The sequence below is a fragment of the Pandoraea sp. ISTKB genome, from assembly GCF_001721285.1.
GTDB classification, from domain to species: Bacteria; Pseudomonadota; Gammaproteobacteria; order Burkholderiales; family Burkholderiaceae; genus Pandoraea; species Pandoraea capi.
In genome coordinates this window covers 1-56,214 of the sequence record NZ_MAOS01000001.1, presented here as the reverse complement: position 1 = coordinate 56,214, position 56,214 = coordinate 1, and the positions used below count along the sequence as shown (strand labels likewise).

Annotated in this window: 53 protein-coding genes and 1 other RNA gene (1 of these 54 only partly in view); 42 read left to right on the top strand and 12 right to left on the bottom strand. The window is 63.6% G+C overall.

Annotated elements, in window-relative coordinates; translation table 11 throughout:
- From ubiE to A9762_RS00195, 16 genes are all read left to right on the top strand, one after another.
- Window positions 1-471, top strand: partial view of a bifunctional demethylmenaquinone methyltransferase/2-methoxy-6-polyprenyl-1,4-benzoquinol methylase UbiE gene (ubiE, locus tag A9762_RS00270; RefSeq protein WP_069340052.1) — the 3' portion only. Its footprint begins 264 nt before the window's first position; 471 of the gene's 735 nt are visible here — the last part of the coding sequence; its start codon lies beyond the left edge, outside the window; the stop codon is at window positions 469-471.
- A gap of 227 nt (window positions 472-698) precedes the next feature.
- Window positions 699-1,694: a Tim44 domain-containing protein gene (locus A9762_RS00265; RefSeq protein WP_069340051.1), complete on the top strand. Its 996-nt coding sequence runs from the start codon at window positions 699-701 to the stop codon at window positions 1,692-1,694.
- 145 nt (window positions 1,695-1,839) lie between these two features.
- Window positions 1,840-2,454 carry an SCP2 domain-containing protein gene (locus A9762_RS00260; protein ID WP_069340418.1) on the top strand — a complete coding sequence of 205 codons (615 nt, stop codon included), beginning with the start codon at window positions 1,840-1,842 and terminating at the stop codon, window positions 2,452-2,454.
- Between the two features lie 3 nt (window positions 2,455-2,457).
- Window positions 2,458-4,017, top strand: coding sequence for a ubiquinone biosynthesis regulatory protein kinase UbiB (gene ubiB, locus A9762_RS00255; protein ID WP_069340050.1), 1,560 nt, complete (start codon window positions 2,458-2,460; stop codon window positions 4,015-4,017).
- A 66-nt stretch (window positions 4,018-4,083) separates the two neighbouring features.
- A complete protein-coding gene (locus A9762_RS00250; protein ID WP_069340049.1) occupies window positions 4,084-4,740 on the top strand; it encodes a methyltransferase domain-containing protein in 657 nt (218 codons plus the stop codon).
- A 268-nt stretch (window positions 4,741-5,008) separates the two neighbouring features.
- Window positions 5,009-6,454, top strand: a complete 1,446-nt coding sequence (locus A9762_RS00245) for a sodium:solute symporter family protein (RefSeq protein WP_069340048.1) — start codon at window positions 5,009-5,011, stop codon at window positions 6,452-6,454.
- Window positions 6,455-6,709: 255 nt separating this feature from the next.
- The gene (locus A9762_RS00240) at window positions 6,710-7,051 is read left to right on the top strand and encodes an FmdB family zinc ribbon protein (RefSeq protein WP_069340047.1); all 342 of its coding nucleotides are present in this window, start codon (window positions 6,710-6,712) and stop codon (window positions 7,049-7,051) included.
- A 127-nt stretch (window positions 7,052-7,178) separates the two neighbouring features.
- Window positions 7,179-7,823 carry a DUF502 domain-containing protein gene (locus tag A9762_RS00235; protein WP_069340046.1) on the top strand — a complete coding sequence of 215 codons (645 nt, stop codon included), beginning with the start codon at window positions 7,179-7,181 and terminating at the stop codon, window positions 7,821-7,823.
- A 47-nt stretch (window positions 7,824-7,870) separates the two neighbouring features.
- Window positions 7,871-9,673, top strand: coding sequence for an aspartate--tRNA ligase (gene aspS, locus A9762_RS00230; protein WP_069340045.1), 1,803 nt, complete (start codon window positions 7,871-7,873; stop codon window positions 9,671-9,673).
- Window positions 9,674-9,891: 218 nt separating this feature from the next.
- Entirely contained in the window at window positions 9,892-10,374 is a 483-nt protein-coding gene (gene nudB / locus A9762_RS00225; protein WP_083253505.1) for a dihydroneopterin triphosphate diphosphatase, read from the top strand.
- Window positions 10,375-10,424: 50 nt separating this feature from the next.
- Complete coding sequence (gene clsB, locus A9762_RS00220) at window positions 10,425-11,582, top strand: cardiolipin synthase ClsB (RefSeq protein WP_069340044.1); 1,158 nt, start codon at window positions 10,425-10,427, stop codon at window positions 11,580-11,582.
- A 284-nt stretch (window positions 11,583-11,866) separates the two neighbouring features.
- Window positions 11,867-12,460 (top strand): TetR/AcrR family transcriptional regulator, encoded by a 594-nt coding sequence (locus A9762_RS00215; protein ID WP_069340043.1) that lies wholly within the window; start codon window positions 11,867-11,869, stop codon window positions 12,458-12,460.
- A 48-nt stretch (window positions 12,461-12,508) separates the two neighbouring features.
- Window positions 12,509-14,296: an acyl-CoA dehydrogenase C-terminal domain-containing protein gene (locus A9762_RS00210; protein ID WP_069340042.1), complete on the top strand. Its 1,788-nt coding sequence runs from the start codon at window positions 12,509-12,511 to the stop codon at window positions 14,294-14,296.
- A gap of 17 nt (window positions 14,297-14,313) precedes the next feature.
- Window positions 14,314-16,758, top strand: a complete 2,445-nt coding sequence (locus tag A9762_RS00205; RefSeq protein WP_139133006.1) for a 3-hydroxyacyl-CoA dehydrogenase/enoyl-CoA hydratase family protein — start codon at window positions 14,314-14,316, stop codon at window positions 16,756-16,758.
- A gap of 17 nt (window positions 16,759-16,775) precedes the next feature.
- The gene (locus tag A9762_RS00200; protein ID WP_069340041.1) at window positions 16,776-17,975 is read left to right on the top strand and encodes an acetyl-CoA C-acyltransferase; all 1,200 of its coding nucleotides are present in this window, start codon (window positions 16,776-16,778) and stop codon (window positions 17,973-17,975) included.
- A 65-nt stretch (window positions 17,976-18,040) separates the two neighbouring features.
- Window positions 18,041-18,808: an enoyl-CoA hydratase gene (locus tag A9762_RS00195; RefSeq protein ID WP_069340040.1), complete on the top strand. Its 768-nt coding sequence runs from the start codon at window positions 18,041-18,043 to the stop codon at window positions 18,806-18,808.
- Window positions 18,809-18,891: 83 nt separating this feature from the next.
- Here the strand turns inward: A9762_RS00195 and A9762_RS00190 are convergent, their stop codons facing one another.
- The gene (locus tag A9762_RS00190; RefSeq protein WP_069340039.1) at window positions 18,892-19,311 is read right to left on the bottom strand and encodes an acyl-CoA thioesterase; all 420 of its coding nucleotides are present in this window, start codon (window positions 19,309-19,311) and stop codon (window positions 18,892-18,894) included.
- A 162-nt stretch (window positions 19,312-19,473) separates the two neighbouring features.
- Between A9762_RS00190 and A9762_RS00185 the strand changes: the two genes are divergently transcribed.
- From A9762_RS00185 to A9762_RS00155, 7 genes are all read left to right on the top strand, one after another.
- On the top strand, window positions 19,474-21,384 hold the full coding sequence (locus A9762_RS00185) for an ABC transporter ATP-binding protein/permease (RefSeq protein ID WP_069340038.1): 1,911 nt from the start codon (window positions 19,474-19,476) through the stop codon (window positions 21,382-21,384).
- 151 nt (window positions 21,385-21,535) lie between these two features.
- On the top strand, window positions 21,536-22,492 hold the full coding sequence (locus A9762_RS00180) for a LysR family transcriptional regulator (protein ID WP_069340037.1): 957 nt from the start codon (window positions 21,536-21,538) through the stop codon (window positions 22,490-22,492).
- A gap of 207 nt (window positions 22,493-22,699) precedes the next feature.
- Window positions 22,700-23,986, top strand: a complete 1,287-nt coding sequence (locus A9762_RS00175; protein ID WP_069340036.1) for a Glu/Leu/Phe/Val dehydrogenase — start codon at window positions 22,700-22,702, stop codon at window positions 23,984-23,986.
- Window positions 23,987-24,150: 164 nt separating this feature from the next.
- Entirely contained in the window at window positions 24,151-25,059 is a 909-nt protein-coding gene (locus A9762_RS00170) for a glutamate/aspartate ABC transporter substrate-binding protein (RefSeq protein WP_069340035.1), read from the top strand.
- Between the two features lie 108 nt (window positions 25,060-25,167).
- Entirely contained in the window at window positions 25,168-25,908 is a 741-nt protein-coding gene (locus A9762_RS00165; protein WP_069340034.1) for an amino acid ABC transporter permease, read from the top strand.
- Window positions 25,908-26,588: a glutamate/aspartate ABC transporter permease GltK gene (gltK, locus tag A9762_RS00160; RefSeq protein ID WP_069340033.1), complete on the top strand. Its 681-nt coding sequence runs from the start codon at window positions 25,908-25,910 to the stop codon at window positions 26,586-26,588. Before A9762_RS00165 ends, gltK begins: the two co-directional genes overlap by 1 nt.
- On the top strand, window positions 26,585-27,310 hold the full coding sequence (locus A9762_RS00155; protein ID WP_069340032.1) for an amino acid ABC transporter ATP-binding protein: 726 nt from the start codon (window positions 26,585-26,587) through the stop codon (window positions 27,308-27,310). The genes gltK and A9762_RS00155 overlap by 4 nt, the downstream gene beginning before the upstream one ends.
- A 75-nt stretch (window positions 27,311-27,385) precedes the next feature.
- On the opposite strand, the gene A9762_RS00150 is transcribed toward A9762_RS00155, so the two are convergent.
- Window positions 27,386-28,216, bottom strand: coding sequence for a class II glutamine amidotransferase (locus A9762_RS00150; protein ID WP_069340031.1), 831 nt, complete (start codon window positions 28,214-28,216; stop codon window positions 27,386-27,388).
- 203 nt (window positions 28,217-28,419) lie between these two features.
- Between A9762_RS00150 and pyrC the strand changes: the two genes are divergently transcribed.
- The 3 genes from pyrC to rnpB all read left to right on the top strand — a co-directional run bounded on the left by pyrC (window position 28,420) and on the right by rnpB (window position 30,904).
- Entirely contained in the window at window positions 28,420-29,457 is a 1,038-nt protein-coding gene (gene pyrC, locus A9762_RS00145) for a dihydroorotase (RefSeq protein WP_069340030.1), read from the top strand.
- A 47-nt stretch (window positions 29,458-29,504) separates the two neighbouring features.
- The gene (locus A9762_RS00140; protein WP_069340029.1) at window positions 29,505-30,344 is read left to right on the top strand and encodes a DUF3025 domain-containing protein; all 840 of its coding nucleotides are present in this window, start codon (window positions 29,505-29,507) and stop codon (window positions 30,342-30,344) included.
- Window positions 30,345-30,494: 150 nt separating this feature from the next.
- Window positions 30,495-30,904, top strand: an RNA gene (gene rnpB / locus A9762_RS00135) — RNase P RNA component class A.
- Between the two features lie 71 nt (window positions 30,905-30,975).
- On the opposite strand, the gene A9762_RS00130 is transcribed toward rnpB, so the two are convergent.
- Complete coding sequence (locus A9762_RS00130; RefSeq protein WP_069340028.1) at window positions 30,976-31,398, bottom strand: OsmC family protein; 423 nt, start codon at window positions 31,396-31,398, stop codon at window positions 30,976-30,978.
- Between the two features lie 639 nt (window positions 31,399-32,037).
- Between A9762_RS00130 and rplM the strand changes: the two genes are divergently transcribed.
- The 4 genes from rplM (at window position 32,038) to erpA (ending at window position 34,561) form a co-directional block, all read left to right on the top strand.
- Window positions 32,038-32,466, top strand: coding sequence for a 50S ribosomal protein L13 (gene rplM, locus A9762_RS00125; RefSeq protein ID WP_010805091.1), 429 nt, complete (start codon window positions 32,038-32,040; stop codon window positions 32,464-32,466).
- 10 nt (window positions 32,467-32,476) lie between these two features.
- Window positions 32,477-32,872: a 30S ribosomal protein S9 gene (rpsI, locus tag A9762_RS00120; protein WP_069340027.1), complete on the top strand. Its 396-nt coding sequence runs from the start codon at window positions 32,477-32,479 to the stop codon at window positions 32,870-32,872.
- Window positions 32,873-33,054: 182 nt separating this feature from the next.
- Window positions 33,055-34,098 carry an N-acetyl-gamma-glutamyl-phosphate reductase gene (gene argC, locus A9762_RS00115; protein ID WP_069340026.1) on the top strand — a complete coding sequence of 348 codons (1,044 nt, stop codon included), beginning with the start codon at window positions 33,055-33,057 and terminating at the stop codon, window positions 34,096-34,098.
- Window positions 34,099-34,195: 97 nt separating this feature from the next.
- Window positions 34,196-34,561 carry an iron-sulfur cluster insertion protein ErpA gene (erpA, locus tag A9762_RS00110; RefSeq protein WP_039396169.1) on the top strand — a complete coding sequence of 122 codons (366 nt, stop codon included), beginning with the start codon at window positions 34,196-34,198 and terminating at the stop codon, window positions 34,559-34,561.
- A gap of 98 nt (window positions 34,562-34,659) precedes the next feature.
- Here erpA and A9762_RS00105 read toward each other — a convergent pair whose 3' ends face one another.
- Window positions 34,660-35,802 carry an anhydro-N-acetylmuramic acid kinase gene (locus A9762_RS00105; RefSeq protein ID WP_069340025.1) on the bottom strand — a complete coding sequence of 381 codons (1,143 nt, stop codon included), beginning with the start codon at window positions 35,800-35,802 and terminating at the stop codon, window positions 34,660-34,662.
- 122 nt (window positions 35,803-35,924) lie between these two features.
- On the bottom strand, window positions 35,925-37,295 hold the full coding sequence (locus tag A9762_RS00100; protein WP_069340024.1) for a M23 family metallopeptidase: 1,371 nt from the start codon (window positions 37,293-37,295) through the stop codon (window positions 35,925-35,927).
- A 202-nt stretch (window positions 37,296-37,497) separates the two neighbouring features.
- Between A9762_RS00100 and tyrS the strand changes: the two genes are divergently transcribed.
- The 4 genes from tyrS to A9762_RS00080 all read left to right on the top strand — a co-directional run bounded on the left by tyrS (window position 37,498) and on the right by A9762_RS00080 (window position 40,790).
- Window positions 37,498-38,742 (top strand): tyrosine--tRNA ligase, encoded by a 1,245-nt coding sequence (tyrS, locus tag A9762_RS00095; protein WP_069340023.1) that lies wholly within the window; start codon window positions 37,498-37,500, stop codon window positions 38,740-38,742.
- A 26-nt stretch (window positions 38,743-38,768) separates the two neighbouring features.
- On the top strand, window positions 38,769-39,248 hold the full coding sequence (gene dtd, locus A9762_RS00090) for a D-aminoacyl-tRNA deacylase (protein ID WP_069340022.1): 480 nt from the start codon (window positions 38,769-38,771) through the stop codon (window positions 39,246-39,248).
- Window positions 39,249-39,400: 152 nt separating this feature from the next.
- Window positions 39,401-40,027, top strand: a complete 627-nt coding sequence (locus A9762_RS00085; RefSeq protein ID WP_069340021.1) for a YbhB/YbcL family Raf kinase inhibitor-like protein — start codon at window positions 39,401-39,403, stop codon at window positions 40,025-40,027.
- Between the two features lie 43 nt (window positions 40,028-40,070).
- Window positions 40,071-40,790, top strand: coding sequence for a histidine phosphatase family protein (locus A9762_RS00080; protein ID WP_069340020.1), 720 nt, complete (start codon window positions 40,071-40,073; stop codon window positions 40,788-40,790).
- A 61-nt stretch (window positions 40,791-40,851) separates the two neighbouring features.
- Here A9762_RS00080 and A9762_RS00075 read toward each other — a convergent pair whose 3' ends face one another.
- From A9762_RS00075 to ruvC, 3 genes are all read right to left on the bottom strand, one after another.
- Window positions 40,852-41,838 carry an oxygenase MpaB family protein gene (locus A9762_RS00075; RefSeq protein ID WP_069340415.1) on the bottom strand — a complete coding sequence of 329 codons (987 nt, stop codon included), beginning with the start codon at window positions 41,836-41,838 and terminating at the stop codon, window positions 40,852-40,854.
- Window positions 41,839-41,933: 95 nt separating this feature from the next.
- The gene (ruvB, locus tag A9762_RS00070; RefSeq protein ID WP_069340019.1) at window positions 41,934-43,007 is read right to left on the bottom strand and encodes a Holliday junction branch migration DNA helicase RuvB; all 1,074 of its coding nucleotides are present in this window, start codon (window positions 43,005-43,007) and stop codon (window positions 41,934-41,936) included.
- A 33-nt stretch (window positions 43,008-43,040) separates the two neighbouring features.
- Entirely contained in the window at window positions 43,041-43,583 is a 543-nt protein-coding gene (gene ruvC, locus A9762_RS00065; RefSeq protein WP_069340018.1) for a crossover junction endodeoxyribonuclease RuvC, read from the bottom strand.
- A gap of 338 nt (window positions 43,584-43,921) precedes the next feature.
- On the opposite strand from ruvC, the gene A9762_RS00060 reads away from it, so the two are divergent.
- From A9762_RS00060 to A9762_RS00050, 3 genes are all read left to right on the top strand, one after another.
- On the top strand, window positions 43,922-44,338 hold the full coding sequence (locus A9762_RS00060; RefSeq protein WP_069340414.1) for a CopD family protein: 417 nt from the start codon (window positions 43,922-43,924) through the stop codon (window positions 44,336-44,338).
- A 118-nt stretch (window positions 44,339-44,456) separates the two neighbouring features.
- Window positions 44,457-45,077 (top strand): 2-hydroxychromene-2-carboxylate isomerase, encoded by a 621-nt coding sequence (locus A9762_RS00055; protein WP_069340017.1) that lies wholly within the window; start codon window positions 44,457-44,459, stop codon window positions 45,075-45,077.
- 116 nt (window positions 45,078-45,193) lie between these two features.
- Complete coding sequence (locus A9762_RS00050) at window positions 45,194-46,174, top strand: NAD(P)-dependent oxidoreductase (protein ID WP_069340016.1); 981 nt, start codon at window positions 45,194-45,196, stop codon at window positions 46,172-46,174.
- 182 nt (window positions 46,175-46,356) lie between these two features.
- Here A9762_RS00050 and A9762_RS00045 read toward each other — a convergent pair whose 3' ends face one another.
- Window positions 46,357-47,202 (bottom strand): SIS domain-containing protein, encoded by an 846-nt coding sequence (locus tag A9762_RS00045; RefSeq protein ID WP_069340015.1) that lies wholly within the window; start codon window positions 47,200-47,202, stop codon window positions 46,357-46,359.
- A 468-nt stretch (window positions 47,203-47,670) separates the two neighbouring features.
- Between A9762_RS00045 and edd the strand changes: the two genes are divergently transcribed.
- From edd to A9762_RS00020, 5 genes are all read left to right on the top strand, one after another.
- The gene (gene edd, locus A9762_RS00040; RefSeq protein ID WP_069340413.1) at window positions 47,671-49,503 is read left to right on the top strand and encodes a phosphogluconate dehydratase; all 1,833 of its coding nucleotides are present in this window, start codon (window positions 47,671-47,673) and stop codon (window positions 49,501-49,503) included.
- Between the two features lie 84 nt (window positions 49,504-49,587).
- Window positions 49,588-50,214 (top strand): bifunctional 4-hydroxy-2-oxoglutarate aldolase/2-dehydro-3-deoxy-phosphogluconate aldolase, encoded by a 627-nt coding sequence (eda, locus tag A9762_RS00035; RefSeq protein WP_069340014.1) that lies wholly within the window; start codon window positions 49,588-49,590, stop codon window positions 50,212-50,214.
- Between the two features lie 165 nt (window positions 50,215-50,379).
- Entirely contained in the window at window positions 50,380-51,735 is a 1,356-nt protein-coding gene (locus tag A9762_RS00030) for a GntP family permease (protein WP_069340013.1), read from the top strand.
- A gap of 84 nt (window positions 51,736-51,819) precedes the next feature.
- Entirely contained in the window at window positions 51,820-52,353 is a 534-nt protein-coding gene (locus tag A9762_RS00025) for a gluconokinase (protein WP_069340012.1), read from the top strand.
- Between the two features lie 49 nt (window positions 52,354-52,402).
- The gene (locus A9762_RS00020) at window positions 52,403-53,737 is read left to right on the top strand and encodes a class I SAM-dependent RNA methyltransferase (protein WP_069340011.1); all 1,335 of its coding nucleotides are present in this window, start codon (window positions 52,403-52,405) and stop codon (window positions 53,735-53,737) included.
- Between the two features lie 94 nt (window positions 53,738-53,831).
- Here A9762_RS00020 and A9762_RS00015 read toward each other — a convergent pair whose 3' ends face one another.
- The 3 genes from A9762_RS00015 to A9762_RS00005 form a co-directional block, all read right to left on the bottom strand.
- The gene (locus tag A9762_RS00015; protein ID WP_069340010.1) at window positions 53,832-54,920 is read right to left on the bottom strand and encodes a hypothetical protein; all 1,089 of its coding nucleotides are present in this window, start codon (window positions 54,918-54,920) and stop codon (window positions 53,832-53,834) included.
- Between the two features lie 166 nt (window positions 54,921-55,086).
- Window positions 55,087-55,848 carry a 5'-methylthioadenosine/adenosylhomocysteine nucleosidase gene (locus tag A9762_RS00010; RefSeq protein ID WP_069340009.1) on the bottom strand — a complete coding sequence of 254 codons (762 nt, stop codon included), beginning with the start codon at window positions 55,846-55,848 and terminating at the stop codon, window positions 55,087-55,089.
- A gap of 165 nt (window positions 55,849-56,013) precedes the next feature.
- Window positions 56,014-56,214: NAD(P)(+) transhydrogenase (Re/Si-specific) subunit beta (locus tag A9762_RS00005; protein WP_139133005.1), on the bottom strand; the 201-nt coding region annotated here is incomplete at its 5' end.

Below are 56,214 nucleotides of genomic sequence, written 5' to 3'. Positions count from 1 at the left end.
CACACCGACATCAACGAATCGATGCTGCGCGTGGGTCGCGACCGTCTGCTCGACGACGGTATCGTCACGCCGTCGCTGCTGTGCGACGCCGAGAAGCTGCCGTTCCCGTCGAACTATTTCGACGTGGTCACCGTGGCGTTCGGGCTGCGCAACATGACGCACAAGGATGCGGCGCTGGCGGAAATGCGCCGCGTGATCAAGCCGGGCGGCAAGGTCATGGTGCTGGAGTTCTCGAAAGTCTGGCAGCCGCTGGAGAAAGCGTACGACGCCTATTCGTTCAAGGTGCTGCCGTGGCTCGGGTCGCGTATCGCGGGCGATGCGGACAGCTACCGCTATCTGGCCGAATCGATTCGCATGCACCCGGACCAGGAAACCCTCAAGTCGATGATGGAAGATGCGGGGCTTGAGCGCGTCGAATATCACAACATGACCGCCGGTGTGGTTGCCCTGCACATCGGCCGCAAGTTCTGAGTACATACTCACTTAGTTGTACATGCCGGCCAGACAAGACGCCCCGGATCGCGGAAGGTTTCCGTGCCGGGGCGTTTTGTTTGCCAAACCCTAAGTACAAGCTAATTTTGCTGTGGCAGAATCGCCCCTCGCCTTATCCGGTTTCAGTACGTAAAAAGCGGCTGAACCATTTGGGTTGGCGTCTGTCAGTAGATGGCAACCTATAACTCCACGGAGAGACCAGAACGATGTTCCAGTTCCTGAAAAACAAGCTGTTGTTGGGCGTTGTGGCCGGCGTAGTGGCGGTCGGCATGACGATCGCGGACGCTGACGCCAAGCGCGTTGGCGGCGGCCGGAGCATCGGCAAGCAGTCCAACACCGTGACGCAACGTCAGGCAACGCCGCAACAGCCGGCGCAAGCCGCCCCGGGCGCAGCCCCGAATCAGGCAGCCCCGGCTGCCGCCGGCGCAGGTGCCGCCGGTGCAGGTGCGGCAGCCGCCGCCAAACCGGCCAACCGCTGGCTCGGACCGATCGCCGGTCTGGCTGCCGGTCTCGGTATCGCCGCACTGTTGTCGCACTTCGGTATGGGCGGCGCATTCGCGAGCATGATGGCCAACGTCATCATCATCGCGTTGATCGCCTTCGCCGTGATGTGGCTCATCCGCCGGTTCCGCGGCAATAAGTCGCAGTCGCAGACGCCGGCCTATGCCGGCGCGGGCAACGACGCATCATCGAACAATTCGCTGCGTCAGTCGTGGGATAACCCGCAATCGGGCCAGCAAGCGTCGCAGCCGTTCCAGACGGGCGCTTCGGCCGTGCCGGCAGCCGCAGGTGCTGTGGCCGGTGCTGCCGCCACGGAATCGTTCGGTGTGCCGGCCGGTTTCGACACCGAAGGTTTCCTGCGCAGCGCCAAGGTGTACTTCAACCGTCTGCAAGCCGCCTGGGACAAGGGCGATCAGGCCGACATCAACGAGTTCACCACGCCGCAGATGTTCGCGGAAATCAAGATGGACCTCGAAGAGCGCGGCAAGTCGACTAACCGTACGGACGTCGTGCAACTGGACGCCGAACTCCTTGGCATCGAGCAATCGACGAGCGAGTACATGGCAAGCGTTCGCTTCTCGGGCCTGATCCGCGAATCGGAAGGCGCCGCCGCCGAGCCGTTCAACGAGGTGTGGAACCTGACCAAGCCGGTGACTGGTAACGGTGGCTGGGTGCTCGCCGGGATTCAGCAGCTCAGCTAAGCTGGCGACGTTTTTGCCGTAACCTGCCTTACAATGAGAGCCCGCGTTTGAAGCGCGGGCTCTTTTGTTTTTGCCGTCCGAAGGTTGTTGCCGGGCGGCGTCTTTCGGTGCGACCGGTGTTCTGCGCCGGCCGGCCGCCAAGCTCATGACCGTAGCCGCCAAAGCCTTTGCCGCCACCGTGAACCATTTGCTTGCCCGGGAACCCTGGGCACGCGACCGTCTGCGCCATCACATCGGCGCGTCTGCCCGGCTGGCCATGTCGGCAATCGACCTGCGCCTGCGCGTGGGAGACGACGGCTATCTCGCCGCCGCCGAGGCCAACTTCCCCTGCGATGTCAGCATCTCGGTGCCCCCGGCGGCGCTGGCCGACTTCGCGGGTGGCGGGCAGGCCGCTGTGATGCGTCACGTCAAGATCGAGGGCGACGCCGAATTTGCCAACACCGTGTCGTATCTCGCCCAGCATCTGCGCTGGGAAGTCGCCGAGGACCTGAGCAAGGTCATTGGCGACGCTGCGGCGCATCGCGTGACCGAGACGGGCAAGGCGGCCGTCGCGGGCGCACGTCGCACCGGCGGCACGCTGGCGCGCTCGCTGGCCGACTTCCTCGTGGAAGAGAACCCGATGCTCGTGGCGCGCCCGCGCCTCGACACGATGCGGGCTGAGATCGGCACGTTGCGCGACGATCTGGCGCGACTCGAAAAGCGTATCGAGAAGCTGGAACGTCAGGCGACGCCGGCGTCCCGCACTACCGGAGGCCGCTGACCAATGCGTCTTCTGCGTCTCATCAAGATTTTCTTCGTCTGCTATCGATATGGTCTCGACGAACTGGTGCTTTCGAGCATCCTCCATCCCTTCGCGCGCGGACTGCTGCGCGTGCTCTCGTTCGGACGCAGTGGCCTGAAGGCGCCGCGTGGCGAACGCCTGCGACTGGCGCTCGAATCGCTGGGTCCGATCTTCGTGAAGTTCGGACAGGTGCTCTCGACGCGTCGCGATCTGATGCCGCCGGACATCGCTCAGGAACTCGCCCGTTTGCAGGATCAGGTGCCGCCGTTCGATCCGAAGGTGGCGCATGCGAGCATCGAGAAGTCGCTGGGGCGTCCGCTCGAAGACGTGTTCGTGGAGTTCGAACGCACGCCGGTCGCGAGCGCGTCGATCGCGCAGGTGCATTTCGCACGGATTCGTCACGGCGAGCATGCGGGCAAGGAAGTCGCGGTCAAGGTGCTGCGACCGAACATGCTCGGGGTGATCGACAGCGATCTGGCGCTCATGCGCGATCTGGCCGGTTGGGTAGAACGGTTGTGGCCGGACGGCAAGCGTTTGAAGCCGCGTGAAGTCGTCGCCGAGTTCGACAAGTATCTGCACGACGAACTCGATCTGATGCGCGAAGCCGCCAATGCCGCGCAGCTTCGCCGCAATTTCATCGACTCCGGCATGCTGATGGTCCCGGAGATCTATTGGGAATACAGCTCCAGCTCGGTACTCGTGATGGAGCGCATGCACGGCGTGCCGATCAGTCAGATCGAGGTGCTGCGCGAGGCGGGCGTCGATCTGAAGAAGCTGGCGCGCGAAGGCGTCGAGATCTTTTTCACGCAGTTCCTGCGCGACGGCTTCTTCCACGCAGACATGCACCCGGGCAACATTCTGGTCAGCCTCGACCCCGCAACGTTCGGTCGCTACATCGCGCTCGATTGCGGCATCGTCGGGGCACTGTCCGAATTCGACAAGAACTACCTGGCGCAGAACTTCCTCGCGTTCTTCCGTCGCGACTATCACCGGGTGGCGTCGCTGCATCTGGAGTCGGGATGGGTGCCGCCGGACACGCGTGTCGAAGAGCTCGAAGGAGCGATTCGTGCGGTGTGCGAGCCGTACTTCGATCGTCCGCTCAAGGAGATTTCGCTGGGGCTGGTGCTGATGCGGCTGTTCCAGACGTCGCGCCGCTTCAACGTCGAGATTCAGCCGCAACTCGTGTTGCTGCAAAAGACGCTGCTCAATATCGAAGGGCTGGGACGTCAGCTCGATCCGGATCTGGATCTGTGGAAGACCGCCAAGCCGTTCCTGGAGCGCTGGATGGCCGAGCAGATCGGGCCGCGCGGATGGCTCGAACGCCTGAAGGCCGAGGTGCCGCAATGGAGCAAGACGATGCCGCAGTTGCCGCGTCTGATCCATCAGGCGCTTGCTGCACATGCCCGGCCGCAGGACGACACGCTGCTGCTCGCACTGCTTCAGGAGCAGCGTCGTACGAATCGTTTGCTGACCGGCGCTTTCTGTCTGGTCGGCGGGATCTCCATCGGTGTGCTGGCGGCGTTCTTCTGGTTGTATAGCTGATTCGGTGAACCGCTGACCAGTTGGCGATTGGCAAGGCCTTTGGGCGCGGCAAGGTGCGGAGACAAGATGAACGACAAGATTCATGACCGGACGGGCGATAGAAAGCCCGGCGCAGAGGCGGGCCACGTGCCGTCGTTCGCCAGTCGGGATCCGTCCCGTGCGGAATTCTGGGATGAGCGTTTCGCTAGCGCGTTCATGCCGTGGGATGCGGCCGGGGTGCCGAAAGCGTTGCAGGATTTCGTTTCGGGCGAGGGTGCACCGCGCGCCACGCTGATCCCGGGCTGTGGCGCGGCGTACGAAGCCGCGTGGCTCGACGCGCAGGGCTGGCCGGTGCGGGCCATCGACTTTTCGCCGGTGGCGGTCGAATCGGCCAAAGCGCAACTGGGGGCTCGCGCGTCGCTCGTCGAACAAGCGGACTTTTTCACCTACACGCCACCCTTCATGCCCGACGTGGTCTACGAACGGGCTTTCCTCTGCGCATTACCGCGCACGCTCTGGCAGGACTACGCACGGCGCATGGCGCAATTGCTGCCGTCGGGCGCGCGGCTGGCCGGGTTCTTCTTTCTCAGGGAGACGCCGAAGGGTCCGCCGTTCGGCATCGCCCGCGACGCGCTCGACGCCTTGCTCGCCCCCCACTTCGTCTGCGAGGACGACCGTCTTGTCGACGACTCGGTACCGGTTTTCGCCGGTGCGGAACACTGGATGGTCTGGCGGCGTCGTTGAACCGGGGATTTATGACTTTTTTCCCCGCGGGTCTCTCACGCCGCTATAATCGGCCCAAAATTTTTCGCCAGGTGGCAAAAACGGGCGCCCCCGAGCGCTGAATCGCATCAGCCCCGTCATGCTCGACCTGATTTTCTGTTGCCCGGAAGGCTGCGGCCCAAGGCGCGGTTTCGTTGGCTTGCGCGGCGGCTCCATGCGGCCGGATAGCGTCTGCCGCTGACGAACCCGGCCCGAGACCGTTGCCCTGGGGCTTGGCTGGGGCCGCGTTATGCTGATCTGGTTTGTCATTCTGTATTGGGTCATTTCGGTGGCCATCGGGCTGTTGGCCGCCCTCAAGGTCCGCAATACCAAGGATTTCACCGTCGCCGGCCGCCGTCTGCCGTATGGCATGGTCGTGGCCGTCGTGTTCGCGACCTGGTTCGGCTCGGAAGCCGTGCTCGGCATCCCGGCCACCTTCATCGGCGAAGGGTTGCGCGGCGTGGTCGCCGATCCGTTCGGCTCGTCGATGTGTCTGGTTCTCGTGGGCCTGTTCTTCGCCCGCAAGCTGTATCGCATGAACCTCATGACGATCGGCGACTTCTACAAGCTCAAGTACAACCGCACCGTCGAAGTGGTGACGTCGATCGCTATCGTGATCTCGTACCTCGGCTGGGTCGGCGCGCAGATCAAGGCGCTCGGTCTGGTGTTCCACACGGTCTCGGGCGGCGCGATGTCCGAGCCGATGGGCATGATCATCGGCGCCGTCTCGGTGCTCGCCTACACGCTGCTCGGCGGCATGATCTCGGTGGCCGTGACTGACTTCATCCAGATGATCATCATCGTCGTGGGGCTGGTGTACATCGCTGTGGTGGTGTCGGGCCTGGTGCCGGGCGGAGCGGAGGCCGTGATCGCGCATGCCGCGTCGGCCGGCAAGTTCGTGTTCCTGCCTGAGTTGAATCCGGCGGACGTCTTAGCCTTCATCGCGGCGGGCGTCACCATGATGTTCGGGTCGATTCCGCAGCAGGACGTGTTCCAGCGCGTGATGTCGTCGAAGTCGGAGAACATCGCCGTGTCCGGTTCGGTGACGGGCGGCGTGCTCTACTTCTTCTTCACGTTCATTCCGATTTTCCTCGCGTACTCGGCGCTGCTGATCGCGCCGTCGATGGTGAACAAGTACATCGGTACCGATCCGCAGCAGATCCTGCCGCAGTTGGTGCTCACCAGCGTGCCGATCGTCGCGCAGGTGATGTTCTTCGGCGCACTGCTCTCGGCCATCAAGAGCTGCGCGTCGGCCACGCTGCTCGCACCCTCGGTGACGTTCGCGGAGAACATCATTCGTCCGATGCTCAAGGGCCGGATCGACGACAAGCACCTGCTGCGTCTGATGCGCATCGTCGTGCTGTGCTTCACGGCGCTGGTGCTCGTGTATGCGCTGAACTCGAAGGCGTCGATCTTCCAGATGGTCGAGAGCGCCTACAAGGTCACGCTGGTGTGCTGCTTCGTGCCGCTGGCGTTCGGTCTGTACTGGAAGCGCTCCAGCTCGCTGGGTGGCACGCTGGCCGTGTTCTTCGGGCTGATCGTGTGGATCGCCTGCGAGGCGCTGGCCCCGGACGCACTGGTGCCGCCGCAACTGGCCGGTCTGCTGGCATCGATTGCGGGGATGGTCGTCGGCTCGCTGCTGCAACCCGCTTCCGAGCGCGGTCAAACGCCGGAGCAGCAGGTCTCGACGATCTGAGCGTGTCTGGCGGGTGAGCGCTTGCTCGCTCGCTTGGGCCCGTTATTTTGCGATTGACGACCTGAACGTCGACAAGGAAAGGGCGGCCGCGGCCGTCCTTTGCCGTTCATGGCGGGGCGGGTGACGCCGGATGCGGTAACGTCCAGCCTTGATCTTGCGCATCGCCAACCCCATATATCACCGTACAAATCCCGAAAGCCTTGTGAAGCGGTTATAATTCAAGGCTTTGCGCGCCTTTTTCCGTCGGAAAGAATCATGCCTATCTATGCCTATCGTTGCGAAACATGCGGTTTCGCGAAGGATGTGCTGCAAAAAATGAGCGACGATCCGCTCTCCCAGTGCCCCGAATGCGGCAAGGACACGTTTCGCAAGCAGGTCACTGCGGCCGGGTTCCAGCTCAAGGGCTCGGGATGGTATGTGACCGATTTCCGCGGCGGTTCGGGCGGCGCGAGTGCGACGGCCTCCGGCCCGGCGGCTTCGGCCCCGGCAGGGTCCGGTGAGAGCGCTGCGTCGGCGCCGGCTTCCTCGTCCGGTTCTGGCGGCGAGTCGTCAAGCGCCCCGGCAGCGAGCTGCGGCGGCGGTTGCGCCTGCCACTGAGCCCGCTAGCAAGACCTGACGTGCCGGACGGTTTGTCCGACACGTCATCAGTACCCGATAGTATTCAGTACCGCTTTCACGTTTTGCCCGCTGACCCAGTAGCCGCCCCACATTCGCGAGTCCTGCCATGAGCGTCAAAAAACCCGCGTTGAAGACGATTTTCCTCACCGGCCTGCTGGTGCTGGTGCCCCTCGCCATCACGCTTTGGGTGCTGGGCCTGATCATCGGTACGATGGATCAGACCCTGCTGTTGCTGCCCGACGAATGGCAGCCGTCGCGCCTGCTCGGCATGCGCGTGCCCGGCTTCGGCGTAGTGGTCACGCTCGCGTTCGTGTTCGTGGTCGGCCTTCTGGCGCATAATTTCATCGGTCAGAAGCTGGTCGGCTGGTGGGAAGCCATTCTGACGCGCATTCCCATCGTTGGACCCTTGTACGGCAGCGTCAAGCAGGTCTCCGACACTTTGCTTTCGAGCAACGGCAACGCGTTTCGCAAGGCGTTGCTCGTGCGGTATCCGCACGGAGAATCCTGGACCATCGCCTTCCTGACCGGCGCGCCGGGCGGCGACGTGGTCAATCACTTGCAGGGCGAGTACGTGAGCGTTTATGTCCCGACGACGCCGAACCCGACGTCAGGTTTCTTCCTGATGATGAAGGCGAGCGACGTCATCGAACTCGACATGACGGTCGATGCCGCACTGAAGTACATCGTATCGATGGGCGTGGTGGCGCCCGCCCACAACCCGCGCCAGCAACGTCCCGGCCCGCTCCTTTGAGCCACCGGGATCTGTCGACGCCATTTTTTGAAAATCGGAACAGCAAAATGTCCATGCGTACCTCCTACTGCGGTCTGGTGACCGAGCAACAACTGGGCCAAACGGTCAAGCTTTGTGGCTGGGTCAATCGCCGCCGTGATCACGGCGGGGTCATCTTCATCGACCTGCGCGATCGCGAGGGTCTGGTGCAGGTCGTGTGCGATCCGGACCGCGCGGAGATGTTCAAGGCCGCCGAAGGCCTGCGCAATGAGTTCTGCGTGCAGATCACGGGCCTGGTGCGCAGCCGTCCGGCCGGCACCGAGAACGCCAACCTGACGAGCGGCAAGATCGAAGTGCTCTGCCACGAACTCCAGGTGCTCAACCCGTCGGTCACGCCCCCGTTCCAGCTCGACGACGAAAACCTGTCGGAAACCACGCGCCTCACGCATCGTGTGCTGGACCTGCGTCGTCCGCAAATGCAATACAACCTGCGCCTGCGTTACAAGGTGGCGATGGAAGTGCGCAAGTATCTCGACGCGCAAGGCTTCATCGACATCGAAACGCCGATGCTCACGAAGAGCACCCCGGAAGGCGCACGCGACTACCTCGTGCCGTCGCGTGTGAACGCCGGCATGTTCTTCGCGCTGCCGCAATCGCCGCAGCTGTTCAAGCAGTTGCTGATGGTGGCGGGCTTCGACCGTTACTACCAGATCACCAAGTGCTTCCGCGACGAAGACCTGCGTGCCGACCGTCAGCCGGAATTCACGCAGATCGACTGCGAAACCTCGTTCCTCTCGGAGCAGGAAATCCGCGATCTGTTCGAGAACATGGTGCGTCACGTGTTCAAGGAAGCCATCGACGTCGATCTCGACGCGAAGGTGCCGGTCATGGAATACGCTGAAGCCATGCGCCGCTTCGGTTCGGACAAGCCGGACCTGCGCGTGAAGCTCGAATTCACCGAGCTGACCGACGTGATGGGCGACGTGGACTTCAAGGTGTTCTCGGTGCCGGCGACGACCGAAGGCGGCCGTGTGGTCGCCCTGCGCGTGCCGGGTGGTGCCGAGATCTCGCGTAGCGAAATCGATGCCTACACCGACTTCGTGAAGATTTACGGCGCGAAGGGCCTGGCCTGGATCAAGGTCAACGAAGTGGCCAAGGGCCGCGACGGTCTGCAAAGCCCGATCGTGAAGAACCTGCACGACGCTGCGATCGCTTCGATCCTCGAGCGCACCGGTGCGCAAGACGGCGACATCATTTTCTTCGGCGCCGACAAGGCCAAGGTCGTCAACGACGGTATCGGCGCGCTGCGTCTGAAGATCGGTCACTCGGAATTCGGCAAGGCCCACGGCCTGTTCGAAGCCGGCTGGCGTCCGCTGTGGGTCGTCGACTTCCCGATGTTCGAGTACGACGAGGAAGACGCCCGCTGGGTGGCCTGCCATCACCCGTTCACGAGCCCGAAGGACGAGCACATCGACTACCTCGAGACCGACCCGGGCAAGTGCCTGGCAAAGGCCTACGACATGGTGCTCAACGGCTGGGAAATCGGCGGCGGTTCGGTCCGTATCTTCCAGGAAGAAGTGCAGAGCAAGGTGTTCCGTGCCCTCAAGCTGGGTGAGGAAGAAGCCCGTGCCAAGTTCGGCTTCCTGCTCGACGCGCTGCAATACGGTGCGCCCCCGCACGGCGGTATCGCCTTCGGTCTGGATCGCGTCATCACGATGATGGCCGGTGCCGACTCGATCCGCGACGTGATCGCCTTCCCGAAGACGCAACGTGCGCAGGATCTGCTCACGCAAGCGCCGTCGGCCGTGGACGAGCGTCAACTGCGCGACCTGCACATCCGCCTGCGTCAGACCGAAGCGCCGAAGGCGTAAGGGATCCGCATGCGCGACTGAGCGTGCCGGGACGAACGTGCCGGCATTGCGCGCAAGGTCGTAACGAAACCCCCTCTGCCGCAAGGCGAGGGGGTTTTGCTTTTCGGGACGGCGATATGTCGTGTCGCGGTGATCTTGCGGGTACGCGCTCCGCAACGTCCTGCATGCCCTATACAATGCATCATCGTTGTCATCGCCGCATGAACCCGGTTGCCTGCATGAAGCCCTTCAAGATTCCTGAATCCGTGCTCGTCGTGATCTATACGCCGGCGCTCGACGTGCTGCTCATCGAACGCGCCGACGCCGGGAATTTCTGGCAATCGGTTACCGGCAGCAAGGATCAGCTCGACGAGCCGCTGGCCGAGACGGCCGCGCGCGAGGTGTTCGAGGAGACGGGCATCCGTGTCGCGAACGGCACGGTGGTGCCCGAGACGGCGCTGACCGACTGGCATCATCAGATTCAATACAACATCTACCCGCGCTGGGCGCATCGCTACGCGCCGGGTGTCACGCGCAACACCGAGCATTGGTTCGGGCTTTGCGTGCCGGAAAACACCGTCGTCACGCTCTCGCCGCGTGAACACGTCGATCATGTGTGGCTGCCGTGGGAGCAAGCCGCCGCGCGTTGTTTCTCTCCGTCGAACGGCGACGCGATCCGGCAGTTGCCGCAGCGGGTTCGTCAACGTTCCGTCAGCAGTTAATTCGTCATCCTTAGCGATCCGAGCGATCTTAGCGAGTTGAACGAGCGCCGATGAGCAAGTACCTGCCGTTTTCACACGACAATCAACTGGCGCTGCTCTATCACGGTGAGAACTACTTCACCGCCCTCATCGCCGCCATCGAGGCTGCGAAGCACGATGTCGCGCTCGAGACGTATATCTTCGAGGCGGACGATGCCGGAGAGAACGTGTCGGCGGCACTGCGGCGAGCGGCGGAGCGCGGCGTCAAGGTGCGGCTCATTACGGATGGCGTGGGCACCAGCCGGCGCTTGCCGTACATCGAGTCCTGGCACGAGTGCGGGGTGATGCATCGTGTCTACAACCCGCACCTGTTCGGCAAGTTCGGCTTTTCGCGCACGCACCGGAAGATCGCGATCGTCGATCAGGAGATGGCGTTCGTTGGCGGCATCAACATCATCGACGATTACAACGGCGGTGGCGGCGTGCGCATGGACGAGCCACGCTGGGATTTTGCGGTGCAATGCCGCGGTCCGGTAGTGGCGGAGATCGCGCTGGCGTTTCACATCCAGTGGATGCGTCTGGCGCCAGGGTATCTGGGCACGCCGTTCCGTCATCGGCGTCGCGGGCTTCGGGGGCGTTTGCATGCGCCCTACGCGGGGCAGGCGGCCTTCGTCGCGCGGGACAATCTCCACAATCGCCGGGCGGTCGAGAAGGCCTATCTGATGGCGTTGGGGCGGGCGCGTCACGAGGTCTGGCTGGCCAATCCGTATTTCGTGCCGGGTAGACGTCTGCGGCGTGCGCTGACGCAGGCGGCGCGGCGCGGGGTGGCCGTGCATCTGCTCATCGGCCGCAAGGAATTCCGCCTGCTCGATACCGCCGTGCCGTGGTTGTACGCCAAGCTGCTCGACGCCGGCGTGCGTATCGGCGAGTACGACATGCGGCAACTGCACGGCAAGGTGGCCGTCGTGGACGATGTCTGGGCGACGGTCGGGTCGTCGAATCTCGATGCTTTGTCCCTTTTTCTGAATCACGAAGCCAACGTGGTCGTGCTCGACGATCCCGTCGTCATCCAGTTGCGCGATCACATCCGGGAAGCGTTTGCCGAGGCGCGTCAGATCGACCCGGCCCGCTACGGCGAACGCTCGCGCTGGCGCCGCTTTCGCCAGTGGGCTGCCTACCGGCTCTACCGCCTCGCCATGAAGGTCCTCACGCGCGGTAAGTACGATTGAGCGGCAAGTGAGCGGCGGTCCGTCCCCATCGGGCCGGGCTCACGGTTCATCCGTCCCCGTCGGGCCCGCCTCCGGCACGCGCTGCCTACACCTCCGAGATGACGCCATTTTGACGTCCGGCCCTTGTCTGGAGGCCCGCGCGCGCCTGTCCGTCCTTCAATACCGATTAGGTATTCCGATCTAATAAATTCCTTGTGACGCCATGGACGTTTCCCAATAATAGGACGGCCGTTCGATTTTTTGGTTAGCATCGGAGAACGGATAACCAAAGCGATGCAAAACATATGCGTAAGGGTGAACAGACACGTGCCGCGATCCTGAATGCCGCGCTGGAACTGGCGGGGCGGGATGGGCTTGAAGGGCTGACGATCGGCTTGCTGGCCGATCGTATGCAAATGAGCAAGAGCGGCGTCTTCGCGCACTTCGGGTCGCGTGAGGATTTGCAGATCGAGGTGCTGATGGAATACCACCGGCGCTTCGAAGAAGAAGTGTTCGCTCCGAGCATGGAAGCGCCGCGCGGCTTGCCGCGACTCAGAGCGCTGGTGGATCGCTGGATGGACAAGCGCATTCGCGAAGTGACGACGGGCTGCATCTATATCAGCGGTGCCGTCGAGTACGACGATCGCGCGGCCAGTCCGGTGCGTGAAGCCTTGGTAAAGAGCGTGCGGTTGTGGCGATCGGCCCTGCTGCGCGCGATTACGCAAGCGAAGGAGGAGGGACATCTGCGTGCGGACACCGATCCGCGTCTGATGCTCTTCGAAATGTATAGCCTGACACTCGGCCTGCATCACGACGCGCGTTTCCTTCGGGAGCCTGGCGCCGTCGAAATGACCCGGGTGGCACTGGAAAAACTGATTTCGTCTTATCAGCGCGGGTGAGGCGCGAGCCGTCCGCGATTCGATTCGATTTGTTCGGAGGAGAAGGTCATGGGACAGTACAACGCGCCGCTGCGCGACATGCAATTCGTGATGCACGAACTGCTGGGCGTGGAAAACGAATTGAAGGCGATGCCGAAGCACGCGGACATCGATGCCGACACCATCAATCAGGTGCTCGAAGAAGCCGGCAAGTTCTGTAGCGAAGTGATCTTCCCGCTTAATCAGGTGGGCGATCGCGAAGGCTGCAAATACGAAGGCGACGGTGTCGTCACCACGCCGACGGGCTTCAAGGCGGCCTATCAGCAATATGTCGAAGCCGGCTGGCCGTCGCTGGCCTGCGATCCGGAGTTCGGCGGGCAGGGACTGCCGCAGGTCGTGAACAACGCCCTGTACGAAATGCTGAACTCGGCCAATCAGGCATGGACGATGTACCCGGGCCTGTCGCATGGCGCATACGAGTGTCTGCACGCGCACGGTACCCCCGAACAGCAAGCCACCTATCTGCCGAAGATCGTCTCGGGCGAATGGACGGGCACGATGTGCCTGACCGAGCCGCACTGCGGCACCGACCTGGGCATGCTGCGCACGAAGGCCGAGCCGAACGGCGACGGCTCGTACGCCATCTCCGGCACCAAGATCTTCATCTCGGCGGGCGAGCACGACATGGCCGCCAACATCGTTCACCTCGTGCTGGCGCGTCTGCCGGATGCCCCGCCGGGAACGAAGGGCATCTCGCTGTTCGTCGTGCCGAAGTTCATCCCCGACGCCAACGGCGCACCGGGTGAGCGTAACGGCATCAAGTGCGGCTCCATCGAACACAAGATGGGCATCCACGGCAACGCCACCTGCGTGATGAACCTCGATGGCGCGAAGGGCTGGCTCGTCGGCGAACCGAACAAGGGCCTGAATGCCATGTTCGTGATGATGAACGCCGCACGTCAGGGCGTGGGCATGCAAGGCATGGGCCTCACCGAAGTCGCTTATCAGAACTCGCTGGTGTACGCGAAGGAACGCATCCAGATGCGCTCGCTCACCGGTCCGAAGGCACCGGACAAGCCGGCCGATCCGATCATCGTGCATCCGGACGTGCGCCGGATGCTGCTCACGCAAAAGGCCTATGTGGAAGGCGGTCGCGCTTTCTCGTACTGGACCGCGCTGCACATTGACAAGGAACTCTCGCACGGCGACGAAGCCGAGCGTAAAGAAGCCGCCGATCTGGTCGCGCTGCTCACGCCGATCATCAAGGCCTTCCTGACGGACAACGCGTTCGAGTCGACGAACCACGCCATGCAGATCTACGGCGGTCACGGGTTCATCTCCGAGTGGGGCATGGAACAGTACGTGCGCGATGCGCGTATCAACATGATCTACGAAGGCACCAACTCGATTCAGGCGCTCGACCTGCTCGGGCGCAAGGTGCTCGGCGACATGGGCGCGAAGCTCAAGAAGTTCGGCAAGCTGGTGCAGGACTTCGTCGAAGCCGAAGGTACGAAGGAAGAGATGCAGGAGTTCATCAATCCGCTCGCGGATATCGGTGACAAGGTCCAGAAGCTGACGATGGAAATCGGCATGAAGGCGATGGCCAATCCGGACGAAGTGGGTGCGGCCTCGGTGCCGTATCAGCGCGTGGTCGGCCATCTCGTGTTTGCCTACTTCTGGGCGCGCATGGCACGTATCGCGCTCGACAAGCAAGGTAGCGGCGACAAGTTCTACGCGTCGAAGCTCGCGACGGCGCGTTTCTACTTCGCCAAGCTGCTGCCCGAGACCGCGTCGCAAATCCGCATGGCCCGTGCCGGTGCGAAGACGCTGATGGAAGTCGACGTCGACCTGTTCTGAGAGCGGAGGAGATTACCGTGAGCCAAACCAACAAACCCCTGGTCGTACGCAAGGTCGCCGTGCTGGGCGCCGGCGTGATGGGCGCGCAGATCGCCGCGCACCTCGTCAACGCGAAAGTGCCCGTCGTGCTGTTCGATCTGCCGGCCAAGGAAGGCCCGAAGAACGGCATCGTCACGCGCGCCATCGACGGCCTGAAGAAGCTGAGCCCCGCGCCGTTCGCCGACAAGGCCGACGCGCAATTCATCGAAGCCGCGAACTACGAAGACGATCTCGAGAAGCTCGCCGGCTGCGATATCGTGATCGAAGCCATTGCCGAGCGCATGGACTGGAAGCACGACCTGTACAAGAAGGTCTCGCCGCATCTGGCCAAGCACGCCATTTTCGCGTCGAACACGTCGGGCCTGTCGATCACCGAACTCTCGGAAGGCTTCGATGCCGACCTGAAGTCGCGCTTCTGCGGCGTGCACTTCTTCAATCCGCCGCGCTACATGCATCTGGTCGAGCTGATTCCGACCGCAACCACTGAGCCGGCGATTCTCGATCAACTCGAAACGTTCCTCACGTCCACGCTTGGCAAGGGTGTCGTGCGCGCGAAGGACACGCCGAACTTCATCGCCAACCGTGTCGGCGTCTTCTCGATTCTGGCGGTGTTCGCCGAAGCGCAGAAGTACGGCATTCCGTTCGATGTCGTCGACGATCTCACCGGCAGCAAGCTGGGACGTGCCAAATCGGCCACGTTCCGCACGGCCGACGTGGTCGGGCTCGACACGATGGCGCACGTCATCAAGACGATGCAGGACGGCCTGAAGGACGATCCGTTCGCACCGACGTACGCCACGCCGCCCGTGCTCAAGGCACTGGTGGAAAAGGGCGCGCTGGGGCAGAAGACGGGCGCCGGCTTCTACAAGAAGGACGGCAAGGTCATCAAGGTGCTCGACCCGCAATCGGGCGAGTATGTCGAGTCGGGCAAGAAGGCCGACGAGATGGTCGTGCGCATTCTGAAGAAGGCGCCGGCCGAGCGTCTGCGTCTGCTGCGTGAGTCGACGAATCCGCAGGCGCAGTTCCTGTGGGCCGTGTTCCGCGACGTCTTCCAATACATCGGCGTGTATCTGGAGCAGATCGCCGACAATGCCCGCGAAGTCGATTTCGCGATTCGCTGGGGCTTCGGCTGGACCACGGGGCCGTTCGAAGACTGGCAAGCTGCCGGTTGGAAGGATATCGCGCAGTGGGTGCAGGAAGACATCGATGCGGGCAAGGCCCTGTCGAACGCACCGCTGCCCAAGTGGGTGACGAGCGGCAAGGTGGCCGACGCCGGTGGCGTGCATACGGCTGAGGGCTCGTACAACCCGGCCAAGGATGCTTTCGTGCCGCGCAGCAAGCTGCCGGTGTACCAGCGTCAGGTGTTCCCGGCATCGCTCGTGGGCGACGGCAGCGCCGATCCGCGCAAGTTCGGCAAGACCATCGAAGAAAACGACGCGGTGCGGCTGTGGGTCGACGAGACGCCGGGACAGGACGACGTGCTGATCGTCTCGTTCAAGACGAAGATGAACACCATCGGACCGGACGTCATCGACGGTCTGACCCGCGCCATCGATCTGGCCGAGCAGCAGTATCGCGGCGTGGTCGTGTGGCAGCCGACGTCGCTCAAGCTGGGCGCGCCGGGCGGTCCGTTCTCCGCGGGCGCCGATCTGGAAGCGGCCATGCCCGCCTTCATGATGGGCGGCGCGAAGGGCATCGAGCCGTTCATCAAGAAATTCCAGGACGGCATGATGCGCGTGAAGTATGCGCAGGTGCCGGTCGTCTCCGCCGTGTCGGGCATCGCCCTGGGCGGTGGCTGCGAACTGTTGCTGCATAGCGCCAAGCGTGTGGCGGCGCTGGAGAGCTACATCGGTCTGGTGGAAGTCGGCGTGGGCCTCGTGCCGGGCGGCGGCGGGCTGAAGGAAGCCGCAATTCGCGCGGCCGAAGCGGCCACGGCGGCGGGCAGCGTCCAGTATCTCCAGTTCGTGACGAAGTCGTTCACCAATGCCGCGATGGCGAAGGTCTCGGCCTCGGCGATCGACGCCCGCGACATGGGCTATCTGAAGCCGTCGGACACCATCGTCTACAACGTGCACGAGCTGCTGTCGGTCGCTCGCAACGAGGCGCGTGCGCTCTCGCTCGCCGGCTACCGTGCGCCGCTCAAGCCGGCCGGCATTCCGGTCGCCGGACGCTCGGGCGTGTCGACGATCAAGGCGTCGCTCGTGAACATGCGTGACGGCAACTTCATCTCGGCGCACGACTTCCTGATCGCTACGCGCATTGCCGAAGCCGTGTGCGGCGGCGACGTGGAAGCGGGCAGCCTCGTGAACGAGGAATGGCTGCTGGCGCTCGAGCGTCGCGCCTTCATCGAACTGCTGGGCACGTCGAAGACCCAGGAACGCATCATGGGCATGCTGCAAACCGGCAAGCCGGTGCGCAACTAAGCCGATCGGAGACTGACATGAGCAAACAACTGCAAGACGCCTACATCGTTGCCGCCACCCGTGCGCCGATCGGCAAGGCTCCCAAGGGCAGCTACAAGAACACGCGTCCGGACGATCTGCTCGCGACCATCCTCAAGAGCGCGCTGTCCCAGGTGCCGGATCTCGATCCGAAGGTCATCGAAGACGCGATCATCGGCTGTGCGATCCCTGAAGCCCAGCAAGGCCTGAACGTCGCCCGTATCGGCGCGCTGCTCTCCGGCCTGCCGAATACCGTTGGCGGCGTGACCGTCAACCGTTTCTGCGCCTCGGGTCTGACTGCGCTGGCGATGGCCGCCGACCGCATCCGTGTGGGCGAAGCGGACGCGATGATCGCCGGGGGCATCGAAAGCATGAGCATGGTGCCGATGATGGGCAATACGCCGTCGCTCTCGCCGTCGATCTTCGAGCGTGACGAGAACGTGGGTATCGCCTACGGCATGGGGCTCACCGCCGAGAAGGTCGCGCAGCAGTGGGGCGTGACGCGCGATGCGCAGGACGCCTTCGCGCTCGCCTCGCACCAGAAAGCCATCAAGGCCCAGCAGGCCGGTGAGTTCACGAACGAGATCACGCCGATCGAGATCGTCGAACGTTTCCCGAATCTGGCGACGGGCGAAGTTTCGGTCAAGACGCGTACCCTTTCGCTCGACGAAGGTCCGCGTCCCGATACGTCCATCGAAGGGTTGGGCAAGCTGCGTCCGGTGTTCGCGAACAAGGGTTCGGTGACGGCAGGCAATAGCTCGCAAACGTCGGACGGCGCCGGTGCGCTGCTCGTGGTGAGCGAGAAGATCCTGAAGCAGTTCAACCTGACGCCGCTCGCGCGTTTCGTGTCGTTCGCCGTGCGCGGCGTGCCGCCCGAGATCATGGGCATCGGTCCGAAGGAAGCGATTCCGGCGGCGCTGCGTGCCGCAGGGCTGAGCCAGCAGGACATGGACTGGATCGAACTGAACGAAGCGTTCGCCGCACAGGCGCTCGCCGTCATCAAGGATCTGGATCTGGACACCAGCAAGGTCAACCCGATGGGCGGCGCCATTGCGCTGGGCCACCCGCTGGGCGCGACCGGTGCGATTCGCGCCGCGACCGTGGTGCATGCGCTGCGTCGTCACAACCTGAAGTACGGCATGGTGACGATGTGCGTGGGTACCGGCATGGGGGCTGCGGGCATCATCGAGCGTATGTAAGACAGGGGCACCGCGTGTTGGCGGTGCCCGGTTTTTACCCGCCCGATATCGAGGAGACATCAACGATGGAAGACGTACTGGTGCAGCGTCAGGGCGCGGTTCAGGTGCTGACGTTCAACCGCGCTCACAAGAAGAACGCGATCACCGCGGATATGTATCAGGCGCTTGCCGACGGCATCAACGATGCCGAGGCGGATGCGTCGCTGCGCGTGATCCTGATTCAGGGCCAGCCGGAAGCCTTCTCGGCCGGCAACGACCTTGAAGACTTCCTGAAGAACCCGCCGAAGGACGAAAGCGCGCCGGTGTTCCAGTTCCTGCGGGCGATCAGCCAGGCGAGCAAGCCGATCGTGGCTGCCGTGGCCGGGAATGCCGTGGGTGTGGGTACGACACTGTTGCTGCATTGCGACGTGGTCTACGCGGCCGATTCGGCCCGTTTCTCGCTGCCGTTCTCGCAACTGGCGCTGTGCCCGGAGGCGGCGTCGAGCTGGCTGCTGCCGCGTGTGGCCGGCTATCAGCGTGCGGCCGAAAAGCTGCTCTTCGGTGAGCCGTTCGATGTGAACGAGGCGGTCGCGATGGGGTTCGTCAACCGTATCCTGCCGGCGGGTGAGCTGTTCGAGTATGCCGCCAGGCGTGCTGCGCAACTGGCGGCCATGCCCGCCGGGTCGCTGCGCGTGACCAAGCAGTTGATGAAGGCCGACGGCGCGCGTGACGTGCAGTCACGCATCGGCGAGGAGGGCGTGGAGTTCGCGAAGCGCTTGTTGTCGCCGGAGGCGCGTGAGGCCTTTACGGCCTTCTTCGAGAAGCGCAAACCGGATTTCAGCCAGTTTTCCTGATTTTCCGCATTTGAGTGCGAAAACGCCGCACGTCTCGGTTCACGAGACGGCGGCGTTTTTCGTTGCGCGGGAAGACCAGACGTTCAGGCGGCGACGTCGAGCTTGGGCAGCGGACGCGGGCGACGGTCTTCGTCCGTGGCCACGTAGGTGACCATGGCCTCGGTGACTTTGACGATCTCGTGCGACAGGCGCATGCGCTGCGCGTACGCCTCCACGTAGACGGTGATCGACGTATTGCCCGTTTTCACGATGGTGGCGTAAAAGCTGAGCAGATCGCCGACGAACACCGGCTCCTTGAACAGGAACGAATTGACGGCGATGGTGGCGACACGGCCGTTGGCGCGCTGTGCGGCGGGAATCGAGCCGGCGATATCGACCTGCGACATGATCCAGCCGCCGAATACGTCGCCATGGGCGTTGGCGTCGGCGGGCATCGGCATGACGCGCAATGCCAGTTCTTTTTCTTCGGGCAGGGCGGTGAGGGCAGGGGTCGGGGTGCTCATGTGGGTCCTTGATCGTGCGGGAAAGCTGCCCGGCGGGGGCGTTGCGCCGTTCCCCGGACTTTATCGGGGGCTCAGCAGGCGTCGCCGGGTTCTGCGAAAATACGGCATCACCGATTCTAGCGGAAAGCCCTCATCCGAGCCGGACGCCGCCACATCCCCATCATGAGACGTTTCACTCCGGCCGAGCCCGCGCCGGCGGCCTCCAGCACGCCCAATGCCAGAGCCCCGCGCGGCGACTGGCAAGTCATCAAGTCGCTGATTCCCTACCTGATGGAATTCCGGGGACGCGTCACGCTGGCGCTCTCGTGCCTGATCCTCGCGAAAGTCGCCAACCTTGGCGTGCCGGTCCTCATGAAGCACATCGTCGACGCGCTGAGCCCCGTCGCCTCGCTCTCGGCCACCGCGCGCGCCACGAACGACCCGAGCCTGATCGTGGTCGGCGGTCTCGGGCTGCTGGTCATCGCTTACGGGCTGGTGCGCCTGTCGACGTCGCTATTCACGGAACTGCGCGAAATCCTGTTCTCGAAGGTGACGGAAAGCGCCGTGCGCCAGATCGCGCTCAAGGTGTTCCGGCACCTGCACGCGCTGTCGCTGCGGTTCCATCTGGAGCGTCAGACAGGCGGGATGAGCCGAGACATCGAGCGGGGCACGCGAGGCATCCAGTCGATGATCTCGTACTCGCTCTACAGTATTCTGCCCACGCTCATCGAAGTGGGACTGGTGCTGGGCTTTTTCGTCGTGCGTTACGACGCCTTCTACGCCATCGTCACGCTCGTGGCGCTGGCGTTCTACATTGTCTTCACGGTGAAAGTGACGGAGTGGCGCACGCATTTCCGTCGCACGATGAACGAGCTCGATTCGAAGGCCAACGCGCGCGCCATCGATTCGCTCATCAATTACGAGACGGTGAAGTACTTCGGCAACGAGGCGTTCGAGACGCAGCGTTACGACGAAAACCTCAAGCGTTACCGTGCCGCCGCGATTCGCTCGCAGAATTCCCTCTCGGTGTTGAACTTCGGCCAGCAGGTCATCATCGCCAGCGGTCTGGTCCTGATTCTCTGGCACGCCACGCAAGGTGTGATGAGCGGTCGTATGACGCTCGGCGATCTGGTGCTCGTCAACACGTTCATGTTGCAGTTGTACATTCCGCTGAACTTCCTCGGCGTGATTTATCGCGAGCTCAAGCAGGCGATGACGGACATGGATCGCATGTTCACGCTGCTCGACGTCAATCGTGAAGTGGCCGATCCGCCCGGCGCGCAGCCGCTGGTGTGCAATGGCGGGACGGTGCGCTTCACGCATGTGAACTTCGGTTACGAGCCGTCGCGCCAGATTCTGCACGACGTCGATTTCACCATTGCCGCCGGTACGACCACGGCCGTGGTGGGTCATAGCGGCTCGGGGAAATCGACGCTCTCGCGCTTGCTGTTCCGCTTCTACGACGTGGGCTTCCCCGGCCTGGACGGCGGGCGCATCAGCATCGACGGACAGGACATTCGCGACGTCACGCAGGATTCGCTGCGTGCGGCCATCGGCATCGTCCCGCAGGACACGGTGCTGTTCAACGACACGATCTACTACAACATCGCGTATGGCGATCCGTCGGCGTCGCGCGAGCAGGTGATTGCCGCTGCGCGTGCCGCGCATATTCACGATTTCATCGAGAGTTTGCCGGCTGGCTACGAGTCGATGGTCGGCGAGCGCGGGCTCAAGCTGTCCGGCGGTGAGAAGCAACGTGTGGCGATCGCGCGCACCATCCTGAAGAATCCGCATATTCTGATTTTCGACGAGGCGACGTCGGCGCTCGATTCGCGCTCGGAACAGGCGATTCAGACGGAGTTGCGCAACATCGCTCGCGAGCGTACGACGCTCGTCATCGCACACCGCCTCTCGACGGTGGTCCACGCGGCGCAGATCATCGTGCTCGACAAGGGGCGTATCGTCGAGCGGGGTACGCACGATCAGTTGCTGCGCGCCGAGGGCCTCTACGCACAGATGTGGGCGCTGCAACAGCAACGACGCGGCGGGGAAGGGGATGCCGAGGCGTCGCATTTCGCTACGGTGGTGTCCTGAGCGGCGCAGCGCAAGGCGATGGCAAGCGGGTGGCGCGTGCCGCACGTGGAGGCCCGGGGGATGCCCGGGCGGGGCACGGGCCTGTCGCCTCGCGCCGCGATTGAGTAGACTAGCGCGCTGACATCGCCCATCGCCTGCGCGGGAGCACCGCATGGAAATCAAATGGCTTGAAGACTTCGTGTCGCTCGCCAAGACGAACAGTTTCAGCCGCTCTGCCGAATTGCGTCACGTGACGCAGCCGGCGTTTTCACGACGCATTCAGTCGCTCGAAGCGTGGCTCGGCAGTGAGCTGATCGACCGTTCCAGCTATCCCACACGCCTGACGCCAGCGGGCGAGGTGTTCTACGAGCAGGCACTCACGCTGCTCGCGCAGGCGCAGGAGGCACGCGCGCTGCTGCGTGAGCAACGCTCCGCCGATCACTCGGTGATCGACTTCGCGGTACCGCATACGCTGTCGATGACGTTTTTCCCGCGCTGGCTCAAGTTGCTGGAGAAGCGTCTGGGACTGCTGCGCTCTCGCCTGCGCGCGCTCAACGTGCACGACGCGGCCATGTCGCTGACCGACGGCGGCTGCGATCTGCTGATGTGCTACTACCATCCGAGCCAGCCGCTCCAGCTCGACTCGGCGCGCTATGAAATGATCGTGCTCGGCAGCGAGCGCTTCAGTCCCTACAGCGCGCCCTCGTCGCAAAAGCGGGCGCGTTTCAGACTGCCGGGCACGGCCGAGGCCCCGGTGCCCTATCTGGCCTATACGTCGAATGCCTATCTCGGTCGCATGGCGGATCTGCTCGTCGGCGATCCGTCGACCCGGCCGCATCTGGACAAGGTCTACGAAACGGACATGGCCGAAGCCCTCAAGGCGATGGTGCTGGCCGGACACGGCGTGGCATTCCTGCCGGAAAGTGCGGTCGTGGATTCGGTCGCGCGTGGCGAACTGATCGATCTGGCGCAGCCGGGCAAGGCGTCGGCGCCGTGGCACCTGGACATGGAAATTCGTCTGTACCGCGACCGGCTCGCCTACACGGACGCAAGCAACCGGCGCGAGCGCACCAAGCGCGATGTCGTCGAAGCGTTCTGGCAGGCCGTTCAGGATCAGGTGAAAGGCTGACGGCGATGTGTGCGTTCACCGGCGATCGCGGCGCAATGCCTGACGTAGCAGCGAAAAGCCGGGTCGCTCACAACTATGCAGGAATTGCATAGTTGCATGTTTATTCGGCATTGGATTGTTCTTTGCGGTTCTTTGTAAAGTGCCAGCCATTCGTGTCGCTGGCGCGGTGTGTGCCGGCGGTGCAGATTGAAGCCGGAGAATCCAACGATGTCTCAAACGTCACATGCCTTGCCTTCCTACCTCGACGCCGAACACCTCGGTCCGTGGGGTAACTATCTCCAACAGGTCGACCGGGTCACCCCCTACCTCGGTTCGCTCTCGCGCTGGGTCGAAACCCTCAAGCGCCCGAAGCGTATCCTCGTCGTCGACTGCCCGATCGAACTCGACAACGGCACCATCGCCCACTTCGAGGGCTATCGTGTCCAGCACAACACGTCGCGCGGCCCCGGTAAGGGCGGCGTGCGTTTCCACCAGGACGTCACGCTCTCGGAAGTGATGGCCTTGTCGGCCTGGATGTCGGTCAAGAACGCTGCGGTGAACGTGCCTTACGGCGGCGCCAAGGGCGGTATCCGTGTCGACCCGCGCAAGCTCTCGCGCGGCGAGCTGGAGCGTCTGACGCGTCGTTACACCAGCGAAATCAACATCATCATCGGGCCGACGAAGGACATTCCGGCACCGGACGTCAACACCAATGAGCAGATCATGGCGTGGATGATGGACACCTACTCGATGAACGAGGGTTCCACCGCCACCGGCGTCGTGACCGGCAAGCCGATCTCGCTGGGCGGCTCGCTGGGCCGTCGCGAAGCGACCGGCCGCGGCGTGTTCGTGGTGAGCTGCGAAGCGGCCCGCCGTCTGGGCATGGATGTGCGCGGTGCGCGCGTGATCGTGCAAGGCTTTGGCAACGTGGGCGGTATCGCTGCCCGGTTGTTCCACGAAGCTGGCGCGCATGTCATCGGTGTGCAAGACCACACCGGCACCATTTACAAGTCTGACGGCCTCGACGTGCCGAACCTGCTCAAACACGTGGCCGAGACCGGCGGCGTGGGCGGTTTCCCGGCAGCCGAAGTCCTCAAGGACGAAGAATTTTGGTCGCTCGACTGCGAATTCCTGATTCCGGCCGCTCTGGAAAACCAGATCACCGAAAAGAATGCCGACCAGATCCGCGCCAAGGTCGTGGTCGAGGGCGCCAACGGCCCGACGACGACCGCTGCGGACGACATTCTGCGTAGCAAGAACATTCTCGTCGTGCCGGACGTCGTGGCCAATGCGGGCGGCGTGACGGTCTCGTACTTCGAATGGGTGCAGGATTTCTCGAGCTTCTTCTGGACCGAGGAAGAGATCAACCATCGTCTGGAACGCATCATGCGCGAAGCGTTCGATGGCGTGTGGCACGTGGCGCAGGAACATCAGGTTTCCCTGCGTACAGCCGCATTCATCGTGGCGTGTAGCCGTATTCTGCAAGCCCGTGAAATGCGCGGCCTGTACCCCTGATCGGGGGCTGCCGGGCATCTAGGTAGTATTACGCATTAATGCGTAAAACAGAATGTTCGGAGCGAGTTACGTTAAAAAAGACGTGCGTTCCGAACATTCGAGAATAAAAAAATGGGCAAATGCAGTGCTAAAATGCATTCGTTTTGTGCCAAGGAGACCAAGGAATGACCCTCTCGAAAATTGCGTTGGCGATGTGCTGTGTTGGCTTGATGGCAGGTGCTGCCCAGGCTCAGGAAGCAGGTACCCTCAAGAAGATCAAGGACAGCGGCGTCATTACGCTGGGAAATCGCGAATCGTCGATCCCGTTCTCGTTCTATGACAACAACCACAATGTCGTCGGTTATGCCAACGATGTCGCGCAAGCGATCGTTGCTGAAGTCAAGAAGGAACTGAAGCTCACGAAGCTGGACGTCAAGCAGATCCCGATCACGTCGCAGAACCGCATTCCGCTGGTTCAGAACGGCACGATCGATATCGAGTGCGGTTCGACCACGAACAACGCCGATCGTCAGAAGCAGGCTGCGTTCTCGAACACGTTCTTCATCATCGGCACCCGTCTGCTGACGAAGAACAGCTCGGGCGTGAAGGACTTCGCTGACCTGAAGGGCAAGAACGTCGTGACCACGGCGGGTACGACTTCCGAGCAACTGCTGCGCAAGATGAATCAGACCGAGAACCTCGGTATGAACATCACCAGCGCCAAGGACCATGGTGAAGCGGCGATTACGCTGCACTCGGGCCGTGCCGTTGCCTTCATGATGGACGACGCCCTGCTCGCCGGTGAGCGTGCCAAGTTCAAGGACGCCAAGGACTACAGCATCGTCGGCAAGGCGCAATCGTACGAAGCCTACGGCTGCATGATGCGCAAGGACGATCCGGCCTTCAAGAAGGTGGTCGACAAGGCCGTCGCCGATTACCAGAAGTCGGGCCAGGCGCAGAAGGATTACGCCAAGTGGTTCCAGCAGCCGATTCCGGCGCTGAACGGCGTGAACATGGACTTCCCGCCGTCGGCTGAAATGGCCGCACTGTGGAAGTCGCCGAACGACAGCGCAGACGTGCAAGGCGCCAAGTAAGCCGACAGGCTTCACGAATCGCCAAGCTAAGTCAGCAGGTAATGCCGAAGCGGAAGGAGTCGATCCTTCCGCTTCTTTTTAAGTAAGGCAAGTAGAAGAGGGGAGATCATGGCTCTCGGTCTCGATTTCAGTTTTTTCTTCCAGCCGGTATCGACGGGCGAGGACACCACTTACTTCGGGTGGCTGCTCTCGGGGCTCAAGCTCACGCTTGAAGTCGGCATCGGTGGCTGGATTATTGCGCTTGTCGTCGGCTCCGTGCTCGGCGTGATGCGCACCGTTCCGAACAAATGGATTTCCGGATTTGCGGCGGCCTACGTCGAGTTGTTCCGGAACATCCCGCTGCTGGTGCAGCTGTTCTTCTGGTATTACGTGGCCCCCGACTTCCTGCCGGAAGCGGTTCGCCAGTGGCTGTTCTCGCTCAATCCCGCGAGCGTTTCGTTGCTCACCGGTGTGATCGGCCTGGGTCTGTTCACGGCGGCCCGTGTGTGCGAGCAGGTGCGCTCCGGTATCAATTCGCTGCCCAAGGGGCAGAAGAATGCCGGTCTGGCGATGGGCCTCACGCTCCCGCAGACCTATCGTTTCGTGTTGCTGCCGGTGGCTTTCCGCGTCGTGATCCCGCCGATCACGTCGGAATTCGTCAACATCTTCAAGAACTCGGCCGTGATCTCGACCGTGAACTTGCTGGAACTGACGGGCCAGGGCAAACAGCTCATCGATTACACGGCACATAGCTACGAGTCGTTCATTGCTGTGACGATCGCGTACATGATCATCAATATCGCGGTGCTGGTGCTCATGCGCTTCATCGAAGCCAAGACCCGCCTGCCGGGCTACATCGGGGGCAAATAATGCTTGAGATCTTCGCATGGGGCGGCGCTATCGACGCAATGCCGCTGCTCGTCAAGGGCATGGTCACCACGTTGCAGATCACGGCGCTGGCTGTGGTCGTCGGTATCGTGTGGGGCACGTTGCTCGCGATGATGCGTCTGTCGGGCGTGGCGCCGCTGAAGTGGTTTGCGGATCTGTATGTGAACGTGTTCCGTTCGATCCCGCTGCTGATGGTGCTGCTGTGGTTCTTCCTGATCGTGCCGCAAGTGCTGCGCTCGCTGCTGGACGTGCCGCCGACGTGGGATATCCGGATGGTCTCGGCGCTCGTGGCTTTCTCGCTGTTCGAAGCGGCGTATTATTCGGAAATCATCCGCGCCGGTATCCAGAGCGTGTCGCGTGGCCAGATGTCCGCCGCATTTGCGCTGGGCATGTCGTACTGGCAGGCGATGGGCCTCGTCGTGCTGCCGCAGGCGTTCCGCAACATGGTGCCGCTGCTGCTTACGCAGGGCATCATTCTGTTCCAGGATACCTCGCTCGTGTACGCGATTGCCTTGTCCGATTTCTTCGGCATGGCGTACTCGGTCGGTCAGCGTGACGGCACGCTGCCTGCCATGATTGTGTTTGCCGGAGCGGTCTACTTCGTGATCTGCTTCACGGTTTCGATGTTGGTTAAACGTCTTCAAAAGAGGTTGGCGAAATGATTACCCTGAAAAACGTCTCCAAGTGGTACGGCCAGTTCCAGGTGCTCACGGACTGCTCCACTGAAGTCAAGAAGGGTGAAGTCGTGGTGGTGTGCGGGCCGTCGGGCTCGGGCAAATCCACGCTCATCAAGACCGTGAACGGTCTGGAGCCGATCCAGCAAGGCGAGATCATCGTCGATGGCACCTCGGTCGCCGATCCGAAGACGAACCTGGCCAAGCTGCGCTCGCGCGTGGGCATGGTGTTCCAGCACTTCGAACTCTTCCCGCACCTGTCGATTACCGAAAACCTGACGCTCGCGCAGGTCAAGGTGCTGGGTCGCAGCAAGGACGCGGCGCGCGACAAGGGCCTCAAGCTGCTCGAGCGCGTGGGCCTGAAGGCGCATGCGCACAAGTTCCCGGGCCAGCTCTCGGGTGGTCAGCAGCAGCGTGTGGCTATCGCCCGTGCCCTGTGCATGGACCCGATCGCCATGCTGTTCGACGAGCCGACCTCGGCACTCGACCCGGAAATGATCAACGAAGTGCTCGACGTGATGGTCGAACTGGCGCAGGAAGGCATGACCATGATGGTGGTCACGCACGAAATGGGCTTCGCCAAGAAGGTCGCGAACCGCGTGATCTTCATGGATCAGGGCATCATCGTCGAAGACGACCAGAAGGACGAGTTCTTCGCGAACCCGAAGTCGGATCGCGCCAAGGACTTCCTGGCCAAGATCCTGCACTGATCGTTTTCAGCGTCGGAACGAAAAAAGCGTGCCTTCGGGCACGCTTTTTTTATGGGCGCCGCCAGGGCTACAGGGTTACTGGCAGGCGGTGTTCTGGGCGTTGCGCAGCCGCACGGCTTCCGGAATCGGCACCACGGCACGCAGCGTCGGCGCGCCTTTCTCGAAGAGGATCAGCTCGCCCGGCTCGAACGTCGTCCAGACCTCGTTGTCGGTCAGCGGCGCGGTGGCGATCACGGCGACGCGGTCGGCCGGGGTCGTGAACTTCGCGAAATCGATTTCCCAGTCGGCGTCGATCAGGTGCGCCTTGGTGAACGGCCATTGGCGCGCGATGAAGTGCAGACGGGTGGAGCAATGCGCGATGAGCGCCTGACCGTTCGAGAGCACGAAGTTGAATACGCCGTGACGCGTGATCGTGCGCGTAATGTCTTCGACGGCGTGAAAGAGTTCGTCCAGCGGTGGTTGCGAGCCGGGGAAGCGTTTGCGCAGGCCCTGCATGATGTCGCAAAAGGCGCGCTCGCTGTCCGTCGTTCCGACCGGCTGGTAGACGCCCGAGAGAAACGGGTCGTAGTCGTGCAGATCGCCGTTGTGGGCGAAGATCCAGTGACGCCCCCACAGTTCGCGTTGGAACGGGTGGCAGTTCTCCAGCTCAACGATGCCTTGCGTCGCTTTGCGGATGTGCGCGATGACGTTTTTGGACTTGATCGGGTACTTTTTCACCAATTCGGCAATCGGCGAGTTCGCCGCGGCCTGATGGTCGATGAAAAGTCGGCAGGCCTTGTCCTCGAAAAACGCGATACCCCAGCCATCGGCATGGTGATCCGTGCCGCCCCCACGCGCCGCAAAACCGGTAAATGAGAACGTGATGTCGGTCGGTTCCGCGCAATTCATTGCGAGCAGCTGGCACATGGGACGGGCGAATCGAAGATTGGCTGCGCACGTCGTGTCTGAGCGCCGCAACCGTTACAATATGGGGTTACAGAAGCATAGCACCCGCCTCTGTGCACGTACATTCCCGCCCAGGCAGTCCGTCGCGTCGACGCGTCACTACTTCGCACTTCGCCACCACGCTCGCATGGGCTAGTCGTCCCTCCAGCCCCCGGAAAACGCCCATGACCACCGAACTGACTATCACCCGTCCCGATGACTGGCACTTGCACGTGCGCGATGGCGCCGTGCTCAAGAGCGTGCTGCCCGACAGCGCCCGCCAGTTCGGCCGCGCGATCATCATGCCGAACCTCAAGCCGCCGGTCACCACGACCGAACACGCGGCGGCGTACCGCGAGCGCATTCTCGCGGCACGCCCGGCCGGCAACACGTTCGAGCCGCTCATGACGCTGTACCTCACCGACAATACGCCTGCCGAGGAGATCCGCCGCGCGAAGGCATCGGGTTTCGTGCATGCCGTGAAGCTCTATCCGGCCGGTGCCACGACGAACTCCGACGCCGGCGTGACCGACCTGGCCAAGTGCCGTGGCGCGCTCGAAGCGTTGCAGGAAGTCGGTATGCCGCTGCTGGTGCACGGTGAAGTGACGAGCGCCGACATCGACATCTTCGATCGTGAAAAGGTCTTCATCGACCGCGTGATGTCGCCGCTGCGCCGTGATTTCCCGGGGCTGAAGGTCGTGTTCGAGCACATCACGACGAAGGACGCCGCCGAGTACGTCGCCGAAGCCGAAGGGCCCATCGCCGCCACGATTACCCCGCATCACCTGCTGTACAACCGTAACGCGATCTTCACCGGTGGCATCCGTCCGCATTACTACTGCCTGCCGGTCCTCAAGCGCGAGACGCACCGCGAAGCCCTTGTGAAGGCCGCAACGTCGGGCAGCCCGCGCTTCTTCCTCGGCACCGATAGCGCGCCGCACGCACGTGGCGTGAAAGAAGCGGCTTGCGGTTGCGCTGGCTGCTACACGGCACTGCACGCCGTGGAACTGTACGCCGAGGCGTTCGACAAGGCCGGCGCGCTCGACAAGTTCGAAGCGTTCGCCAGCTTCTATGGCCCGGACTTCTACGAACTGCCGCGCAATACCGACAAGGTCACGCTGGTGCGTGAAGACTGGGAACTGCCCGCCGAACTGCCGATGGGCGACGAAACCGTCGTGCCGCTGCGCGCCGGTGAAGTCATCGGCTGGAAGCTCAAGGGCTAAGGTGTCATCCGGCGTACTCGCCAGACGCTGCGCTGAATGATCGTCAGATGATGGATTTGAAGCCGCAATCGACCGGGACGTCGGCGCCCGATGGGGCTCCGGCGCTCCCGGAAATCGACTGGCGAGCGCCGTGGTTCGATGCGGTAGCGGCGCGCGCACAGGACGCGCTGGCTGGCGACGATTGGCGTCATGCGCTTTCAATGCAGGCCAGCGATGCCGGGCTGGTCAGCGGGCAAGGGCAGGCGCTAGGCTTCGTCGCGCAAGAGGATTTGCCCGCACAGACGGCCTACGAGGCGTTCATTGCGCAGACGGGCGGCGTGCCGACACGCCACAACCTCCACGATTTCTTCAATGCGCTGATCTGGCTGACGTACCCGCGCGGCAAGGCGGCGCTCAATGCGCGTCAGGCGGCGGCGATTGCCGTCGACGGCGTACAGGCCAGCCGCGGGACGACGCGCGACGCGGCAACCTTGTTCGACGAGAACGCCGTGCTCTTTGCGTGCAGTGATCCGTCGCTCGGGGCGGTGCTGCGAGCATTCGACTGGCACACGCTGTTCGTGACGCGTCGCGCCGAATGGGGGCGGGCGTGCGAGGTTCAGCCGTTCGGGCACGCATTGCTGGAAAAACTGGTTGCGCCCTACAAGTCGGTCACGTCGCACGCGTGGATCGTCGAGGTTCCGGCGGACTACTTCGGCTGGTCGCCGATGACGCGGCGCGCCTGGCTGGACGCCCGGATCGCCCCGACGCTGGCGAACGCGCCCCTCACGACACGCGACTTCGCGCCGTTGCCCGTACTGGGCATTCCGGGCTGGTGGCCGCAGAACGAGGATCCGTCCTTCTATCGGGATGTGTCGGTCTTCCGGACTGGACGGCGGGAAAAGCGCTGAGCGGAGGGTGCGGGCGCGATATCGGGTCGAACGCGGGTCGAACGCGGGTCGGACAATTTTCTGTCGCGCAGATCGTTTCACTGCGCACATGACGGAGGGACCGGAATGTCCCGGCGTCGACAGGAAGGCCCGTGATACACTTCGGCCCGCAGAGTCGGCCAGACAATCGCCGCCTTCTTTCGAGGAGGGGGAGGAAAGTCCGGACTCCATAGGGCAGGGTGATGGCTAACGGCCATCCGTCGCGAGACGCGGAACAGGGCAACAGAGAACAGACCGCCGATGGCCTCTGGCGCAAGCCAGGGGATCAGGTAAGGGTGAAACGGTGCGGTAAGAGCGCACCGCGGCGTGCGGCAACGCACACGGCACGGTAACCTCCACCCGGAGCAATTCCAAATAGGCAGGTGAACGGCATGCGCCTCGTGCGTGTGTCGGCAACGGGGCCCCCGGGAGCCTGCGGGTAGGAAGCTTGAGCGGCGTAGTGATGCGTCGCCTAGAGGAATGATTGTCAGGCGCGGCGCGAGTCGCGTTCACAGAATCCGGCTTATCGGCCGGCTCTGCATCCCAACAAATGCAAAAGGCTCCGCAAGGGAGCCTTTTGCGCTTCTGACGTCGCCCGCAACGGGGCGGCCGTTCAGCCTTCGACGATTTCCACGGTGTGGGTGATCTCCGCCGTCTTGGCGAGCATGATCGACGCCGAGCAGTACTTGTCGTGCGACAGGTTAACGGCGCGCTCCACGGCGCTCGGGTTCAGGTTGCGTCCCGTCACGGTGAAGTGGAAGTGAATCTTCGTGAAGACCTTCGGATCTTCGCTGGCGCGCTCGGCCTTGAGCGTGACGCTGCAATCCTTGACGTCGGCACGGCTCTTCTTGAGGATCATCACCACGTCGTACGCGGTGCACCCGCCGGTGCCGACCAGCAGCATCTCCATCGGACGCGGCGCCAGATTGTTACCGCCGCCTTCCGGTGCGCCATCCATCGCGACAATGTGTCCGCTACCCGTCTGTGCGATGAAGGACATGCCACCCGGGCCCATCCAGCTAACCTTGCATTCCATGATTTGAAACCCCGATATCCCATTCAAGCAAAAATTGTAGCGGCTTCCGCGAACCTGCGTACGATGCCGCCGCGAACCTGGATTACCGCGATTTGCGGATCAGGTTGCTGCATCGCAATATTGGCGCTTTTTTGATCGGGTTTTGAGGGGGATAAACCCTAAATTTAGGGTTTGGGCTCTAGTGGTGGCGCTTGGTCACGATTTTTTAACGACGCAAGTATTTGATTTATATGTGAATTTATTTGATTTGCCTGTTTTGTTGGCATTTCATATTATGGTGTTGCATTTCGCACTATAAATTTTCTTGCATCGCAACAATCCGTTTGCTACACTGCAGTCATTGGTTGTTGTGCTTCACAGCAACGCTGCAAGTGTCTCCTCCACCCTCCTCCTTTGGTGGATTTAACCCGGACCCCTTGAGGTTCGGGTTTTTTTTTGTGCCGCCGGAAACGCCGTTTACCGGAAGGGTGATTTTTCTGTATAATCAACGGCTTTTCCGGAAATACCCCACGGAAAAAGCATCAGGGAGAGCCTGCAAGCACAGGACTGCGCCATGTGACCTCGAGTCACCAGGACGCGGCCGGCAGACAAGCAGGAAGTTGGTGTTAATGGGGCAAACGCATTTTATTTGGATCGATCATGAAGACGTTTTCCGCTAAGCCGGCAGAGGTGACGCGCGAATGGTTTGTGATTGACGCGACGGACAAAGTCCTCGGCCGTGTCGCCAGCGAAGTGGCACGCCGTCTGCGCGGCAAGCACAAGCCTGAATTCACGCCGCACGTTGATACTGGTGACTACATCATCATCGTCAATGCTGCCAAGCTGAAAGTCACGGGCGCAAAGCAAACTGACAAGAAGTACTACCGTCACACGGGTTACCCGGGCGGTATCTACGAAACCACGTTCGGCAAGATGCAAGAGCGTTTCCCGGGCCGTGCGCTCGAGAAGGCGGTCAAGGGCATGCTGCCGAAGGGTCCGCTGGGCTACGCGATGATCAAGAAGCTGAAGGTTTACGCCGACGGCAATCATCCGCACGAAGCGCAGCAACCGAAGTCGCTCGAGATCTAAGGGCCACGCCATGTACAAAAACGATTGGAACTACGGCACCGGCCGTCGCAAGAGCGCTGTTGCTCGTGTGTTCATCAAGGCTGGCAAGGGCGACATCATCGTCAATGGCAAGCCGATCAAAGAGTACTTTGCTCGCGAAACGTCGCTGATGATCGTTCGTCAGCCGCTCGAGTTGACCAACCACGCTGAAACGTTCGACATCAAGGTCAACGTGTCGGGCGGCGGTGAAACGGGTCAAGCCGGTGCGGTTCGCCACGGCATCACCCGCGCACTGATCGACTACGATGCGACGCTCAAGCCGTCGCTGTCGAACGCAGGCTTCGTTACGCGCGATGCCCGTGAAGTCGAACGTAAGAAGGTTGGCTTCCACAAAGCCCGCCGCCGTAAGCAATTCTCGAAGCGTTAATCGCCCGAGTGCTTGTGGGCATCCACTTCGGTGGATGCAAGGAAAGGCCGCCTCGTGCGGCCTTTTCGCATTTTTGGGGCGAGCGGCGAGACGTCGGCCGTGCATCGCGCGTGCTGCGTCACCGTCCCACAAGTGTCGTGGAAGCTTGATAGAATCGCGGTTCCGATTGAAAGGGGTAGGACATGGTCAAGGTAGGTATCGTAGGCGGCACCGGCTATACCGGTGTGGAGCTGCTCCGTTTGCTGGCGCAGCACCCGGAAGTGAAGTTGACGGCAATTACCTCGCGCAAGGAAGCGGGTACGCCGGTCGCCGATATGTATCCGAACCTGCGAGGCCGTGTCGACCTGGCGTTCTGCACGCCCGACGATGCCCGTCTCACCGATTGCGACGTGGTGTTCTTCGCCACTCCGCACGGTGTGGCGATGGCTCAGGCCCGCGAGCTGCTGGCCGCCGGCGTGCGCGTGATCGACCTCGCCGCCGACTTCCGCCTGAAGGACATCGCCACGTTCGAGAAGTGGTACGGCATGCCCCACGCCTGTCCGGACATTCTGGAAGAAGCGGTCTACGGCCTGCCCGAAATCAATCGCGACAAGATCAAGAGCGCACGCGTGATCGGTCTGCCGGGTTGCTATCCGACGTCTGTGCAACTGGGCTACGCGCCGTTGTTTGCCGGCGGTCGCAAGCTGGTCGATCCGAAGCACCTGATCGCCGATGCCAAGTCGGGCGCGAGCGGTGCCGGTCGCAAGGGCGAGACGTCGCTGATCCTCGCGGAGACGGCCGACAACTTCAAGGCGTATGGCGTGAAGGGCCATCGCCACCATCCGGAAATCAAACAGGGTCTCGAAGCGATCGCCGGTTACGACGTGGGCCTGACGTTCGTGCCGCACCTGCTGCCGACGATTCGCGGCATTCATTCGACGCTGTACGCGACGATTCTGCCCGAAGCGCGCGATACGGATTTCCAGGCGCTGTTCGAGACGTACTACGCGGGCGAGCCGTTTGTGGACGTGCTCCCGGCCGGCTCGATGCCGGAAACGCGCTGGGTGCGTGCGTCGAATTACGTGCGCATGGCCGTGCATCGTCCGAACAATGAAGACATGCTGGTGATCCTCGTGGTCGAGGATAACCTGGTCAAGGGCGCGTCCGGCCAGGGCGTGCAATGTATGAACCTGATGTTCGGCCTGCCGGAGAACATGGGTCTGACCCATATTCCCGTACTGCCGTAACGGTATTTATCGTCACTAAGCCCTTGATTTTCCGGCCATCGGCACGAATTTAGGAATAGGGCTAGAATGACACCAAACCGATTTATGGAGATTTGCGATGAGCGCACTGCTTGAGGACGCCGTCACGGAAATGCCCGCATTCCTGGTCTTTACCGACAGCGCTGCGGACAAGGTCAAGCAATTGATCGACGAAGAAGGCAACCCCGACCTGAAACTGCGCGTTTTCGTGCAGGGTGGCGGCTGCTCGGGCTTCCAGTATGGTTTCACCTTCGATGAAGACGTCAACGAAGACGATACCGTGCTCGACAAGAACGGCGTGTCGCTGTTGATCGACTCGATGAGCTATCAATACCTCGTCGGTGCTGAGATCGACTACAAGGAAGACATCAACGGCGCACAGTTCGTGATCAAGAACCCGAACGCATCCACGACCTGTGGCTGCGGTTCCTCGTTCTCGGTCTGAGCGAAGCGACGTCAGTTCGATGGTAGTAAGAGAAAGGACCCGAAAGGGTCCTTTTCTCGTTTACAGCGGCCGATGATCGTTTGCGCCCGACGCTGCGCTCAACGCGGATAGATCGCACCGAGAATGCGCAGGCCCTTCGCGCCGGTCACGGACGGCAGGTTGCCCGGCTGGCGCGCCACACAGCGCTCGGCGAGCCATGCGAAGGCGCGCGCCTCGACTTGATGCGGGGGAACGCCGAGCGCTTCCGTCGTCGCCACCGTCACCCCCGGCAGGCGTGCCGCGATGGCCTGCATGAGCGTCTGGTTACGCGTGCCGCCGCCGCAGGCGTAGAAGCCCTTGCAGTCCGGGGCGTAGCGCAGCACGTCGTGCGCGACACACTGCGCTGTGAGCGCGACGAGCGTGGCTTGTACGTCCACCGGCGACACCTTTGGGAAGCGTGCGAGATGCGTATCGAGCCACGCGGCATGAAAGAGGTCGCGGCCGGTGCTTTTCGGGGGCGTCTGACGGAAGTAAGGCTCGCTGAGCAGGGCGCCGAGCAGGGCGTTGTCGACGCGCCCGGTCGCGGCCCACGCGCCGCCGTCGTCATAGGATTGACCGATGTGACGGGCCGCCCAGCCGTCGAGCAGCGCATTGCCGGGGCCGCAATCGAAGCCATAAACCGGTTGTCCCAGCGACGCCGCAGGCAAAATCGTCACGTTGCTGATGCCGCCGAGATTGCATACGACGCGCGTCTCGCCGTCGCTGGAAAACATGGCCTGATGATAGGCAGGTACGAGCGGTGCGCCCTGTCCACCAGCCGCGACGTCGCGGCTGCGGATGTCCGCGACGACATCGATGCCGGTCAGCTCTGCGAGCAACGCCGGGGCGTTGAGTTGACGTGTGTAGCCGATGCCGTCGAATTCGCCGGGGCGATGCCGGATCGTCTGCCCATGGGCGCCGATGGCCGTCACGTCGGCCGCCGACAGTCCGGCGGTCCCGAGCAGTTTGTGCACACACTCCGCATAGATGCGCACCAACGCGTTCGCCGCCAGGGCTTCCCGATGCAGTTCGTTCTCGGAGGGCGCTTGCAGCACCATCAGCGTCTCGCGCAATTCGTTCGGGAACGGCAGGTAGGCCTCGGCAAGCACGCGGCCGTCGGCAGCGGCGACAAGTACGCCGTCGACGCCATCAAGACTCGTACCAGACATCAGGCCGATGAAGTGAGCGGGTGCGGCGGTGGTGGTGGGGCGGGTGTCGGTCATGTGCGCAACGCGATCGAGCTAGGAGCCGGAAGGGGGATTCCCTTGGTCTCTTGGTAAAGCGCACCGCACGGGGAGGCGCGTGAATCACGCGCAACCCCGCACAGTGCGGCCTCCAGCATACCTTAATCGCGCTCGGCGACTTGTACCGTGCGCATCAGATCGATGCGCTTGAGCAGGTTTTCGGCGTACATGTCGAACAGCTTCAGGCGATTGCCCGAGAGCGGTGCGACGGCCGCGACATCCGTTGCGAACGGATTGCGCGGCACGCCCTTGAGGCGCAGTTCGTAGTGCAGGTGCGGGCCGGTGGCCCAGCCCGTCTGGCCGACGAAGCCGATGACCTGACCTTGCGTGACACGCGTGCCGGGTTTCATGCCTTGGCCGAAGCCGGAGAGATGGGCGTAGCGCGTTTCGTAGCTGCCCGCGTGTTCGATTTCGACCAGATTGCCGTAACCGTTCTGCGTGCCGACGAACTTCACCACGCCGTCACCGGCGGCAAAGACGCGCGTGCCGACAGGCGCTGCGAGATCCACGCCTTCATGCTTTTTCCACTTGTGCTGGAACGGGTGCTCACGTCCGCCGAACGCCGACGAAATTCGCGAGAACTCGACCGGCGTGCGCAGGAAAGCCTGCTTCAGGTTGCGGCCGTCGAAGCCGTAGTACGCGCCGTCTGACGTTCCTTGCGGATCGGCGTACCAGATGGCCTGATGCGTCTTGCCCTGATTGATGAACTCGATGGCGAGCACGCGGCCGGTGCGCACGGTGCGGTCCTGCTGCTTGACCACTTCGTACACGAGACGGAAGCGATCGCCACGGCGCACGTCGCGCTGGAAGTTGATCACGCCGGAGAAGATGTTCACCATCTGCGCGACGACGGCATCGGGCACGCCCGCATCGTCCATCGCGGTGAAGAAGTTGCCGGCAATCGCCCCGGAGCGCATGGCCCACTCGGTGTCGTTCGCCAACTGCTCCATGCGGGCGTTCAGACGGCCGGCGTCGTTACGCTCGATCACCAGTTGCTGGGCCGCGGCGCTGCCGGTCGAGAGCACGGTGGAGAGCGTGACGAGCTTGCCGTCGTCGTCGGTTTCGGCCTGCACGACCTGCCCTGCGGGCACGCCGATCAGACGCCGGGCGACGGCATTGTCACGAATGAACTTCTCGGCAGCGGGGTCCTGGATCGACAGCCGCGAGAGCATGTCGCCGAGGGTTTCGCCGCGCCGTAGCGCCACTTGATGAATAAAGGTCTGAGATTGCGCGTCGAGCTGCTGGATCTGTTTGGCCAGGTCGGGGAAGGTGAGCGGCAAAGTCACGCTCGCGCCGTTGCGTACCGAATCCGGCACCATCGGTGCCACGCCGAAAGCGGTCACCATTCCCAACGTCAGGGCCGAACCGACCGTCGCCACGATTTGCACCTTTCTGCGACGGTGCTTCGGCTGCGTGGGATCGATCAGGGTCAGCAGTTCACGCGCAAAAAAATCACGGAGTTTTGGCCACATCACGTAAAATTCTGCGCAACTTACGAAAAAAGCCCGGGCGGAGCGACACGCTTCGAGATTGCCTGCCGGAAATTCCGGGGCAACCCGGCGTCGCTTCGGCCCGAGCCGAGAATTGAGCGGCAATTATAGCAGACCCGCCGCTGCCTCCGCCTTTACTGACTGGATAAGGGGAAACCCCCGACGCAGTCTGGACAATGATGTTATGACAAGTGAACACGCACTCACCTCGGAAAAGAAGTACCCCGTGACCGATGCCGCACGCGCTGCCCTGGCCATTGCCAAGCGCGGTTGCGACGAACTGCTCGTCGAAGAGGAGTTCCTGCAGAAGCTGGCTCGCAGCGAAGCGACGGGCAAGCCGCTGCGCATCAAGCTGGGTCTCGATCCGACCGCGCCCGACATTCACATCGGCCACACGGTGGTGCTCAACAAGATGCGCCAGTTGCAGGATCTGGGGCATACCGTCATCTTCCTGATCGGCGATTTCACCTCGCTGATCGGCGATCCGTCGGGCCGCAACAGCACGCGTCCGCCGCTCACGCGCGAGCAGATCGAGACCAACGCCAAGACGTATTTCGAGCAGGCGGCACTGGTGCTCGACCGTGAAAAGACCGAAATCCGCTACAACAGCGAATGGTCGATGAAGCTGGGCGCGGACGGCATGATCAAGCTCGCCTCGCGCTACACCATGGCGCGCATGCTCGAGCGTGAAGACTTCACGAAGCGTTTCCAGGGCGGCGTGCCCATCGCCATCCACGAATTCCTCTACCCGCTGATGCAGGGCTACGATTCGGTCGCGCTGGAGTCCGATCTCGAACTCGGCGGCACGGATCAGAAGTTCAACCTGCTCGTGGGCCGTGAATTGCAGAAGCAATACGGTCAGGAGCCGCAGTGCATTCTGACGATGCCGTTGCTCGAAGGGCTGGATGGCGTCGAGAAGATGTCGAAGTCCAAGCACAACTACATCGGCATCAGCGAGAAGCCGAGCGAGATGTTCGGCAAGCTGATGAGCATCTCGGACGATCTGATGTGGCGCTACTACGAGCTGCTGTCGTTCCGCTCGCTCGAAGAGATCGCCCAACTGCGCAAGGACGTCGAAGGCGGCCGCAACCCGCGCGACGTGAAGGTGCTGCTCGGTCAGGAGATCGTGGCGCGCTTCCACTCGCAGGCCGACGCCGAGCGTGCGCTCGAAGACTTCAATGCGCGCGCCAAGGGTGGCGTGCCGGACGATATTCCGGAAGTTTCCCTCGATGGCGCACCGCTGGGCATTGCCCAACTGCTCAAGCAGGCGGGACTCGTGCCGTCGACGTCGGAAGCCAACCGCAACATCGAACAGGGCGGCGTGCGTATCGATGGCGAAGTCGTGTCCGACAAGGGCGCGAAGATCGACGCCGGGACTTACGTCGTGCAAGTGGGCAAGCGCCGCTTTGCGCGCGTGACGCTCGCCTGAGCGTCGGCGCTTCCTGAAGGACTGCGATGATCGCGCTCATTCAGCGTGTGCTCGAAGCCGCGGTGACGGTCGATGGCCGCACCGTGGGCGCGATCGGCCCGGGGCTGCTCGCGCTCGTGTGTGCCGAGCGCGGCGACACCGAGGCGAGCGCAGACAAGCTGCTCACGAAGCTGCTCGGCTACCGCGTGTTTTCCGACGAGGCGGGCAAGATGAACCGCAGCGTGTCCAGTCTCGACGGCAAGACCGACGGCACGGGCACGGCGGGCGGTTTGCTGCTTGTCTCGCAGTTCACGCTCGCGGCCGATACCAACAGCGGTACGCGTCCGAGTTTCACGCCTGCGGCCAGCCCGGCCGACGGCAAACGTCTCTTCGATCATTTCGTGACGCAGGCGCTTGCGCGCCATCCCATCGTGCAAACCGGTGAATTCGGGGCGTACATGCGCGTCTCGCTCGTCAACGACGGGCCGGTGACGTTCTGGCTCCGAACGTCGCCGGACGCTGCCTGACATCGTTGGCATCTCCCGATCGCCCGATCTCTCGTCATCCCGAAAATCGCTCGGAATCGTCCTGAAGTCTCGGGCTGACCGCACGCGATTCGTGACGGTGTGATACCGTCGTCGGGTTCCGAAATCACACATTCACAGCTTGGGAGTATCTGATGAAAGTCTGGAGTGACTCGTTTGCCGACAACGCCGCGATCGACGCGCAATTCGCCTTCGGCAAACCGGACGCACAGTCGCACGTCGCACTGTCGCAGAACAAGAATCCCCATCTCGCCTGGTCCGATGCGCCTGCCGGTACGCGTTCGTTTGTCGTGATCTGTACCGACAGCGACGTGCCGAGTCAGGGCGATGACGTCAACAAGGAAGGTCGCGAAGTGCCGGCGGATCTGCCGCGCGTCGACTTTTTCCACTGGGTGCTCGTCGACGTGCCTGCATCGGCCAGCGAGATCCCGGCAGCGAGCCACAGCAATCACGTCACGCCGCGCGGCAAGTTCGGCCCGGACGCGCTCGACGGCATGCGCCACGGCGTGAACGACTACACCGCCTGGTTCGCCGGCGACGACTCGATGAAGGGCGACTACTACGGCTATGACGGCCCGTGCCCGCCGTGGAACGACACGATCGTTCACCACTATCACTTCACCGTCTATGCGCTCGATGTGGCCCGCGTGCCGCTCGACGGCCGTTTCGACGGCAACGACGTGCTCGCCGCGATCAAGCCGCACGTGCTGGGCAGCGCCAGCGTGACCGGCACCTACACGCTCAACCCGAAGGCGCTCTGAAGGCGAGCCGCCGGTTTTTCATCATCCAACGTAATTGCCATCGATGACCCGTACGACCGCCACGACGACTACGCTCACCCTGATTCGCCACGGCGAAACCGACTGGAACCGTGTCAAACGGATTCAGGGGCACACCGACATTCCGCTCTCGGCCGAGGGCGAGCGTCAGGCGGTGTTGCTTGGGGAGCGGATTGCGCGTGAGGTGACGGCGCATGGCAGTGTGTTCGATCACGTGTTGACGAGCGACTTGCAGCGCGCGGTGCAGACGGCAGAGCCCGTCGCGCAGGCGTGTGGTTTGCCGCTCGTGCGCACGGCGCGTCTTCGGGAGCGTCATTACGGCGTTTTCGAGACGCGCGTGCCCGATGAGATTCAGGCGGATTTTCCGCAGGACTACGCCCGTTGGCAGACCCGCGATCCGGACTTCACGATTCCTGATGGTGAATCGATGCGTGGTTTCTACACGCGCATCACCGATTTCGTCACGCAGTTGCTGGGCGACTATGCCGGCCAGCGTGTGGCGCTCGTCGCGCATGGCGGGGTGCTGGACTGCTGCTATCGGCTGGCGACGGGGCTCGCACTGACCGAGCCGCGCGCGTACCCGTTGCTCAATGCGAGCGTGAACCGTCTGGCGTACGACGGCGAGCGGTGGCAGGTGCTGAGCTGGGGAGACGTCACGCATCTCGACGACGCCGTGCGCGATGAAAGCAATGACAAACCGGTCGAAGTCGCCGCGGGCGATCGCGTCGACCCGCGAGTGGTGTGATGCGTTGAGGTGCGTCTAACGGGCTGGCGGGCGGGCTTACGGACTAACCCGGCGCGCCAACCTAGCGCTCCAGCGAGGGTGTCGTGACGACGACCGCTGGGGTAGCGAGCGCACGGCGCCGTGCGCGATGCGCCACGCTGTTGCGCATCGACCAGCGCGCGACCTGCGCCATATGACGCACGGCAGGCCGCACCGTCAGGCGGCGAAGCGTCGCTCGGTCGTCGAAGCCGAGCATCGTCTGTGACCAGTCGGGCAGCAGATCGATGCCCGCGCGAAACAACAATCCACTGAACACGCGAGCGCCTGCGAACGGCGCGGGCAAGTTGCGCAGCACGCGCACGACTTCCGCCGTGCGTTCGCTGGCGACGAGCGACGGGCGCATCGATTCGAGATAGTCGTCGATCTGCGCCACGCTCGTCGGCACGTCGCGCGCGCCGAGCGCGATCGCGATGCGTGCCACTTCCGCGTAATACCGATCCTGATCGCTGCGTGAGAACGCGGGATGCTTGTAGACGAGATAACTGCGCAGGAAGCTCGACGTCTCGGCGACATGGACCCACGTCAGTAATGCAGGGTCGTAGGCTGCGTAAGAGCGTCCGTCCGGCGCCGTGCCCTTGACCTGAAGATGGATGCGCCGCACGCGTTCGAGCAGTGCTTCGGCATCGGCCGTATTGCCGAAGGTCGTGCCGCCGATGAACGTGGCGGTCCGGCGCAGACGCCCCATCACATCCTCGCGGAACGTCGAGTGATCCCAGACGCCAGCCATCGCAAGCGGATGCAGCGATTGCAGCAGCAGGGCGCTCACGCCCCCGATCATCATCGACGTGAAATCGCCGTGCACGTGCCAGCAGGCGGCATCGGGGCCGAAAAGGCCGGGATCGCCGTCAGGGGTGTCGTAGTTCAGACGGGGCGCGCCGGGGCCTGAGGTCAGGCTCACGAGGCGCATGGCGATGGCGTGCCGCAGACGTCCCGACACGCCCGTCACCGGCCCGGCGGGCCGCAGGGGCGTTGCCGGGGGCGGTGTGGGCAGGTCGTCGTGCGAAGCCATGATGGGCGATGGTCGGTCGATGAGACGTCGTGGCGGACGTATCGATGAGTCGGTGAATCGGTGAATCAGGCAGGTCAGCGTTTGCAGCTCGTCGTTTACTTGCCCGTCGTCGTGTCCGGTGACCACAGCGAGCCGCTCTCCGGTGCGCTGCCGGGGGCGGCGAGGCCGAAGTGGCGGTAGGCCGCGAGCGTGGCGACGCGTCCGCGCGGCGTGCGTTGCAGGAAGCCTTGCTGGATCAGGTACGGCTCGATGACGTCTTCAATGGTGTCGCGCTCCTCGCCGATGGCGGCGGCGAGGTTGTCGACGCCGACCGGGCCGCCGTCGAACTTGTGCAGCACGGCTTCGAGAAGCTTGCGGTCCATCACATCGAAACCGACCGCGTCGACGTCGAGCATCGACAGCGCAGCATCGGCAACGGCTGCCGTGATGCGACCGTCGGCGCGCACTTCGGCGTAATCGCGTACGCGGCGCAGCAGGCGGTTGGCGATACGCGGCGTGCCGCGCGCGCGGCGGGCGATCTCATACGCGCCATCGTCCGCGATCACGGCGCCAAGCAGGCCCGCCGACCGACGCACGATGCCGGCGAGTTCCTCCGCCGAGTAGAACTCCAGCCGTGCCACGATCCCGAAGCGGTCGCGCAGCGGGTTCGTCAGCATGCCGGCGCGGGTCGTCGCCCCCACGAGCGTGAACGGCTGAAGATCGAGCTTGACGCTGCGCGCCGCCGGACCTTCGCCGATCATGATGTCGATCTGGTAGTCCTCGAGCGCGGGGTACAGGATTTCCTCGACGACCGGCGAGAGCCGGTGAATTTCGTCGATGAACAGGACGTCGTTCGCTTCGAGATTGGTCAGCAGGGCAGCAAGGTCGCCCGGACGCTCGAGCACCGGCCCGGAGGTCTGGCGCAGATGCACGCCCATTTCGCGGGCGATGATGTGGGCGAGCGTTGTCTTGCCCAGACCCGGCGGGCCGAAAAGCAGCACGTGGTCGAGCGGTTCCGAGCGCTTGCGAGCCGCTTCGATGAAGATTTCGAGCTGGTCGCGCACCTTGCGCTGGCCGACGTATTCGTCGAGCAGCTTGGGGCGCAGCGCGCGCTCGAAGGCTTCTTCGTTGGGCGAGGCCGGAGTCGGCGCGATGATGCGCTCGGCGGCGAGTTTGTCGGTTTCGATCATGGCTGCATTGTAGCGCTTCGGACGGTCGATCGATCAGCCGACCAGTCGCCCGCGCTTGACGCGCAGGCCCTTGGCGGCGAGCGCCGGCGCGACCTCGGACAGCGCCGCGTAGGTGTCGCCGTTATGGGCATGGCAGATGGCCACGCCGAGCGCGTCGGAGGCGTCCTTGCCCGGCGTGCCGGTCAGCGTGAGCAGGCGGGTGACCATCTCCTGCACCTGCTCCTTGCGGGCGCGTCCGTAACCCACGACCGCCTGTTTGAGCTGCATCGGCGTGTATTCGAAGACTTCCAGCCCGCCGACCGACAGCGCCGTGATGGCCGCGCCGCGCGCCTGACCGAGCAGCAGCGTGGATTGCGGGTTGACGTTGACGAACACCTTTTCGATGGCGGCCTGATCGGGCCGGTACGTGTCGACCAGTTCAGCCACGCTCTCGAAGATGATGCGCAGGCGTGCGGCCAACGTGCCGTCGCCGGTGCGGATGACGCCGCTCGTCACATATTGCAGACGGTTGCCGTGCTTTTCGAGCACGCCGAAGCCGGTGACGCGCAAGCCGGGGTCGATGCCAAGAATTCTCATGCGGGGGCCGGTGATCGACGCACAGCGCCGATTGGGGGCAAAAAAGCTAGTATGGTCCGTATTCTGGCACAGCCGCCCCGGGGCATGGCGCGAAGTCGCCAACGGCGGCGACGGTCAGGGTGCGTTTCGTCATGCAAGACAGTCATTGGGCGAGGCGTGCGCGGCGGATCCGGGGGATCGTGAGGCGAGCGGACGGGGGGCCGTGGCCGGTCGCGTCGATATGCCGCAGGGCTGGCGGGCAGTGACGCGGGGCGCTGCGCGTCGCGCGACGGCGGATTGTTGTACATTGCTTGCTGTTCAAAATATTCGACGGCCTGCCCCCGGGCCGCCTGTCCCCGATGCTCTGGATCAAAGCGCTTCACATCGTTTTCGTCGCCTCGTGGTTTGCCGGCCTGTTCTACCTGCCGCGCATTTTCGTCAACCTCGCGATGGAGAGCGATCCGGCCGCGACGCAGCGTCTGTTGCTCATGGCGCGCAAGCTCTATCGCTTCATGACGATCCTCGCCGTGCCCGCGCTCGCTTTCGGACTGATCCTCTGGCTGTACTACGGCATCGGCCGCTACGGCGGCTGGTTGCATGCCAAGCTGCTCATCGTGGTGCTGCTGATCGGCTATCACCACGCCTGCGGCAGTCTGCTGCGCAAGTTCGAAACGGGACGCAACACACGCTCGCATCGCTGGTATCGCTACTTCAACGAGATCCCGGTGCTGGGCCTGCTCGGCGCGGTGATCCTCGCTGTCGTCAAGCCGTTCTGACCGGCGCGAGGTCGCCCGCTCTGCGTATCGTTACGAACATCACACAAATCACACACGTCGCCATGCAGCGAAAGCGCTGCCCCTAAGCGCCAACCACCGATAGCAAGAGGAGTTTGCCGTGAGTCTGACCTGCGAGTATTTCGTGGCGACGCAGTCGCCCTATGTGTATCTCGGGCATGCGCGTTTCGTGGCGCTGGCACGTCGTTACGACGTCCAGATCCAGCTCAAGCCGATGGATCTGGGACGCATCTTCAACGGTTCCGGCGGGCTGCCGCTGGCCAAGCGCGCACCACAGCGTCAGACCTATCGTCTGGTGGAGCTGGCGCGCTGGTCGAAGTATCTCGACGTGCCGATGAACCTGAACCCCCAGTTTTTCCCGGTGTCGGCCGATCCGTCTGCACGTCTCGTGATCGCGACGCAGCTCGCGCACGGTACCGACAAGGCGCTGGAACTGATCGGCGCGATATCGAAGGCCCTGTGGGTCGACGAGCAAAACATTGCCGACGACGACACGTTGCAAGCCGTTGCCGACAGCCTGTCGCTCGACGGCAAGTCGCTGCTCGCCGCGTCGCACGGCGCGAGCGTTCAGGCGGCCTATGACGCGAATACCGATGACGCGGCGAGCGCCGGTGTGTACGGCGCGCCGTGGTTCGTCTTCGAAGGTGAACCCTACTGGGGCCAGGACCGCCTCGATTTTCTCGAGCGCGCCTTCGCGCAGGCCAGCGGCAAGACCGCTTGACGCTGCGTCGGTCCGATCTCCTCTCGTCAGACGTTTCAGACAATTCGACCGATTTCGACCGCTGCCGTCCGGCGAATCCGGACTGAGGCCGCGGCAACCCCCAAGGAGTGAGCAGCATGAGTCGTCCGGAAGTTGTGTTGTACAAGGGCGTGCCGCCAGACGTGCGTGAGCGGTTGGCCGAGCATTTTTCGCTGACCGAGTTCAACGGCGTGAACGATGGCAATCGCGCCGAGTTCGCGGCGGCGCTCGGCCGTGCGGACGGCGCCATCGGCGTGGGTGTGAACGCTACGCCGGCGCTGCTCGACGGCGCGCCGAAGCTCAAGGCATGGGCCACGGTCTCCGTGGGCTACGACCAGTTCGACGTGCCCGACCTCACGCGTCGCGGCATCTTGCTGATGAACACGCCCGACGTGCTGACGGAAACCACGGCGGACACCGTCTTCTCGCTGGTGCTCGCAAGCGCGCGTCGCGTGGTGGAGCTGGCCGAACTGGTGAAGGCCGGTGGCTGGACGTCGAGTCTCGGTGAGGCGTATTTCGGTACCGACGTGCAGGGCAAGACCATGGGCATCGTCGGCATGGGACGCATCGGCGGCGCGGTGGCGCGTCGTGCCGCGCTGGGCTTCGGCATGAAGGTGCTGTACAGCAACCGCTCGCGCAACGAAGCGGCGGAGCAGGCGTACGGTGCCGAACATCGTTCGCTGCCCGACCTGCTGGCGCAATCGGATTTCGTCGTGACGCTCGTGCCGCTGTCGCCGGCGACCGAACGTCTGATCGGCGCCAAGGAGTTCGCGCAGATGAAGCGCGGTGCGATCTTCATCAACGCGGCGCGTGGCATGGTGATCGACGAAGCGGCGTTGATCGACGCACTGGCCTCCGGTCATCTGCGCGCTGCCGGTCTCGACGTGTTCGAGCGTGAGCCGGTGTCGGTCGACTCGCCGCTGCTGAAGATGAAGAATGTCGTGGCGTTGCCGCACATCGGCTCGGCGACGCACGAGACGCGTCACGCGATGGCGTCTTGCGCGGCCGACAATCTGATCGCAGCGCTGACCGGCAAGCCGCTGCAAAACGTGGTGAATCCGCAAGCGCGTCAGCAATGAGCGGGTGCGCGTGACGACCGTATGACGGTCGGATTGCCGAGGTGGCGGCGTTGATCGACGTCGCGCTACGGCGAAAAATGACGAAGGGCGGAGTGCTGTTGCAGGCTCCGCCCTTCGTCATTTTGTTTTGCTGTGATCCGTGCGCTTCGTGCCTCGCCTTTTGTGTTTCGCTGCGGTGCGCTTCACTTCCCGTCGTTCGCCGTGCGCCGGCGATTGATGACTTCCTTCGCGCGCGCCAGTTGCGAAGGCAGGCGGTCGCCGAGCCGTAGCGCCATGCCGACGGCGAGCACGTCGCCGATGGCCAGATGCGCAATGCGCGACGTCAACGGCGAATACACGTCGGTGTCTTCGTCGACGTCGGCAAAGAGCGCCACCGTCGCCTGTCGCGCCAGCGGCGAATTGCTGTGCGTGATGGCGATCACACTGGCGCCCGCCGTGCGCGCGAGCGACGTGGCTTCGAGCAAGTCCTGCGTGCGTCCCGTGTTCGAGATGGCGACGACCACATCCCCTTGCCCGAGCAGCGCGGCCGACATCCCGTAGACATGCGGGTCGTTATACGCCACGGCGGGCACGCCGAGCCGGAAGAACTTGTGCTGCATGTCCTGTGCGGCAATCCCCGAGGCGCCCGCGCCGTAAAACTCGATACGTCGCGCGGTGGCAAGCAGGTCGATCGCCTGTCCGATGCTGTCGGGTGAGAGATTGTTGCGTACCTGCATGAGGCTGCCGATGGTGCGATCGAGCACCTTGCTGGCGATGCCCGGCACCGGCTCGTCTGGCCGCACGTCGCGGTGAACGAACGGCACACCCTGCGCAATGCCCTGCGCCAGACGGATCTTGAATTCGCGATAGCCGCTGCATCCGACGGCCTGACAGAAGCGGGCGATCGTCGGTTGGCTGACGTTGGCGCGCTCGGCAAGTTCGTTCATCGATAGGTCGACGACTTCGCGCGGTGCGTCCAGCACGTAGGTCGCGAGCTTGCGCTCGGACGGGCGCAATTGGGTCAGCGTGGCTTCGATTCGGTTAAGCATGGCAGGCAGCAGGCACCAACAAAAGCAGACGCGCAGCGATGGCCGCTCCGCGTCATTCCCCCTTATGCCCGGTGTGACGTCACCCGCCGATAACGGCGCAGGCGTGACGAACCCGGCTTGGTCAGGCGCCCACTATAGCACCCGCAAGCCTCGTGGCATCGGCTTGTTCACACACGTGTTGCCATCCGCCGAGGGATAGAAATGTACAAAAACTACAGAAATACGTCATTCCACATTATGAATTGATGTTTCTCAATACGGCACAATATCGCGTAAGTGACGGAAATGACTCAGTAAAACCCCGAATGCGGATGTCTTTCGATTGATGGTGTGTAGAATTTCTACTAAACTCCGCTCCCAATTGCCCCGATCCGTCTCCGAGCCGCCGCCTGCGCGGCCCGCACCCGGCAGACGCGTCGGGGGCACCGCAATCCCCAAACCGGTTACCGGCGTGAATCTTTCCGCATGATGTCTGAGCAAACGAAGTCCCTGCACCCGACCGTACTGGCGGTGACTGCCCGCGTCGCCGCGCGCAGCCGCGACACGCGTACCGCGTATCTGGCCCGCATCGACGCGAGCGCCGGGCGCTTTCCGCAGCGCGGCGCACTGTCCTGTGCCAATCTCGCGCACGGCTTCGCGGCCATGCCTGCCAACGACAAGTTGATCCTGCGCGAGCAGCGTCGCCCGAACGTGGGCATCGTCACTGCCTACAACGACATGCTCTCGGCGCATCAGCCGTATGAGCAATATCCGACGCGTCTGCGCGAGGCCGCCCGTAAGCTGGGCGCCACGGCACAGGTGGCGGGCGGCGTACCCGCGATGTGCGACGGCGTGACGCAAGGCAATGCCGGCATGGAGCTGTCGTTGTTCTCGCGCGAAATCATCGCGATGAGCACGGCGATTGCGCTCTCGCACAACATGTTCGACGCGGCGCTCATGCTCGGCGTGTGCGACAAGATCGTGCCGGGTCTCGTAATCGGGGCCTTGCAGTTCGGCCATCTGCCGACGATCTTCGTGCCGGCCGGGCCGATGGCCAGCGGCCTGTCGAACGATGAAAAAGCCAAGATTCGCCAGTTGTACGCCACCGGTAAAGTCGGTCGCGACGCGCTGCTCGAATCCGAATCGCAGGCGTATCACAGTGCCGGCACGTGCACCTTCTACGGCACGGCCAACAGCAATCAGTTGCTCATGGAAATCATGGGCCTGCATCTGCCGGGCGCGGCGTTCGTGCATCCGCATACCGAATTGCGCGACGCACTGACCGACGCGGCGCTCGCGCGCGTGCTGGCCATCGGCGCGGACACCCCCGACTACACCCCGATCGGCCACGTGGTCGACGAGCGTGCCGTCGTCAACGGCATCGTCGGTTTGCTGGCCACGGGCGGCTCGACCAACCACACGCTGCACCTGGTAGCGATGGCGCGTGCGGCCGGCGTCATCATCGACTGGGACGATTTCGACGCGCTGTCGGCGATCGTGCCGCTCATGGCGCGCGTCTACCCGAACGGCAAGGCCGACGTGAATCACTTCCACGCGGCCGGCGGCATGGGTTTCCTCACGGGTGAACTGCTCGACGCCGGTTTGCTGCATGAGGACGTCAAGACCGTGGCCGGTCCGGGGCTGTCGCGCTATCGCGCCGAGCCGTGGCTGTCGTCCGAAGGGCTGGCGTGGCGCGCAGGGAGCGCCTACAGTGGTGATCGTGACGTCTTGCGCGGCCATGCCGAGCCGTTCGCTCCCGATGGCGGACTGCGGCTCATGCACGGCAATCTGGGGCGGGGCGTCATCAAGGTGTCGGCGGTCAAGCCGGAACATCGGCGCGTGGCTGCAACGGCACGCGTATTTACTTCGCAGGAAGCGGTCCAGGCCGCGTTCGACGCCGGTGAGCTGCGTCGTGACGTGGTCGTGGTGTTGCGCGGCCAGGGGCCGCGCGCCAATGGCATGCCCGAGCTGCATCGCCTCACCCCGCTGCTCGGTGTCTTGCAGGACGAAGGGTTCGCCGTGGCGCTCGTGACGGATGGCCGGATGTCGGGCGCGTCGGGCAAGGTGCCTGCCGTGATTCACGTGTCGCCCGAGGCGGCCGGCGGTGGCCCGCTCGCGCGGGTGCGCGACGGCGACCTGATCGTGCTCGACGCCAACGCCGGCATGCTGCACGCCGAGGTGTCGCCGCAGGACTGGGCCGCGCGCGAGATCGCGCCGGTGCCCGTGTCGGGCGACGACACCGGACGTCTGCTCTTCGGCCACATGCGTGCGGCCGTGGGCGCGGCGGAGACGGGCGCTTCCGTGTTCTTCAGTACTGAGTGACGTCGAGCGGGCAACAGGTGCGCAAGGGACGACAAGCGCCGACCGTGCAAAACGCAAGACCTCACAGCATTCAAGGAAAACGTAATGGACATCAATGACATCGTTCGTGCCGGCCCCGTGGTTCCGGTGCTCCAGTTCGATAACGTCGAGCAAGGCGAGCAAGTCTCGCGTGCGCTGCTCGCGGGCGGCGTGCGAGTGCTCGAAATCACGCTGCGCACCCCGGCGGCGATGGACGTCATCCGCCATGTGGCGGGCCTGTCCGACGAGCTGATCGTTGGCGTGGGCACGCTCACGCGCCCCGAAGAAATGGCGCAAGCCGTGGCCGCCGGTGCGCGCTTCGGCGTGTCGCCGGGTTACACGCCTGCGCTGGGTGCAGCCGCGAAGGCGGCCGGCCTGCCGCTGCTGCCGGGCGTGGTCACGCCCTCGGACATTCTGGCGGCGCTCGCCGATGGCTACGAGACGGTGAAGTTCTTCCCGGCGGAACCGTCGGGCGGTGTGCCGATGCTCAAGGCGCTGTACGGCCCGTTCCGCGACGTGCGTTTCTGCCCGACGGGCGGCATCAGCGCCGAGTCGGCGCCGTCGTATCTGGCGCAGCCGAACGTGGTGTGTGTGGGCGGCTCGTGGTTGACGCCCAAGGCGCTGGTCGACGCGAAGGACTGGGACGGCATCACGCGACTCGCCCGCGCGGCGAGCGCACTGCCCCGCGGTTGAGGGTTGAAGGCTGACGGCTGAATCGTGGCCATCAGGTCGAGGTCGTCACGCGTAGTTCATGTCACAACGATCGTGCAGCACCCGCTTCATCGAATAACAGGATTTCAATAAACGGGCGCGAGCCCAACGGGCATCCGCCCATCTAGCCAAACGAGGAGACCCCCCATGGTCGCGGTGCAAGGCAACTTGCTGCTGGTGTACGCGCTTGTCGCGGTAATCGCGCTGATTCTGATGATCGCGCGTTTCAAACTGAACCCGTTCATTACGCTGATCGTCGTCTCGCTCGTGCTCGGGCTGGCGGTGGGCATGCCGATGGGCGGGATCGTCAAGGCATTCGAGACGGGCGTGGGCAACACGCTGGGGCACATTGCGCTCGTGGTCGGTCTGGGGACGATGCTCGGCAAGATGATGGCCGAGTCCGGGGGCGCGGAGCGCATCGCGCGCACGCTGATCGGCTTCTTCGGTGAGAAGAACGTGCACTGGGCGATGGTCGTGATCGCGTTCATCGTCGGTCTGCCGGTGTTCTTCGAAGTCGGCTTCGTGCTGCTGATTCCGATTGCGTTCAACGTCGCGAAGCGCACCGGCACCTCGATGGTGCTCGTGGGGATTCCGATGGTGGCCGGTCTGTCGGTCGTGCACGGCCTGATTCCGCCGCACCCGGCGGCGCTGCTGGCAGTGACCGCCTACAACGCCGACATCGGTCATACCATCATGTACGCGCTGATCGTTGGCATTCCGACGGCCGCCATCGCCGGCCCGCTGTTCGCCAAGCTGATGGCGCGTCACGTGGTGCCCAATCCGGACAATCCGCTGCTCGCCCAGTTCGTCGACGAAGACCGTCCGATGGACAAGCTGCCGGGCTTCGGCATCACGCTGTTCACGATTCTGCTGCCGGTGATTCTGATGCTCATCGGTAGCTGGGCCGATCTGTTCTTCGCACCGAAGACGTTCGCCAACGACTTCCTGCGTCTGATCGGCAACTCGGTGATGGCGCTGCTCATCGCCACGCTCGTGAGCTTCTTCACGTTCGGCAAGCAACGCGGCTTCAATCGCGACCAGATCCTGAAGTTCACCAACGAGTGTCTGGCACCGATCGCCACCATCACGCTGGTGGTGGGTGCCGGTGGCGGTTTCGGGCGTATCCTGATGGACAGCGGCGTGTCGAAGGCGATCGTCGACGTGGCGAACAACGCGCATCTCTCGCCGCTGCTGCTAGGCTGGCTGGTGGCGGTGCTGATCCGTATCGCGACGGGCTCGGCCACGGTGGCCATGACGACCGCCTGCGGTATCGTCGCCCCGATTGCGGCCGCGGCCGGTGCGACCGTCAAGCCGGAACTGATGGTGCTGGCCACGGGCGCGGGTTCGCTGATTCTGTCGCACGTGAACGACGGCGGGTTCTGGCTGGTCAAGGAGTACTTCAACATGACCGTGCCGCAGACCTTCAAGACGTGGACGGTTTGCGAGACGATCATCTCGGTCGTAGCGCTCCTGCTCACGCTCGGCCTCGCAACGGTGGTCTGAGGCAACAAGGTGGCACGGATGGGGCAGGGCATGCAGCAAGAGCAACACGCCGGCGCGAGCCGGCACGGAACAAGGAGACGAGCCATGATCGTCGTGGTAATGGGCGTATCGGGCAGCGGCAAGAGCACGGTTGGGCAAATGCTCGCCGACCGTCTGGGCTGCGGGTTTTCCGACGCGGATTCGTTTCACAGCGCCGCGAACATCGAGAAGATGCGACGGGGCGAAGCGCTCAACGACGAGGACCGCGCACCGTGGCTTGCCGCGATTCGCGAGGCGATCGTCGCGCGTCGTGTGGCGGGGCGTCATCACGTGTTCGCGTGCTCGGCATTGCGTGCCCGCTATCGCGATGTGCTCGGTGAGCACGACGGCGACGTCGTGTTCGTCTACCTCAAGGGGGCACCCGAGGTGATCGGCGAGCGTCTGGCGTCGCGCTCGGGGCATTTCTTCGATCCGGCCTTGCTGCAAAGCCAGTTCAGCACGCTCGAAGAGCCGCGCGATGCGCTGATCATCGACATCCGCGAGTCGCCCGACGCCATCGTCGAAACCCTCCTGCACAAGCTTGCCGCCTGCCCCGGCGGCATACCGCTGACGCCCGCCGGGTCGGCGCGCGTACAATAGCGGTTTATTCCCCCAACCGGCGCTTCGCGCGCCGGTCGTACGCATCAACATGGCTTCCTTCGAATTCTTTGCGCCCTGTCCTCGCGGACTGGAAGAGGCGCTTGCCGCCGAACTGGCAGAAATGGGGCGTCTCGCCCCGATCTCGGTGGGCAAACAGGTGCCCGGTGGCGTGCATTTCGCCGGTCCGTGGGCGGCCGGCATGGCCGCCAACCTGCATTCGCGCATCGCGAGCCGCGTGCTGCTGCGCGTGGCCCAGCAGGGCTATCGCACCGAACAGGACATCTACGAATTCGCCCTGCGTCAGCGCTGGGAAGACTGGTTCGGCTATCAGCAGACGCTGCGTGTCGACGTCACCGGCATCAAGGCGCCGGTGCGTAGCCTCGAATTCGTCACGCTGCGTGTGAAGGACGCCGTATGCGACCGCCTTCGCGAGAAGACCGGTGCGCGTCCGAACATCGATACCACGCAGCCCGACGTGCGTGTGTTCGCCTTCCTGACCGCCACCGACGCCACGTTGTATCTCGATACGTCCGGTGAGCCGCTGTTCAAGCGTGGCTGGCGTCTGGACAAGGGCGCTGCGCCGCTGCGCGAGAACCTCGCCGCCGGCATTCTGCGTCTGGCGGGCTGGCGCACCGATACGGCGGCCGACATGGTGCTGTACGACCCGATGTGCGGCAGCGGCACGTTCCTCGCGGAAGCCGCGCAGATCGCGCTCGGCGTGCCCGCCGGGGCAGGTCGCCGCTTCGGTTTCGAAAAGCTCAAGGGCTACGACATCACCGGGTGGCAATCGCTCAAGGTGCAGGCGAGCGATGCGCAGCGCGACGCCCGTGTGCGCGGCGTGCCCGACTCGATCTTCGGCAGCGATATTTCCGGCGACATGCTGGTCAAGTCGCGCGCCAACCTGGAGCGTGCCGGCGTGGGCGACATCGGCCTGAAGCAGGTGGATGCCCGCGACATGTCGCCGCCGGTGGATCGCCCCGGGATCATCGTCGCGAACCCGCCGTATGGTGAGCGTATCGAAGTGCGCGGCCGTCGTGCGCCGCGCGATGCCGACGACGGCTATTCGCCGGACGTGCAAGGCAATCGCGGCGGCAACTTCCAGCGCAATCAGCCGGACGGTGTCGATGCGGCATTCTTCCGCGCCTTCGGTGACGCACTCAAGCAACGCTTCACTGGCTGGAGCGCGTTCCTGCTGACGGCGGACATGAGCCTGCCGGGGCAGATGCGTTTGCGTGAGTCGCGTCGTACGCCGCTGTACAACGGCGCGCTCGAATGCCGTCTGTTCCGCTTCGACCTGATCGCGGGTTCCGTGCGCAAGCGCGGCGAGCACGCAGAGCGTGGTGAACGAGAGGGCGATGCACCTCGCGAGGACGGCGAAGCGTAAGCATCGCGCGTGCTGTTCGACGTCATGAAAAAGACCGGCCATTGGCCGGTCTTTTGTTTTGCGCGGGCGGTGTTGAAGCCGGCGACGCAGCTCGTCAACAATCGGTGACGGCAGGTGCCGAGCTCGAGCGATGCACGGGCGGCGGTGGCGGCGGTGGCAGTGCCGCGCGCTGCGCCGCGCGCCGGTGCCGGGCCGTGACGGCCAGACGCTCACGCAGATCGCTCGGCGCGATCCGTGCCCGGCGCGGGTCGCACGCCACGTTCTCCGGGTCGGACAAATCGCTCTCGTAGTCGGCGCTGGTGCGCGGCGAGTATCCGGCGACATCGAGAAAGCCGAGCGTCGTCACGTCGCGCAGCCAGCGCTCGGTGTCGCAAGTGATCGCGTGATGGCTCACGATGTCGTCGATGAGCTGCCCTTCGCGCGGATCGGGGCGAATCTGCCAGATGTCGCGCGTGGCTTCCCAGTGCGGCCAGATTTGTCCGCCTGCACCGTAATGGCAGTAGGCCAGCGCCTGATAGGCCTTGCGGCATGTGTCTCGCATCGCGTAGCAATGCGGACGGTCGAGCGTGGCGATGTCGAGCACTCGCGCGAGGCTGCCGTTGGCGTCGACGGTGGCGCTGTAGAAGTACACCCACCGGTTGGCGGTGTCGAGTGACCACGGCACGGCGATATCGTGGCCGAACGTCTGGAGGATGCGCAGCGTCAGGATGTCGTCCGCGACGTGGGCATCCTCGTAGCGGGTGAGGACCGATTGTGCCCACATGTTGAGCGTCGGTGTGCCGGCGAGTCGTTCGAAAATCGTCCAGCCGGTCGGTCGCGGGATCAGACGACGCAGCAGATCGGTGGCGAGATCGATCGGCAGGCCGGTGTCTCTGAGCGCGTCGAGTGTGACTTCGTGATCTTCGAGTGTTGCGAGACGTCGCAGTGCCGCCGCCTGTTCCGCGCTACGGGCGGGTTGACCGTGCGCCGTCTTGCCGATGTAGCGCTCGACCTCGCGTCCGAACACGCTGTCCGGATGCACGGCGGCATCGTGCATGGCGGCCTTCGTCGGATTGCATTTGGGGTTGAGCGCTCTGATGTTGACGACGTCCGCCCAACTGAGCGTCCGGTAGATGGGTTCGAGGACCGGCGTGCTCGGGTGTGGCTGCGGTGCAGCGGCGGCCGACTGATGGTCTACGTTCATCGGATATCTCCTCGCGGACAATGTGAGAGGCGCCATTGTCCGGAAGGAATCCGCTACGAGATGTCGAGTTCTCCCGTCGGAATGTGCAAACGGGGATGGGGCTCGATCAGTGGCTGACTCGGTGGCTGACTCGGTGGCTGACTCAGTGGCTGACTCAGTGGCTGATTTAGGCGGGGCGCGACGTCAGAAAGCGCCGCAGGATGCCGTGCGAATAGTGGCTGGCGACGTCGCGAAGAAAGCGCGGGAAGTCGACGTGTGCGGTGTCGTCGGCGGCATCCGAGAGCGTGCGCATTACGGCAAACGGAATGCCGTACTCGTGACACACCTGTGCGACGGCAGCCCCTTCCATCTCGACGGCGAGCGCCTGCGGCAGGTGAGCGCGCAGCAGCGTGACTTCGCCGGCGCTGGAGACGAACCGGTCGCCGCTCGCGATCTGTCCGACGTGCACGCGCGGCGCCGTCATCCGAAGTTCCTCGCGCAGCGCAGCGTTCACCTGGGCGGTCATCTCCCCGGCGAGCCAGTCGCGTGCGGCTTGGGCGAGGGCGTCGCGCAGGGCCGATTCGGCGGAGAACGAGGCGCGTCCGAGCAGTGGGATTTCGAAGCGCGGGAAGAGGGGGCTGGCATCCATGTCGTGCTGCGTGAGCGTGTCGGCAATGACCACGTCGCCGACTGACAGTCCGTGCGCGAGGCCGCCCGCAACGCCGGTGAAGACGATCTCCTTCACGTCGAAGCGATGAATCAGCGCAGCCGTGGTGGCGGCGGCCGCCACTTTGCCGATGCGGGCGAGCACGATGACGCAGTCGTGACCGTGCAGCTTGCCCACGTGATAGTCGCGCATGCCGATGTGCTCGACGTGCGCGCCGGGGGCCATCTCCGCGAGCAGGTCGGCGATTTCTTCGTGGAGTGCGGCAACGATGCCTAACGTCATGATGCGTGACTCGATAGCGATGATGAGCGCGCATTGTAGCGCGGGGCTGCACCCTGTGATGGCGTGCAGCCCCGCGTTGGCGTTGACGACAATTCGTCGCCTTGATGATGCATTGTCGGCAGCGTCCGTGCGCCGTGTTTCGACGCCACGGACGTCAGCCTCACATCACTCGACTGCCTTGACCATTTCTTCGACGACCTTCTTCGCGTCGCCGAAGACCATCATGGTTTTGTCGAGGTAGAACAGCTCGTTGTCGAGACCGGCATAACCGGCGGCCATCGAACGCTTGTTGACGATGATCGTCTTGGCCTTGTAAGCCTCGAGAATCGGCATGCCCGCGATCGGCGATTGCGGATCGTTCTTCGC

Excerpts from the sequence above, each read along its gene's own strand:
- A9762_RS00265 (WP_069340051.1), top strand. The coding sequence starts at position 699 with ATGTTCCAGTTCCTGAAAAACAAGCTGTTGTTGGGCGTTGTGGCCGGC.
- A9762_RS00260 (WP_069340418.1), top strand. The coding sequence starts at position 1,840 with ATGACCGTAGCCGCCAAAGCCTTTGCCGCCACCGTGAACCATTTGCTT.
- ubiB (WP_069340050.1), top strand. The coding sequence starts at position 2,458 with ATGCGTCTTCTGCGTCTCATCAAGATTTTCTTCGTCTGCTATCGATAT.
- A9762_RS00250 (WP_069340049.1), top strand. The coding sequence starts at position 4,084 with ATGAACGACAAGATTCATGACCGGACGGGCGATAGAAAGCCCGGCGCA.
- A9762_RS00245 (WP_069340048.1), top strand. The coding sequence starts at position 5,009 with ATGCTGATCTGGTTTGTCATTCTGTATTGGGTCATTTCGGTGGCCATC.
- A9762_RS00240 (WP_069340047.1), top strand. The coding sequence starts at position 6,710 with ATGCCTATCTATGCCTATCGTTGCGAAACATGCGGTTTCGCGAAGGAT.
- A9762_RS00235 (WP_069340046.1), top strand. The coding sequence starts at position 7,179 with ATGAGCGTCAAAAAACCCGCGTTGAAGACGATTTTCCTCACCGGCCTG.
- aspS (WP_069340045.1), top strand. The coding sequence starts at position 7,871 with ATGTCCATGCGTACCTCCTACTGCGGTCTGGTGACCGAGCAACAACTG.
- nudB (WP_083253505.1), top strand. The coding sequence starts at position 9,892 with ATGAAGCCCTTCAAGATTCCTGAATCCGTGCTCGTCGTGATCTATACG.
- clsB (WP_069340044.1), top strand. The coding sequence starts at position 10,425 with ATGAGCAAGTACCTGCCGTTTTCACACGACAATCAACTGGCGCTGCTC.
- A9762_RS00215 (WP_069340043.1), top strand. The coding sequence starts at position 11,867 with ATGCGTAAGGGTGAACAGACACGTGCCGCGATCCTGAATGCCGCGCTG.
- A9762_RS00210 (WP_069340042.1), top strand. The coding sequence starts at position 12,509 with ATGGGACAGTACAACGCGCCGCTGCGCGACATGCAATTCGTGATGCAC.
- A9762_RS00200 (WP_069340041.1), top strand. The coding sequence starts at position 16,776 with ATGAGCAAACAACTGCAAGACGCCTACATCGTTGCCGCCACCCGTGCG.
- A9762_RS00195 (WP_069340040.1), top strand. The coding sequence starts at position 18,041 with ATGGAAGACGTACTGGTGCAGCGTCAGGGCGCGGTTCAGGTGCTGACG.
- A9762_RS00190 (WP_069340039.1), bottom strand. The coding sequence starts at position 19,311 with ATGAGCACCCCGACCCCTGCCCTCACCGCCCTGCCCGAAGAAAAAGAA.
- A9762_RS00185 (WP_069340038.1), top strand. The coding sequence starts at position 19,474 with ATGAGACGTTTCACTCCGGCCGAGCCCGCGCCGGCGGCCTCCAGCACG.
- A9762_RS00180 (WP_069340037.1), top strand. The coding sequence starts at position 21,536 with ATGGAAATCAAATGGCTTGAAGACTTCGTGTCGCTCGCCAAGACGAAC.
- A9762_RS00175 (WP_069340036.1), top strand. The coding sequence starts at position 22,700 with ATGTCTCAAACGTCACATGCCTTGCCTTCCTACCTCGACGCCGAACAC.
- A9762_RS00170 (WP_069340035.1), top strand. The coding sequence starts at position 24,151 with ATGACCCTCTCGAAAATTGCGTTGGCGATGTGCTGTGTTGGCTTGATG.
- A9762_RS00165 (WP_069340034.1), top strand. The coding sequence starts at position 25,168 with ATGGCTCTCGGTCTCGATTTCAGTTTTTTCTTCCAGCCGGTATCGACG.
- gltK (WP_069340033.1), top strand. The coding sequence starts at position 25,908 with ATGCTTGAGATCTTCGCATGGGGCGGCGCTATCGACGCAATGCCGCTG.
- A9762_RS00155 (WP_069340032.1), top strand. The coding sequence starts at position 26,585 with ATGATTACCCTGAAAAACGTCTCCAAGTGGTACGGCCAGTTCCAGGTG.
- A9762_RS00150 (WP_069340031.1), bottom strand. The coding sequence starts at position 28,216 with ATGTGCCAGCTGCTCGCAATGAATTGCGCGGAACCGACCGACATCACG.
- pyrC (WP_069340030.1), top strand. The coding sequence starts at position 28,420 with ATGACCACCGAACTGACTATCACCCGTCCCGATGACTGGCACTTGCAC.
- A9762_RS00140 (WP_069340029.1), top strand. The coding sequence starts at position 29,505 with ATGATGGATTTGAAGCCGCAATCGACCGGGACGTCGGCGCCCGATGGG.
- A9762_RS00130 (WP_069340028.1), bottom strand. The coding sequence starts at position 31,398 with ATGGAATGCAAGGTTAGCTGGATGGGCCCGGGTGGCATGTCCTTCATC.
- rplM (WP_010805091.1), top strand. The coding sequence starts at position 32,038 with ATGAAGACGTTTTCCGCTAAGCCGGCAGAGGTGACGCGCGAATGGTTT.
- rpsI (WP_069340027.1), top strand. The coding sequence starts at position 32,477 with ATGTACAAAAACGATTGGAACTACGGCACCGGCCGTCGCAAGAGCGCT.
- argC (WP_069340026.1), top strand. The coding sequence starts at position 33,055 with ATGGTCAAGGTAGGTATCGTAGGCGGCACCGGCTATACCGGTGTGGAG.
- erpA (WP_039396169.1), top strand. The coding sequence starts at position 34,196 with ATGAGCGCACTGCTTGAGGACGCCGTCACGGAAATGCCCGCATTCCTG.
- A9762_RS00105 (WP_069340025.1), bottom strand. The coding sequence starts at position 35,802 with ATGACCGACACCCGCCCCACCACCACCGCCGCACCCGCTCACTTCATC.
- A9762_RS00100 (WP_069340024.1), bottom strand. The coding sequence starts at position 37,295 with ATGTGGCCAAAACTCCGTGATTTTTTTGCGCGTGAACTGCTGACCCTG.
- tyrS (WP_069340023.1), top strand. The coding sequence starts at position 37,498 with ATGACAAGTGAACACGCACTCACCTCGGAAAAGAAGTACCCCGTGACC.
- dtd (WP_069340022.1), top strand. The coding sequence starts at position 38,769 with ATGATCGCGCTCATTCAGCGTGTGCTCGAAGCCGCGGTGACGGTCGAT.
- A9762_RS00085 (WP_069340021.1), top strand. The coding sequence starts at position 39,401 with ATGAAAGTCTGGAGTGACTCGTTTGCCGACAACGCCGCGATCGACGCG.
- A9762_RS00080 (WP_069340020.1), top strand. The coding sequence starts at position 40,071 with ATGACCCGTACGACCGCCACGACGACTACGCTCACCCTGATTCGCCAC.
- A9762_RS00075 (WP_069340415.1), bottom strand. The coding sequence starts at position 41,838 with ATGGCTTCGCACGACGACCTGCCCACACCGCCCCCGGCAACGCCCCTG.
- ruvB (WP_069340019.1), bottom strand. The coding sequence starts at position 43,007 with ATGATCGAAACCGACAAACTCGCCGCCGAGCGCATCATCGCGCCGACT.
- ruvC (WP_069340018.1), bottom strand. The coding sequence starts at position 43,583 with ATGAGAATTCTTGGCATCGACCCCGGCTTGCGCGTCACCGGCTTCGGC.
- A9762_RS00060 (WP_069340414.1), top strand. The coding sequence starts at position 43,922 with ATGCTCTGGATCAAAGCGCTTCACATCGTTTTCGTCGCCTCGTGGTTT.
- A9762_RS00050 (WP_069340016.1), top strand. The coding sequence starts at position 45,194 with ATGAGTCGTCCGGAAGTTGTGTTGTACAAGGGCGTGCCGCCAGACGTG.
- A9762_RS00045 (WP_069340015.1), bottom strand. The coding sequence starts at position 47,202 with ATGCTTAACCGAATCGAAGCCACGCTGACCCAATTGCGCCCGTCCGAG.
- edd (WP_069340413.1), top strand. The coding sequence starts at position 47,671 with ATGTCTGAGCAAACGAAGTCCCTGCACCCGACCGTACTGGCGGTGACT.
- eda (WP_069340014.1), top strand. The coding sequence starts at position 49,588 with ATGGACATCAATGACATCGTTCGTGCCGGCCCCGTGGTTCCGGTGCTC.
- A9762_RS00030 (WP_069340013.1), top strand. The coding sequence starts at position 50,380 with ATGGTCGCGGTGCAAGGCAACTTGCTGCTGGTGTACGCGCTTGTCGCG.
- A9762_RS00025 (WP_069340012.1), top strand. The coding sequence starts at position 51,820 with ATGATCGTCGTGGTAATGGGCGTATCGGGCAGCGGCAAGAGCACGGTT.
- A9762_RS00020 (WP_069340011.1), top strand. The coding sequence starts at position 52,403 with ATGGCTTCCTTCGAATTCTTTGCGCCCTGTCCTCGCGGACTGGAAGAG.
- A9762_RS00015 (WP_069340010.1), bottom strand. The coding sequence starts at position 54,920 with ATGAACGTAGACCATCAGTCGGCCGCCGCTGCACCGCAGCCACACCCG.
- A9762_RS00010 (WP_069340009.1), bottom strand. The coding sequence starts at position 55,848 with ATGACGTTAGGCATCGTTGCCGCACTCCACGAAGAAATCGCCGACCTG.